Below are 56,453 nucleotides of genomic sequence, written 5' to 3' on the forward strand. Positions count from 1 at the left end.
CGGTCCTGCCCGAAGAAGCGCTGGTCGTCTCCGGTGATGTAGAAGGGCGCGCCGAACACGCCCCGCGCCACCGCTTCCTCGAGGTTCGCCGCGTAGGTCTCGGCCCCGACCAGCAGCCCGCTCTCGGTCAGCGCGGGGTCGAACCCGGCCTGTTCGAGGCAGGCCTTGACCACCGCATCGTCGGCGATGTCCTTCTCCTCGGCCCAGCAGGCGCGCATCAGGCTGTGCGTCAGCACGCCCACGTCGCCGCCCCCTGCCTTCTGTGCGGCGATGATCGCATAGGACGAGGGCGCCGGGTTGGTGGGCCAGTGCGCCGGTTTCAGGTTGAACGCCATCTTCAGCTTCTTCGCCTGCCGCACCAGTTCCTGTGCGCGGTAGTCGATCCGCGCCTGCGAGCGCTGCCCCAGCGGAGTGCCCCCGGTCCGGGCAAAGACTGCCCCCAGGTCGACCGGTTTGTAGGTGATCGTCGCGCCCTGGCGGGCCGCCACCTGCTCAAGCCGGGTTCCGGCGAGATAGGCGAACGGCGACAAGGTCGTGAAATAGTAGTCAATCTGCGCCACGGGTCTTTTCTCCCCCTCGATACCTTTGCGCGACCCTAGGCCCGTGCTAAGCGGTGTCAACATCACGAATCTGTCACACCCATCGCTGCCCGGGACGCTTATTCATGGCCCATATCACCGAACCCAAGCTTATCGCTGGGAACGCCAACCTGCCATTGGCCAACTCCATCGCCAAACGCATGACCATGCACAGGGGGATCCAGACCGATCTGGTCGATGCCCGGGTCGAGCGCTTCAACGACGGTGAGATCTTCGTCGAGGTCTTCGAGAACGTCCGTGGCGAGGACATGTTCATCATCCAGCCGACGTCGAACCCGGCGAACGACAACCTGATGGAACTGCTGATCATTGCCGACGCGCTGCGCCGGTCCTCGGCGGCGCGCATCACCGCGGTGATCCCCTACTTCGGCTATGCCCGGCAGGACCGCCGGACCAAGGCCCGCACGCCGATCTCGGCCAAGCTGGTCGCCAACATGCTGGTCGGCGCCGGGGTCGAGCGGATCCTGACGATGGACCTGCACGCCGCGCAGATCCAGGGCTTCTTCGACATCCCCGTCGACAACCTCTACGCCTCGCCGATCTTCGCGCTGGACGTACGCACCCACTTCAAGGGCAAGCTGGACCAGATCATGGTCGTCTCGCCCGACGTCGGCGGCGTGGCCCGTGCCCGCGAACTCGCCAAGCGCATCAACGCGCCCCTCTCGATCGTGGACAAGCGCCGCGAGAAGCCGGGTGAAGTGGCCGAGATGACCGTGATCGGCGACGTCACCGACAAGATCTGCCTGATCGTCGATGACATGGTCGACACCGCCGGCACCCTCTGCAAGGCGGCCGAAGTGCTGATGCAGAACGGCGCGCGGGAAGTGCACTCCTACATCTCGCACGGCGTGATGAGCGGCCCGGCGGTGGAACGGGTGACCAAGTCGGTGATGAAGTCGCTGGTCCTGACCGACACCATCGAGCCCAGCGAGGCCGTCAAGAAGGCCCCGAACATCCGCATCGTGCCGACCGCACCGGTGTTCGCGCAGGCGATCCTGAACATCTGGAACGGCACTTCGGTGTCCTCGCTGTTCGAGGATGCGACGCTGTCGCCGATCTACGAGTCGCTTTACACGATGGACTGAGGCCGCGCGGGCTCTCGCCTTGAGCCCCCCGCCAAGACCTTTTGAGACCGGCCGGCCTACGAGAGATCAAGGGCTTGGCCGGTTTTTGTTTCGCGCGCGAAACATTCCATTTTTCCGACGTTTTACAGAGTGTTAGCAGGGCGTCCGCCAAGTCGCGCATCCGCGCAACGGGGGCTCAGACGATCTCCCAGTCGTCCTCGTGCGGTAGCTCTCCGATCGCTGTCCAGCTGACCCGGACCCGCGCGAAGCGGCTGTCGAGCCAGGTGCGGAAGACGATCTCGAAGCCTTCCGGGCCGATCCTGTCCGCCACCACCTCGGCCCGCATCGCAGAGGCCGTATCGACGTCCCAGAGCGAGACCGAGACCTGCACAGCGGGCGCGTCGCGGAAGGCCTTCGAGAAGGTCACGGCCCGCCGCCGTTCGCGCGCCCCCTGCCCTGTCCACATCTCGCCGCCGTCCTCGAAGTCGGCGAACACGACCACGTCGCCCTGGTCGACCCCGATGAGGTGATTTCTGAACCGTTTCATGTAGATGCTTCGTCCTCGCTCGCCCGCGAGTTAAGCGGATAACCGCCCGTGGTGACAAGCAAAAGCGGCGGCGACAAGCCAAAACAAAACCGGCCCCGCGAGGGGGCCGGTTTCTATTCCTGACATCCTTGCCCGGTCAGAGCGCGATGTGATCGCCCAGGGCCACCATGTCGGCGAGCAGCTTGGCCGCGTCATCGACGGGGCCCGGCTCGTTCTTGAAGGTTTCCTTGGCCGACTCGTGCTTGGCGCGGGCATCCGCGATCAGCTCGTCCAGGTGGGCGCGCGTCATCTCGTTCAGCGGGATCGCCTTCTCGGCCAGGACCGACAGGCCCGTGGCGTTGATCTCGGCGAAGCCGCCCGAAACGACGTACTCCTTCGCCCCGTCAGGCCCTTCGGCCTTCAGGACGCCCGGGCGCAGCGTGGTGATCACGGGGGTATGGCCGGGCATTGCCGTCATATCCCCGTCCGCGCCGGGAATCTGGACCGCGTTCACCTGGAACGAAGCGAGGCTCCGTTCCGGGCTGACGAGGTCGAATTGCATCGTATCTGCCATGAGGCGCTCCTTTAGGCCGCGTCGGCAGCCATGCGTTCGGCTTTGGCCTTAACTTCGTCGATGCCGCCGACCATGAGGAAGGCCGCTTCGGGCAGGTGGTCGTATTCACCGGCCACAACCGCCTTGAAGGACGAGATGGTTTCTTCCAGCGGAACCTGGACGCCCGGCGAACCGGTGAAGACCTGGGCCACGTCGAAGGGCTGGCTGAGGAAACGCTCGATCTTACGGGCGCGGGCCACGGTCAGCTTGTCCTCTTCGCTCAGTTCGTCCATCCCGAGGATGGCGATGATGTCCTGCAGCGACTTGTAGCGCTGGAGGATCTGCTGAACGTCGGTTGCCACCTTGTAGTGCTCTTCGCCGACGATGGCCGGGTCAAGCAGACGCGAGGTCGAGTCGAGCGGGTCAACGGCCGGGTAGATACCCTTTTCCGAGATCGCGCGGTTGAGAACCGTGGTTGCGTCGAGGTGGGCGAACGAGGTTGCCGGCGCGGGGTCGGTAAGGTCGTCCGCAGGAACGTAGATGGCCTGCACCGAGGTGATCGAGCCAGCCTTGGTCGAGGTGATGCGCTCCTGCAGCTGGCCCATGTCGGTTGCCAGGGTCGGCTGGTAGCCCACGGCCGAAGGGATACGGCCGAGCAGAGCGGACACTTCCGAACCTGCCTGGGTGAAGCGGAAGATGTTGTCCACGAAGAACAGAACGTCGGTCCCGGACTGGTCGCGGAACTGCTCGGCCAGGGTCAGGCCGGTCAGAGCGACGCGGGCACGTGCCCCCGGAGGCTCGTTCATCTGACCGTAAACCAGGGCCACCTGCGATTCCGACAGGTTGTCCGGCTTGATCACGTTGGATTCGATCATCTCGTGGTAGAGGTCGTTGCCTTCACGGGTCCGTTCACCCACACCGGCGAACACGGAGAAGCCCGAGTGCACCTTTGCGATGTTGTTGATCAGTTCCATGATGAGAACGGTCTTGCCCACGCCGGCGCCGCCGAACAGGCCGATCTTGCCGCCCTTGGCGTAGGGTGCCAGCAGGTCGACGACCTTGATGCCGGTCACGAGGATTTCGGACTCGGTCGACTGCGCCGCGAAGTCCGGTGCCTCGGAGTGGATCGGGCGGGTCTCGTCAGCGACGATCGGGCCCTTTTCGTCGATCGGCTCGCCGACCACGTTCATGATCCGGCCCAGGGTGGCGTTGCCCACCGGAACCGAGATCGGTGCGCCGGTGTCGGTCACGACGGCGCCGCGGACGAGGCCCTCGGTCGCGTCCATGGCGATGGTACGCACGGTGTTCTCGCCGAGGTGCTGGGCAACTTCCAGAACCAGGCGCTTGCCGTTGTTTTCGGTTTCCAGGGCGTTCAGAATCTCGGGCAGCGCATCATCGAACTGCACGTCGACGACGGCGCCGATGATCTGCGTCACTTTGCCTTTTGCATTGGCCATGTGTTTCGTCTCCGGTTTGTCTCTTACAGCGCTTCCGCGCCGGAAATGATTTCGATCAGCTCGTTGGTGATGACGGCCTGACGCGAACGGTTGTACTGAATGGTGAGCTTGTCGATCATCTCACCGGCGTTCCGCGTGGCGTTGTCCATCGCGCTCATCCGGGCCCCCTGTTCAGAGGCGCCGTTCTCGAGCAGGGCGCTGAAGACCTGCGTCGCGACACCGCGCGGGAGCAGATCGGCGAGGATTTCCTCTTCGCCCGGTTCGTAGTCATAGAGCGTCGACGCACCGGCTTCTTCCCCATCCGCGGCTTCGAAAGCGGCCGGGATGACCTGCTGCGCGGTGGGAATCTGGGTCACGACGTTGACGAACTTCGAGTAGAAGATCGTCGCCACGTCGAATTCACCGGCATCGAACCGATCGAGGATCTTGCGGGCGATGCCCTGCGCGTCAGCATAGCCGAGGCGCTTGACTTCGCTGAGGTCCACATGACCGACGAACAGGCTGGCGTGGTCGCGTTTCAGCGCGTCACGGCCTTTCTTGCCGACGGTCAGGATCTTGACCGTCTTGCCCTTGGTCTTCAGCTCTTCGATCTTCTGGCGCGCAAGGCGGGCGATGTTCGAGTTGAACCCGCCACAGAGACCCCGCTCGGCGGTCATGACCACCAGCAGGTGCACATCGTCCTTGCCCGTCCCAGACAGAAGCTTCGGCGCGCTGTCGCTGCCGCCGACCGAAGCGGCCAGCCCCGCCATCACGGCATTGAACCGTTCGGCATAGGGGCGAGCCTCCTCGGCTGCTTCCTGGGCGCGGCGGAGTTTGGCCGCCGCGACCATCTGCATGGCCTTGGTGATCTTGCGGGTCGACTTGACCGACTCGATCCGGAGTTTGAGGTCCTTGAGACTTGGCATTGCCTTATCTCTCCTTAAGCGAAGTCAGCGGCGAATTCGTCAAGCGCTGCTTTGAGCTTGTCTTCGGCCTCACCCTTGATCTTCGGATCCTCGTTGGTCAGCCAGTCGAGCACGTCTTTCTTCTGACCGCGGAGGAAGGCCAGCAGGCCCTTCTCGAAGCGGCCGACATCGCTGACGGGCAGCTTGTCGAGGTAGCCGTGGGTACCGGCGTAGATGACGCAGACGATTTCGGCGTTGGTCATCGGCGAGTACTGGGGCTGCTTCATCAGCTCGGTCAGGCGCGCACCACGGTTCAGCAGGCGCTGGGTCGCGGCGTCGAGGTCCGAACCGAACTGGGCGAAGGCCGCCATCTCGCGGTACTGGGCGAGTTCGAGCTTAACCGGGCCGGCAACCGACTTCATCGCGTTGGTCTGGGCCGAGGAGCCCACACGCGAAACCGAGAGACCGGTGTTCACGGCGGGGCGGATGCCCTGGTAGAACAGTTCGGTTTCAAGGAAGATCTGGCCGTCGGTGATCGAGATCACGTTGGTCGGAATAAAGGCCGACACGTCGCCACCCTGGGTTTCGATGACCGGCAGAGCGGTCAGCGAGCCGGCACCGAAGTCTTCGTTCAGCTTGGCCGAACGCTCGAGCAGGCGGGAGTGGAGGTAGAAAACGTCGCCCGGGTAGGCTTCACGGCCGGGCGGGCGGCGGAGCAGCAGGGACATCTGGCGGTAGGCCACGGCCTGCTTGGAAAGGTCATCGTACACGATCAGCGCGTGACGGCCGTTGTCGCGGAAGTATTCCGCCATCGCGGTCGCGGCGTAGGGCGCCAGGAACTGCATCGGGGCCGGCTCGGAAGCGGTCGCGGCAACCACGATCGAATATTCGATCGCGCCGGACTCTTCGAGGCGCTTCACCAGCTGCGCAACGGTCGAGCGCTTCTGGCCGATGGCGACGTAGATGCAGTAGAGCTTCTTGCTCTCGTCTGCGCCAGCCGCGTCGTTGTAGGACTTCTGGTTCAGGATGGTGTCGAGCGCCACGGCGGTCTTGCCGGTCTGACGGTCGCCAATGATCAGTTCGCGCTGGCCGCGGCCGATCGGGATCATGGCGTCGACCGACTTGAGGCCGGTTGCCATCGGCTCGTGCACCGATTTACGCGGGATGATGCCCGGGGCCTTGACGTCTGCAACACCGGTCTTGGAGGTGTTGATCGGGCCCTTGCCGTCAACGGGGTTGCCGAGGCCGTCGACAACGCGACCCAGCAGCTCGTCACCGACCGGAACGCTCACGATCGAGTTGGTGCGCTTGACGGTGTCGCCTTCCTTGATGTCACGGTCAGAACCGAAGATCACGACACCGACGTTGTCGCTCTCGAGGTTCAGGGCCATGCCCATGATGCCGCCCGGGAACTCGACCATTTCGCCGGCCTGGACGTTGTCGAGGCCGTAAACACGAGCGATCCCGTCGCCGACGGAGAGCACACGGCCCACTTCCGCCACTTCGGCTTCCTGACCAAAATTCTTGATCTGGTCCTTTAGGATCGCAGAAATCTCTGCTGCTTGGATACCCATTTATCCGACCTCTTTCATTGCATTCTGGAGGGAGTTGAGCTTCGAGCGGATCGACGTGTCGATCATCTTCGAGCCCACTTTGACGATAAGACCGCCGATGAGGCTTTCATCCACGGTCGCATTGATTGTCACGGTCTTGCCGACGCTGGCAGCCAGCGTCTTGGAGAGTTTCTCGGACTGCTCCTTGGTCAGCGCCTTGGCGCTCACCACGTCAGCCGTCACCTCGTTGCGGTGCTCGGCCAGGCGCTCGCGCAGGGCGGCCAGAAGCTGCGGCAGGACGAACAGGCGACGCTTCTGCGCCATCAGGCCCAGCGTCTGCTGCAGGACCGGAGCGAGGTTCATCTTCTTGGCAACGGCGCCGATGGCGGCTTCCTGGTCTTCGCGCGAAATCAGCGGCGACTGGATCACGCTGCGCAGATCGGCACTGGCGTCCAGGGCGGCGCCCAGGTCTTTCACGCTGGCCTCGAGGCCATCGAGGTCTTTGTTCTCGTCTGCGATCTCAAAGACCGCTGTGGCATAGCGCGAGGCTATGCCGCCGGAAATCGAAGCTGGTTCGGACACGTCCACCCTTCCGATATTTGGCCCCGGTTAGCCGCATCCCTGACGGACCCCGGGGGCGTGACAAAGCCCCGCGTGTACGCGGAGCGTCGAAATCAGCGTGCATGTACCAGAGCCATCCCAAGCTCGCAATACAGTTCCGTGATCACGGACCGATACGAAAATCGCAGAAGATCAAACGGTTAACGGAGATGCGGCTATTTGCACCGGTCCCACTGTTACAAAACCGCGAAGTTTTTCAAGGTCTGGGGGGATTCTTGGTCGGAATTTCGCCGCCGAACCGCCCGAATCCGCTCTGGCCCGGGTCGCGGCCGGGCCCGCGAGAGGGGTTCAGACCGGGGAGGTCTCGGGCTTGGGTGCGAGGCCGGGGATCTGGCTGCGGATGGTCTCGCGTTCCTTGACGACGGTGCCGCTTGGCGGCTGCACCCGCTTGCTCGCCTCCACGAGGAAGACGCCGCCGGCCATCACGCCCGGCATCCGCTCCCCTACCCGTTCGAAAATGGTCGACGCCTTGCGCCAGAACCGCCGCGACGAGGGCATCTGGTAGAGCGCGGCGCGGTGCCGTTCGGGCAGGAAGTTGTGCTGCTTGAGCTGCGCGTCGAGCTGGCCCAGCGTATAGGGCCGCCCGTAGCCGAAAGGCGTCCGGTCCGACCGCGACCAGAGCCCGGCGCGGTTGGGCACGACGAAGACCGCCTTGCCGCCGGGGCCCAGCACGCGCCAGCATTCCTCCAGAAGGCGCGCGGGCCGCTCGGAGGCCTCCAGCCCGTGCATCACAACCAGCTTGTCGACCCGGCCCGTCTCGAGCGGCCAGAGCGTTTCCTCGGCCAGCACCGAGACGTTGGGCATGCCCGAAGGCCAGGGCATGACCCCCTGCGGCGCGGGCATCAGCGCTATGACGCGGCGAGCGTCGGACAGATAGGGGCGCAGCAGCGGAACCGCAAAACCGAAACCGGCGACGGTCTGGCCCTGCGCCTCGGGCCAGAGGTCGAGCAACCGCGACCGGATGGCCGACTGGGCGGCGCGCCCCAGTGTGCTCCGGTAGTAGAAGTTGCGAAGGTCCTGCACGTCGAGATGCATTGCGGGCGCCCGATTGATCGGCCAAGCTGACCGGGAATTTGCCGCACTTTAACAACGAAAGGCTGAAAGGCCATGCCTCTTGAAATCCTGACCGTCCCCTGCCGGACCGACAACTACGCCTTTATCGGGCACGACGCGGAGACCGGCGAGACCTTCCTGGTGGATATCCCCGAGGCCGGACCCATCCTGAGCGTGTTGAAGGACAGGGGCTGGACGCTCGATTACGTGCTGATCACCCACCATCACCCCGACCACGTCGAAGGGCTGCCGGGCATCCTCGCCGAGCACAAGCCGGTGGTGATCGGGGCCGCCGCCGATGCCTATCGCCTGCCGCCGCTGGACCGCGAGGTCCTCGAGGGGGACGTGATCGAGATCGCGGGCGAAGCGGCCCATGTGATCGACGTCTCGGGCCATACCGTCGGCCACGTCGCCTTTCACTTCCCCGCCAGCAAGGCCGTTTTCACGGCCGACAGCCTGATGGCGCTTGGCTGCGGACGGGTCTTCGAGGGGACCATGGAGCAGATGTGGGCCTCGCTCTCCAAGCTGGCCGCCCTGCCCCCGGAAACCACCGTTTACTCGGGCCACGAGTACACCATGGCGAACGCGCGGTTCGCCCTGACTATTGACCCGGAGAACTCTGATCTTATCTCTCGTGTAGAAGCCACCGAGCGCGCCCGCGCCTCAAACCGGCCGACCGTTCCCTCCGCGCTTTCGCTCGAACTCGCGACCAACCCGTTCCTTCGGGCCAGCGATCCGGACGTCCAGCGCAATCTGGGGATGCAAGGCGCCGAACCCTCTCAGGTTTTCGCTGAAATCCGGACCCGCAAGGACAGCTTCTGATGCCGAAAATGCGCGCGGCGCTGCAACGCTGAAAGTAAATGTGACAGGAAAGTGCAAGAAAACCCTTGAAGCAGCGGCGCGATCAACCAAACTCTAATACTATCAAGACATGGTTGGACCGGGGGAACCGGCGATCACGTTCCCGCCCCAGCCCAAATAAGAGGAGCACGCATCGTGCCTTCATTCTCGAGCACTCTTGAAAACGCGATTCATGCCGCCCTGGCGCTTGCCAACGAGCGCCGGCACGAGTTCGCGACGCTGGAACACTTGTTGCTCGCCCTCCTGGACGAGCCCGATGCGACCAAGGTCATGAAGGCCTGCAGCGTCGATATGGGCGAACTGCGCGGTACGCTGGTCGAGTTCATCGACGAGGACCTCTCCAACCTCGTGACGGACATCGACGGGTCCGAGGCGGTGCCGACCGCCGCCTTCCAGCGCGTGATCCAGCGCGCGGCCATCCACGTTCAGTCCTCCGGCCGCACCGAGGTGACCGGCGCCAACGTGCTGGTCGCGATCTTCGCCGAACGCGAAAGCAATGCCGCCTTCTTCCTGCAGGAGCAGGACATGACCCGCTACGACGCGGTGAACTTCATCGCTCACGGCGTGGCCAAGGATCCGGCCTATGGCGAAAGCCGCCCGGTCTCCGGCTCGACCGAGGCGCCGGACGACTCCGCGACCCAGGGCGTCACCGACGGCGACCAAAAGGAAAGCGCACTGGCGAAGTACTGCGTTGACCTGAACGCCAAGTCGCGCGATGGCGACATCGACCCGCTGATCGGCCGCGAGGCCGAGGTGGAGCGCTGCATCCAGGTTCTGTGCCGCCGCCGCAAGAACAACCCGCTGCTGGTGGGTGATCCGGGCGTGGGCAAGACCGCCATCGCCGAGGGCCTGGCCCGCAAGATCGTCGCCGGGGAAACCCCCGAGGTCCTGTCCAAGACCACCATCTACTCGCTCGACATGGGCGCGCTGCTGGCCGGTACCCGTTATCGCGGCGACTTCGAGGAGCGGCTGAAGGCCGTGGTGAACGAACTCGAACACCACCGCGACGCGATCCTGTTCATCGACGAGATCCACACCGTGATCGGTGCGGGCGCCACCTCGGGCGGTGCCATGGATGCTTCCAACCTGCTGAAACCTGCGCTGCAGGGCGGCAAGCTGCGCACCATGGGCTCCACCACCTACAAGGAGTTCCGCCAGCACTTTGAAAAGGACCGCGCGCTGAGCCGCCGGTTCCAGAAGATCGACGTGAACGAGCCCTCGGTCGAGGACGCGATCAAGATCCTGCGCGGTCTGAAGCCCTACTTCGAAGAGCACCACAGCGTGAAGTACACCGCCGACGCGGTGAAGACCGCAGTGGAACTGGCCTCGCGCTACATCAACGACCGCAAGCTGCCCGACAGCGCCATCGACGTGATCGACGAGGCCGGTGCAGCCCAGCGGCTGGTGGTGGAAAGCAAGCGCCGCAAGACCATCGGCACCAAGGAGATCGAGGCCGTGGTGGCCAAGATCGCCCGCATCCCGCCCAAGAACGTCTCGAAGGACGATGCAGAGGTGCTGAAGGATCTCGAAGCGTCGCTCAAACGTGTGGTCTTTGGTCAGGATGCCGCCATCGAGGCGCTGTCCTCGGCGATCAAGCTGGCCCGTGCCGGTCTGCGCGAACCCGAGAAGCCCATCGGCAACTACCTCTTCGCCGGTCCGACCGGTGTGGGTAAAACCGAGGTCGCCAAGCAGCTTGCCGATACCCTCGGCGTGGAACTGCTGCGCTTCGACATGTCCGAGTACATGGAGAAACACGCGGTCTCGCGCCTGATCGGTGCGCCTCCGGGCTATGTCGGCTTTGACCAGGGCGGCATGCTGACCGATGGCGTCGATCAGCACCCGCACTGCGTGCTCCTGCTCGACGAGATCGAGAAGGCGCACCCGGACGTGTTCAACATCCTCCTGCAGGTGATGGACCACGGCAAGCTGACCGACCACAACGGCCGCGCGGTCGACTTCCGCAACGTCGTCCTGATCATGACCTCGAACGCCGGTGCGGCGGAGCAGGCCAAGGCGGCCATCGGCTTTGGCCGTGACCGCCGCGAGGGCGAGGACACGGCAGCGATCGAGCGGACCTTCACGCCGGAGTTCCGCAACCGTCTGGACGCGGTGATTTCCTTCGGCCCGCTGCCCAAGGATGTCATTCTGCAGGTGGTCGAGAAGTTCGTGCTGCAGCTCGAGGCCCAGCTGATGGATCGCAACGTGACCATCGAGCTGACCCGTCCGGCCGCCGAGTGGCTGGCCGACAAGGGCTACGACGACAAGATGGGCGCGCGTCCGCTGGGCCGCGTGATCCAGGAAAACATCAAGAAGCCGCTGGCGGAGGAGCTGCTGTTCGGCAAGCTCACCAAGGGTGGCGTGGTCAAGGTGGGTGTGAAGGACGGCGAGATCGACCTTCGCATCGAGGGGCCGGACAAGCCGCGCCTCGCCTCGGGCAACAAGCCCCCGCTGCTGACCGCAGACTGATGCGCTGGACGGCGCCCGCCGTCCTCATCTCGCTCGCCGCGCCCGTCGCGGCGAGCGATTTCGTTCTGGGGCTGCCCATCGACTGCACCCTGGGCGAGACCTGCTACATCCAGCAGTACATGGACCGCGACCCGGGCCCGGACGCCCGCGACTACATCTGCGGCGGCCTCGTCTACGACGGCCACAAGGGCACCGACTTCGCCCTCCCCACCCACGAGGCGATGGAGGACGGGGTGAACGTGATCGCCTCGGCGCCCGGCACCGTCACCGGCCTGCGGGACGGCGTCACCGACCGGGTCTACTCCGAGGTCAACGCCAATGCCGTCGCGGGGCGCGAATGCGGCAACGGCGTCGTGCTGCGCCACGAAAACGGCTATGAAACCCAGTACTGCCACATGAAGTCCGGCAGCGTGACCGTCACGCAGGGCCAGGTTGTCGAGCGCGGACAGGTCCTGGGCCAGGTCGGGATGAGCGGCAAGGCCGAGTTTCCCCACGTTCATCTCTCGGTGCGGCGCAACAGCCGGGAGATCGACCCCTTCGACCCCGACATGACCGAAGCCTGCGGCAACGGCGGACGGACCCTGTGGCAGGCCCCCCCGCCCTATCAGGCGGGCGGGTTGATCTACATCGGCTTCGCCGCCGGGGTGCCGCCCTACGAGGCGGTGCAGCGTGGCAACGCGGCGCACGAGCGGATCGCGCCCAATGCGCGCGGGCTGGTGCTGTTCGGCTTTGCCTATGGCGGCGTGACTGGCGACGTGATGGAGCTGCGGATCACCGGGCCCGGCGGGGAGGTGATCGATCACCGCGAGACGCTGGATCGGGCGCAGGCCCAATTCTACCGCGCGGCGGGCAAGCGGCTGACGGCTGAGCGCTGGCCTGCGGGGGCGTATTCGGGCACCATCACGCTGATACGGCGGGGCAAGCAGGTCGACAGCCGCAGTATCGAGATGACGATTCCGAAATAGCCGCGCTCGGGGACTGGCCTATTTCTCGGTCAGCTTCAGTTCGATCCGGCGGTTCTGGGCGCGCGCCTCGGGCGTGTCGGCGGGGTTGATCGGCTGGAACTCTCCGAACCCGTTGGCCGAGAGCCGCTCTGGCGGGATGCCGAGCGCGTTGACCATGTAGCGCACCACCGAGAGCGCCCGCGCCTGGCTCAGTTCCCAGTTGTCGGCATAGCGCGCGCCACCGATCAGGGGCGTGTCGTCGGTGTGCCCGTCGACCCGGATGATCCAGTCGAGCTCGGGCGGGATGGTCTGCGACACCCGCTTGAGGATACTGGCCACCTTGGCGATCTCGCCCTGCCCGTCGAACGAGAGGTCGGCGGAGCCCGGCGGGAACAGCACCTCGGAAGAGAAGACGAAGCGGTCGCCCTCGATCCGGATCCCCGGCTGGTTGCCCAGCAGTTCGCGCAGGCGCCCGAAGAACTCGGAGCGGTAGAGTTCGAGGTCCTTCGCCTCGGACTTGAGCGTTTCGGCCTCCTGCGCCAGCTTCTCGCGCTCGATCTCCAGCCGCTTGCGCTCGGCCTCTTCCAGCATCCGCCGCTTGCGTTCCTCGGCGGCGGCGCGGGCCAGCGCGGCGTTCAGGTCCTGCCCCAGCGACTGGATGCGCACGTTCTGGGCGGCGTCCCGTTCCACGGAATCGTCCAGCAGCGCCTGCAGTTCGCCCAGCTGGCTGCGCAGGGCGCCGACCTGCTGGTTCAGCAGTGCCGCCTCTCTCTGGGCCTCGGCGGATTTCTCGGTCTCGTCGGCCAGTGTCTCGCGCGCCTTGGCCAACAACACGGCGCGCTGTTCGGCGAGGCTCAGCTGGTTCTCGGCCCGGCCCTCGGCGGCCTCCTGAGCGGCGAGCGCCGCCATCAGGCGCTTGCGCAACTCGTCCTTGTCAGTGGCTTCGGCCGAAGCCTCGTCCAGCCGCGACAGGGCCGCCTGCAGGCGCTCCTGCGTCTGGGCCTGGCTCTCGGCGTTCGCCTCGGCCTCGGCGCGGGCGGCCTCGAGGTCCTGCCTGGCGCTGTCGGCCTGCGACAGCGCCGCCAGAAGCTGGGCGTCGAGATCCTTCTTGGCCGATTGCGCGGCGGCCAGCAGGGTCAGCGTGTCTTCGGCCTCCTGCCGCTGCCTTTCCAGCGACATGGTCATCGCGGTCAGTTCGGCCTGCGAGTCTTCGAGCCGCTTGCGCAGGGCCTCGGCGGCGGCGGCCTCGGCAAGGCGCGCCTGTTCTTCCTCGCTCAGCTGCGCCTGCAGGTCCGAGACCTGACCGGTCAGCGACTGGGCCTCGGCTTCGGTCGCGGCCTTGTCCTTGCGCAGGTCCGCGACCAGCGCTTCGAGCGCCTCGCGCCGGGCGGCCGCGAGGCGGGCCGCCTCGGTCTGCGCGTCCATCTCGCTGCGGCTCTGGGCCAGCGCGGCGTTCAGCCGGTCCTGTTCGCTCAGCAGGTCGGTCCGCTCTCCCTCCAGACGCGCGACGTTGTCGAGCGCGTCCTTGCGAGATGCCAGCAACGTGGCGACCTGCGCCTCGAAATCGGTGATCTGGGTCCGGGCCTGCGACAGCGCCGCATCCTGACGGTCGCGTTCGGCGGTCAGCGAGGCGATCAGGCTGGTTTTCTGCTGCAGCTCGCTCTGTGCCGCCTCAAGGTCGTCGCGGGTCTGGCCCAGCGTGGCGTTCAACGCGCCCATGCGGGCCTCGAGCTGGCTCGACTTCTTCTCTTCCAGCCCCAGCGCCGAGGCCAGCGCCGCGATCTCGTCAGAGAGGTTGTGGAGTTCGGTCTCCTGCCCCGAGATGGTTTCGCGCAGCACGAACTGGACCACCATGAAGATGGTCAGCAGGAACATCATGACCAGCAGGAGCCCGGTCATCGCGTCCACGAACCCCGGCCAGATGTTCGCCTGAAACCTGTTCCCGGTGCGGCGCGACAGGGCCATGACTTACTCCTCGTTCGCCCGGCGGCGGATCGGCGCGCGCGCGGGGCCGAGCGCCTTGACCAGCATCTCGATATCCTTGCGCAGCTCAGTCATGCTCTCCTGCCGGCCTGCGGAGATCTCCTCGAGGATACGCAGCATCTGGACGTCGATGGAGCGCAGGCGCATCCGGCTCTCGGCGTCGATACCCTCGCCGCTGCCCTGCTCGCGCATGGCTTCGAGCATCCGCTCCTGCCCCAGCGCGACCCGTTCGAGCGCGGCGGTGATGCCCTCGTTCTGGTCCATGCGGTCGACCATCTGGCCGATCGCCTCGGCGAGGTCGCCCAGCTTGGCCTCGACCACCTGACGCCCGGCGTCGGAGGCCACGAACATTTCCTGCAGGGCGTCCATCTCCTCGGCCATGCTGTTGAGCATACCCGACATGATATCGGATTCCGAGGCGCCCTCCTCGCCCGAGGCAAAGCCGACGCGGGTGATGGTCGAGAGCCATTCCTCGAGTTCGCGGTAGAAGCGGTTCTGCCCGTGCCCGGCGAAGAGCTCGAGAAGGCCCACGAGGAGCGACCCGGCGAGACCGAGCAGCGAGGAGGAAAAGGCCACGCCCATGCCGCCGAGCTGGGCCTCGAGGCCCGACATCAGGCGGCTGAACACGGCAAGGCCGCTCTCGCCATCCTGCGGCGCGAGCGAGCGGATGGTGTCGACGACCGCCGGAACTGTGGTCGCGAGGCCGTAGAAGGTGCCGAGCAGGCCGAGGAAGATCAGCAGGCTGCCGACGTAACGGGTGATCTCGCGCGCCTCGTCGATCCGGGTCGCGACAGAGTCGAGGATCGACTGGGTCGAGGCGGACGAGAGCTGCATCCGCGCCCCGCGCGAGCGCAACAGCGCCGCCAGCGGCGCCAGCAGGCGCGGCGGGTGGTTCAAACTGTCGGATTCGCCCGCGGCGAAGCCCTCAATCCAGCGCACCGAGACCATCAGCTGGAACACCTGCCAGAAGCAGGAGAGCACGCCGATCAGGAAGACGATGCCGATGAAGCCGTTGAGGTAGAGGTTGGCAAGGAACACCGGCAGGACGCTGGGCAAGGCGATGAACGCCCCGAAGGAGGCAAGCGCAATCGCTACCACCATCGAGATGATCTGCTGAATGGGTTGCGAAAACTGCGGCCGTTGTTTGCCGTCCGGCTGCGCCATTAGCTCAGCTCCTGCCCAGGTGTCTGCTCAAGTCGTAGGTTAACGAGAGAACACTCATAACGCCAAGGGTTTATCCAAGAATGGCCCGAACGCGCGCCGCCAGCCAGTCAAGATCGCTGTCGGGCAGCCGGAGTTCCGCCAGATGGTCCGTGGTGTTGAAAAGATACTCGCTGTTGGGGCCGTTCTGGCCATGTGCCGCCGCGATGATCTGGGCCTGTTCCTCGAGTGCCATGCCACCGCAGTACTGCCGGTGCGACGGGTCGATCACGTAGGTTACCGCCTCGACCCGGCGGTCGTCGTCGAGGTGCAGGGCGACCTGCTTTTCGACGTAGGCAGAGGAGATCAGCTCGCGTTCGCGCAGGTAGGCCAGGGTGTCATCCTCTGCCCCGTCGGCCACGCGCAGGGCGACCCCGCGGCAGAGCGCGCCGGGCACCGCGTCGAGCGCCAGGACCAGCCCCGGGGCCTCTTCGGTGCCGCGATAGTGGATCGAGAGCATGCAGAAGGATCGCGCGTAGCCCTCGAGGCTCGCCAGCGCCCGTTCGGCCACCGGGAAGCCCGGGTTCCACAACAGCGACCCGTAGCCGAAGACCCACATCGTCATCGCCCTGCCTGCCCCTGTGCGCTCACGTCCGGCCCCATCGTTTCAGCGGCAGTAGGTGCTGCTGCGGTCCTGCGCCACGTCCAGATGGAAGTGGTCGCCGTGGTAGGGGTCCGATCCGGGCCCGAGAACCGTCTTGAAGATTCCGCAGGCCTTCTTGCGGCTGTCGGCCAGCGGGCCGCCCCCGGTCCAGTCGCTCAGGACGCTGACCACCTTCCCGCTCTGCAGGATGAAGGCGGAAATGTCGATAGCGTTGCCCCTGCCGTGCTCGGATATCCTGGCGCCGCTCTGGTTGTTGCGCGGGCGGCAGGTGTAATGGGCGGCGACCTGCAGCTTGACCACCGGGCCCTCGCTGGCGAAGGCGGGCTGGACGCCCTTGTCGACCCATTTCTTCAGCGCCTTGGCAGCGTTGCAGGACAGCAGGGCCGACTGGCTGAGCGAGACGCCCGAGACCGAGGTGATGCGCACCGCGTCCTTGATGCCGCAGCCACGGGTGCGGGACCGTACCCTGCCCTCGCGCTCGCCCTGGATCGAGATATCGCCGCAGACCGCGCCGTTGCGCCGCAGCTTGCGCTGCGCCATCGCCAGTTCGACCATGCTCTCGGGCCGGAGCCAGGGGCGCAGGGAGCTGTCCATACCCGCAAAGGCCGCGCCGCTGGGAAGTTCGCGGGCGATCAGGTCCTGTGGCGAGGGCGGACGGATCAGGGGTCGCAGCTGGGAGATGGCCGCGACGACCTGCTCCTGCACCGCGCCAGCGGGTTCCTGGACGGCGGAGACGGCACCGGAGCCGCGCGCGACGGGGCGTTTCGACTGCTCCGGCGCCCCGGCCATGCCCGGCATCGCAGCAAGTGCGAAGGCGGCAAGGGCGGAGAGGAGCAGCCGGGCCATCATGAACCGCTCTTGTGAGAGCGCCCGAAGTCCGGGGCGGCGGTGTCCTGCCCGGCCTCGATGATCCCGCGCCGGATGGCCCGGGTCCGGGTGAAATAGTCGAACAGCTGTTCGCCGTCGCCGGTGCGGATCGCCCGCTGGAGTGCGAAGAGTTCCTCGGTGAAGCGGCCGAGGATTTCGAGCGTCGCGTCCTTGTTGGTGAGGAACACGTCGCGCCACATGGTCGGATCGCTCGCGGCGATGCGGGTGAAGTCGCGGAAACCGGCAGCCGAGTACTTGATGACCTCGCTGTCGGTCACGCGGCGCAGGTCGTCGGCCACGCCGACCATCGTGTAGGCGATCAGGTGCGGCGTATGGCTGGTGACGGCCAGAACGAGGTCGTGGTGGTCGGCGTCCATCTCGTCGACGTTGGCGCCCAGCGCTTCCCAGAAGGCGCGCAGGTTGGTCACGGCGGCGGGGTCGGTGTTCTCGACCGGGACGATCAGGCACCAGCGGTTGTCGAAGAGCTCGGCAAAACCGCTCTCGGGGCCGGAATGCTCGGTCCCGGCCAGCGGGTGGGCGGGGATGAAGTGCACGCCCTCGGGCAGATACGGACCGACGGACTGGATCACGTCGCGCTTGACCGAGCCCACGTCGGACACGGTGCAGCCGGGCTTGAGGAAGGGCGCGATTTCGGCCGCCACCGACCCCATCGCGCCCACCGGCACGCAGAGCACCACGAGGTCGGCGCCTTCGACCGCCTCGGCGGCGCTGTCGCAGACCCGGTCGCACAGGCCGATGCGGCGCGCGGTGTCACGGGTGGCCTCGGACCGGGCATAGCCCGTCACCTCGCCCACGATGCCCGCGTTGCGCTTGATCGCCCAGAACATGGAAGAGGCGATGAGGCCCAGCCCGATCAGGGCGACGCGGTCGTAGATCCTCTCGCTCACGCGGCACCGCCTTTGAATGCCCGGACAGCCGCCACGAGGCGGCGGCAGGAAATCTCGTCGCCCACGGTGATGCGCAGGGCCTCGGGCAGGTTGTAGCCCGCCACGCGCCGCACGATCAGACCTTCGGACTGGAGATGGGCATCGCAGGCCTCGGCCTCGGCCTTGCTGGCAAAGCGGGCGAGGATGAAGTTCGCGCAGGAGGTATCGGAGGCCACGCCCAGTTCGGCCAGCGCCTCGGCCAGCCATGCGCGCAGGCGCGCGTTGTCGGCACGGCACTTCTCGACATAGGCGGTGTCGCGGATCGCCGCCTCGGCCGCGGCCAGCGCCACGGTCGAGAGGTTGAACGGACCCCGGATGCGGTTCAGCACGTCGATGATCTCGCGCGGGCCATAGCCCCAGCCGACGCGGATGCCGCCCAGCCCGTAGAGCTTGGAGAAGGTGCGGGTCATGAACACGTTCGAACGCGCATCGATCACCGCCTTGCCGGCATCAAAGCCTTCGACATACTCGGCATAGGCGCCATCGAGCACGAGGATCGCCTGCGGCGGGATGTTGTCCGCCAGCCGCGCCACCTCGGCCTCGCTGATCATGGTGCCGGTCGGGTTGTTCGGATTGGCGATGAAGACCAGCCTGGTGCGCTCGGTGCAGCCCGCCAGCAGGGCGTCCACATCGGTCACCCGCTCGCGTTCCTTCACCTCGACCGGGGTCGCCCCGGCGGCCATGGCGCTGATCTTGTACATGCTGAACCCGTGTTCGGTGTGCAGCACCTCGTCACCCGGACCGGCATAGGCCTGGCACAGGAAGTGGATGATCTCGTCACTGCCGACGCCGCAGATGATGCGGTCAGGATCCATGTCGTGCGCCTCGCCGATGGCGGCGCGCAGGCTGGCGTGGTCGGTGTTGGGGTAGCGGTGCATCTGGGCGGCCGCGTTGCGGACGGCCTCCACCGCCTTCGGGCTGGGCCCGTAGGGGTTCTCGTTCGAAGACAGCTTGATCACGTTGTCGACGCCCGGCACATGCGCGGCACCGCTCTGGTAGAGAGCGATGTTCATGATGCCAGGCTGCGGTTCGATCTTACCCATATCATCCCCCGATGTTCCGCGCGGTAATAGTTCTGCGGGAATGCCAAGGCCAGATCTATTTCATCGCCCTCCGGGAATAGCCGCCATGACCTGCGGAGCCTGTGCAACGGAATTCGGGAAGATGTCAGGACTATGCCATCTTCCTGCCCGAAAACCCTGCCACCCCAAGAGGCGCGGTCAGGGACCGCAGGGATCAACGGGGCGCGCCGGGACATGCAGGACATCCTGTCGACATTTCAGATGGCCATCGGTGGCACGGCAAGCCGGCTGTGGCCGCTCTATATCGTGACCATGTTGCTGATCGCCTTCGTGGTCTACCGCCACCAGAAGTCCGAAGGCGGCTTCTTGCGCTGGCTGTTCCCTGCCGAGATCTACCTGCACCGCTCGCACATGGTGGATATCCAGCTGTTCCTTGTTGGTCGGCTGCTGCGCATCTTCGGGATGTTTCAGGTCATCGGGGTCGGTGCCGTCATTTCCAGCACCATCGTCGATCACCTTGGCGGCCGGATCATCGACGGGAGCCTGTCTCCGGTCCTGATCGCCCTCATCATGCTGCTTGGCAGCGATTTCTCGGTCTACTGGGTGCATCGCCTGCACCACGAGTTCCCGACGCTCTGGCCGTTTCACGCGGTGCATCACAGCGCCGAGGTCATGACCCCCGTTACCGTCTACCGCAAGCATCCGATCTACGACGTGATCTCGTCGTTCGCCACAGGCTTGATCCTCGGCACGGTTCAGGGGCTGCTGCTGTCCTTTTTCACCGGCACGATCAGCGTGACCCAGCTGATGGGGATCAACGCCTTCTATTTCGCGTTCAACATGCTTGGCGCGAACCTGCGGCATACCCACGTCTGGCTGAGCTTCGGGCGGGTGCTGGAACATGTCTTCATCTCGCCCGCCCAGCACCAGGTGCACCATTCGGTCGAGCTGCGGCATTACAACAAGAATTATGGCGAGGTTCTTGCGATCTGGGACTGGATGTTCGGCACGCTCTACATCCCCGAGGGCCGCGAGACCCTGCGGTTCGGGCTGGGCGATGCCGAGGGTAACGAGATCGAACAATTGCACCCGACCCTTGCGGCCGCGCTGATGACGCCGATCCGGCAGTCGCTGGCCACGCTGCGCCGCCCCAAGCCCGCGCCCGGCGACCGGGTGACGCCGGCGGAATGACCCGGGGCTTTTCACTCTACCTCGACGCCCTGCGCTTTGGCGCGGCGCTGGTCGTGGTGCTGTCGCACCTTGGCTACGAACGCTTCACCGGTGGCCACCTCGGCTGGATCCGGGACCTGAACCTTGGCTCGGACGCGGTGGTGGTGTTCTTCGTGCTTTCCGGGCTGGTCATCGCCTTCTCGGCGGAACGGAAGGACCCGACCCTTGGCCGTTTCGCCTTCAACCGGCTGACGCGCGTGATGTCGGTGGCCCTGCCGACGCTGCTGGTCGGCTTTGTGCTGGACCGCGCCGGGGCGGCACTGGCGCCCGGGTTCTACTATGCCCCCTTCTACGCGCCGCTCCCCCTGCCCGAGATGCTGCTGCGCGGTCTGACCTTCAGCAACGAATGGGCGGGCCTCGATCGCCGTCTCGGCACCAACGGGCCCTACTGGTCGCTGAGCTACGAGGTGGCCTACTACGCGCTTTTCGCCATCGGATTCTACCTGCGAGGCACGCGGCGCGCGGTGCTGCTGGCGGCGGGCGCGCTGCTGGCGGGGGTGAACATCCTGCTGTTGATGCCCTCGTGGCTGCTGGGCGTCTGGGTCTGGCGCAGGCTGTCGGACGGGCGCCTGCCATCGCGCTCCGTCGCCCTGGGGCTGGCCGTCTCGGCACCGCTGGCCTATGCCGCCGCGCTCTGGTTCGGAGTGCCGGGCCTGCTGCGCGAGCTGACCGAGACGATCCTCTCGGTGCCGCCGGGCCGGGTGCTGCGCTTTTCGGACGAGTTCCTTTGGAACGGGCTGATCGGCATTGCCTTCGCGCTGCACCTGCTGGGCATGGCGCGGCTGCTGGGCCCGACAGAGCGGGACGGCAAGGCGATCCGCTGGCTCGCGGGTGGCAGCTTCTCGCTCTACCTGCTGCACTACCCGCTGTTGCAGTTCTTCGGGGGCACCCTGCCGAAAACGGGGGCTTTCCCTGTCGATGCGGCTCTCCTGCTCTGTGCGACACTGGCGGGGTGCTATGCCTTCGCTCAGGTGTTCGAGCGGACGCTTCCCGCACAGCGCCGGATGATCGCGCGGCTGCGGATGGATGGCGATGTGGAACAGGCGCGGCCGCGCCGCGCCTGAACCCCGCCTAAGGTCAGCTGGCCAGCACGTTGCGGAACTGCCAGGGGTCGCTCTCGTCGATATCCTCGGGGAACAACTCCCACCGGTCCTGCAGCGGTGTCCAGTCGGTGTAATGGGCCTCTACCGGGCCGAGGTAGGGCCGCTGCACTTCGAGACAACGGGCGTGGTCCATCTCGTCGGTTTCGACGATGCCTGCCTCGGGGTTTTCGAGTGCCCAGACCATGCCCGCAAGGACGGCCGAAGTGACCTGAAGGCCGGTCGCGTTCTGGTAGGGCGCCAGCTCGATCGCCTCGGCATTGGACAGGCGCGAGCCGTACCAGAGCGCGTTCTTTTCGTGCCCGAAGAGCAGCACGCCCAGTTCGTCGATGCCCTCGACGATCTCGTCGGGCGTCAGGATGTGGTGCTTGGTCTGCTGCTTGCCGGAGCCGAACATCTCGTGGAGGCTGAGCACAGCGTCGTCGGAGGGGTGGTAGGCATAGTGGCAGGTCGGGCGGAACTCCGGGCTGCCGGGGTCGCCGACGGTGTAGTAATCCGAGATCGACACCGCCTCGTTGTGGGTCACGAGAAAGCCGAACTGCGGCCCCGGTGTGGGGCACCAAGTGTGGACGCGGGTGATGGCGCCGGGGCGTTCGAGCCAGATGGCCGACTGGCAGCCGGTCTCGTAGCTGTGGCCGTTCTCGGGGAACCATGTCTCGTGGGTGCCCCAACCCAGTTCGGCGGGCTGGAAGCCTTCCGCGATGAAGCCCTCGACCGACCAGGTGTTGACGAAAACGCCGCGTGGGCGCGGGGTGCGGCGGGCCTGGGTGTCGCGCTCGGCGATATGCACGCCCTTGACGCCAAGCGACTGCATCAGAGCGGCCCAGCCGTCGCGGTCGGTCGGCGGCGTCGCGTCGCGGCCGGTGTCGCGGGCCAGCGTCAGCAGCGCCTCCTTGACGAACCAGCTCACCATACCCGGGTTGGCGCCGCAGCAGCTGACCGCCGTGGGTCCGCCGGGGTGCGCCGCCTTCTCGTCGCGCACCCTCTGGCGCAGCGCGTAATTGGTGCGGTCGGCGTTCTCGGTGGTCTCGAAGTAGAACCCCTCCCAGGGTTCGACCACCGTGTCGATGTAGAGCACGCCGAGTTCGCGGCAGAACCGCATGATGTCGAGCGAGGAGGTATCCACGCTGAGGTTGACGCAGAAGCCGCGGCCCTCGGCGAAGATCTCGCCCAGTATTTCGCGGTAGTTCGCCTTGGTGATGGCGGTCTGCAGGTGGCGGATCTTCCGCTGGTGCAGGAAGTTGTGCACGTCGTCGTTCGGTTCGATCACGACGAGCTTGTCCGCGTCGTAGTCGAAGTGCCGCTCGATCAGCGGGAGCGTGCCCCGACCGATGGAGCCGAAGCCGATGATGACGATGGGGCCCTCGATGCGGCCATAGACAGGATGGGTCACGTACACTCTCTCCCTGGGCTGACAGTACCGGTCAAGGTAGCGGCGGGTCTGATGTCGTCCATGCAGCGGCGCAGGGTACGACTCAAGTTGATTTAGCATGAAGACCGCGTGACGCTATGCGGGCGATCGTATATCCTCCACTTATCGAGCAAATGGAGCGCCGGTTCGGGCGCCGACAGACAAGACGACCCCGTCACCAGATGTTGCAACGGGGCCACGAGGCAGCGGGCGTCCCGCCCGGAACATGACCGAAATCAAACACCTCGCATGTCGCGGCATGCTATGGCGTAGCGAGTGGGTCAAAGGGAAGCGAATGGCAGACGTCCTGCGCCGACATATCTTGCAGACCGGGCTGATGGCCGCCGTGGCCTCTGGCGCGGCAGGTGCGCTGGTGGTCCGCAAGAACATGGGCACGCTGCAGGAATACGGCGAGTGGATGGCGTCGATCCGGCGTCTGCCCGACACCGCCACGGACCTGAGCCAGCTTGTCGCGCTCGCCACGCTGGCGCCGAACAGTCACAACACCCAGCCGTGGACCTTTCGCGCGGCGGCGGGCAACCGGCTGCTGCTGCAACCCGACCTGAACCGGCGGACCCCCGTGGTGGACCCCGACGACCACCACCTCTTCGTCAGCCTCGGCTGCGCCGCCGAGACGCTGGCGGTCGCCGCAATGGGGCTGGGCTGGTCCTGCGACATGGAGACAGACGCCAGCGGCGAGGTCACCGCATCGCTGGGGCCGGGCAAGGCACGGCCCGACGCGCTGTTCCCCGCCATCGTCGACCGGCAGTCGACCCGCAGCACCTATGACGCGCGCCCGGTGCCCATCGACGACATGATCGCCCTTGTCGATGCGGGCACCGCGCCCGGCATCAACCTCGCCCTGATGACGGAGCCGCGCGAGCGGAGCCAGATGCGCGACCTGATCGTCGCTGCCAATACGGCGCAGACCGCCGACCCCGAGTTCCGCGCCGAGCTGAAGTCGTGGATGCGCTACAACCCGACCTCGGCCATGAACAACGGCGACGGGCTGCTGACGGCGGCGACGGGGAACCCCTCGCTGCCCGACTGGATCGGGCCGCGCGCCTTCGACCTGTTCTATGACCCGGACGCGGAGACCGACAAGATCGCCCAGCAGGTCACCTCGTCCTCCGGGCTCGCGGTCTTCGTGGCCGAGGAGAGCGGGCCGCAGGCATGGGTGCAGGTGGGCCGCGTCGCCCAGCGCTTTCTGCTGACCGCGACCGCGCGGGGCATCAAGAGCGCCTTCGTCAACCAGCCGGTCGAGGTGGCATGGATGCGCCCGGCGCTGGCGGCGATGGTCGGGCTGCCGGGCCAGCGCCCGAACCTCGTGGTGCGCTTTGGCTACGGGCCCACCCTGCCCTATTCACCACGCCGCCCGGTCGAGACCGTGATGGCCTGAGGAGAGGCGCAGCGCTGCTGATGGCCTAGGGATGTCTGCAGACTGGGTCGGGCGGAAGAGCGGACGGAGCCGTCGCTGGGGATGGCCATCGGCCGCTTTTGTTAGCTTGCTTCCAAGAACGGTGGGTTCTGGAACGGCTATTGGTTTGCCCAATTGAGACAGGAGCGACAGAAATCCTCCCGGTTTCATGTTGAAAAGGCAAATACACTGTCTTGTGAATGGCAGATAAAGCAGTCTTCCTACCGAGCGGACCACAATAATTGGCGGTATGAGTTTCTTCATACGCGACTTTGTCAGACAGGATAGCATGTTAAAACCATTTGACTGGAGCGGCACCGCGACCCGCGCGAATTACTGGGTCCTGCTTGTCATTTTTGCTATTGCCATAAATTGCTTCTACGTCGTGCCATCTTACTCACCTATCTTTGATGTGGTCTTGCTGGCAGAAGCCGTTCTTCTGGTGCTAGTGGTCTCTGTTACCGTGCGCCGTCTTCATGACTTTGGCCGCAGCGGACTTTGGGTTCTCCTGACGCTGGTGCCCATAGTGGGATTGGCCGGAACCTTCTGGATTGGCTTGGCAAAGGGAAGACCTGACCAGGCCACTGCTTGGCCACCAGAGCGGCGCTACAGGGTCGGTCAAGGACTTACCGTTCTGTTTGGCGCACTCATCGTGTCCCGCATTTTCTGGGAACCGTACTGGATCCCATCAAACAGCATGAAACCGACTTTCCTCGTCGGGGATTATCTGGTGGCAAAACCAGTAGATGCTGCAGAACCACTCAAGAAAGGGAACCTATATGTATTCGGTCACCCAGGGACAGGCAGCATTCTAATAGCTCGCTTGATCGCGGTTGAAGGCGATCGTGTGCAGATCAAGGATGGGTCTATCACCTTGAACGGGCAGCTCGTCCAACGTGAGAAACGTGCAGATTTTGTTGAGTCTTATGAACCGCAAGGGGCAATGGGATACCTGCCGCGATGCGTCAATCGACCAAAGAATTTCGGCGAGCCTTGCATAAAACAGCAGTTCACCGAGACCCTTCCGACCGGGACCACCTACGACACACTCGGCATCATGCAGTCGGCGCTTGATAGTACCGGCGAATACACTGTGCCTGAGCGGCGATTGTTCTTCATGTGGGATGACCGCGACAACTCGAACGACAGCCGGACTGGCCTAGCGAAAGGTGGGATGGGCTTTGTACCTACCGATAGCCTTGTTGCGAAACCTGTCGTTGTTATCTTTTCGTCCGCAGGACGGTCTCTTGGAGCATTCTGGACATGGCGCGCAGATCGTTTCCTAAAGTGGCTGAACTAGGGCCGCATCATTCCGAAAGAGGATAATAAGAGAGATTTGGAAGGTGGCCTCCTTCCCGACCCTCACCACGCTTTGCCCAGACAGTCCGGCGCACAGGACAAGATAGACCAACACAACCTGCGGTGACCTCCAAGAAAAAAGGCCGCACCCGGGGGCGCGGCCTTTCTGTCTCGGCTTCGGCGCAGATCAGTTCTGCGCGTAGAATTCGATGACGAGGTGCGGTTCCATCATCACCGGGTACGGCACGTCGCCGAGGCCCGGGGTGCGCACGAAGGTGGCGACCATCTTGGAGTGGTCGACTTCGACGTAGTCGGGAACGTCACGCTCGGGCAGCTGGGTGGCCTCGAGCAGGACAGCCATCTGCTTGGACTTGTCGCGAACTTCGATAACGTCGCCTTCCTTCACGCGGTAGGAGGGGATGTTCACCGGCTTGCCGTTCACCAGAACGTGGCCGTGGTTCACGAACTGACGGGCCGCGAAGATGGTCGGCACGAACTTGGCGCGGTAGACGACGGCGTCCAGGCGGCGCTCCAGCAGGCCGATGAGGATTTCACCGGTGTCGCCCTTGCGGCGCTCTGCCTCGGCGTAGATGCGGCGGAATTGCTTCTCGGTCAGGTCGCCGTAGTAGCCCTTGAGCTTCTGCTTGGCGCGCAGCTGGGTGCCGAAGTCGGACAGTTTGCCCTTGCGGCGCTGGCCGTGCTGGCCCGGGCCGTACTCGCGGCGGTTGACCGGGGACTTCGGACGGCCCCAGATGTTTTCGCCCATGCGGCGGTCGATCTTGTACTTGGCAGACGTGCGTTTGGTCACGGCTGATCTCCTTCGTTGCGGACGCCGACAGGATTGTCGGCTATGAAGGGCGTTGTCCTCTGGCGTTCGGCCGATCCGGCCTCACCCCGACAGGCATCCCCTCGCGGGGGCCACCAACACCAATGAAGCCGCGCTTATATCGCGGGTTTCGGGGGAGTCAACAGGTCTTCGCCGGATTGGCGCTGCAGCCCTGCTTACGCTGCCTCGTGCGCGAGGATCGCCGCCTCGGAGCGCGTGAGGTTGCGGCGCGCGAAGGCGCCATAGAGGTAGGGATCGCGGTCGAGCCCCGGCTTCGTCTCGAGCAGGCGGCGGCGGTCGCCCTCCCCCAGTTCGTCGAGGTCCGCGTGGGCCGGGTGGAAGCTCTCGGTTTCGACCCCGTTGGCCCAGATGATCTGGTGGCTGGGCAGCAGCAGGTGGATGTAGGTCACCTCGCGCAGACGGGTGTCCACGCGGATGGTCCGGTCGTTCACCAGCGCGCTGGCCGAGACGAGGACCTCGTCGGTGTTGAACAGGGCGCGCGCCGCGCGGCCCTTCACCAGCATCCGGTGCTCGGGCGAGACCAGCAGCGCCGCGTCGGGGCGTTCGATCCCCAGCGCACCGGGGCCGAAGCGGATGGGCCGCAGCCAGGGCATCACGTGGAGGCGCGCGCCGCTGAGGCGGCGTTGGCCTGTCCAGCAGATTTCCTGCGGGCCGTTGTCCCGGGTCAGCACGAGGTCGCCCTCGCGCAGGTCATCGACGGGACGGGTGCCGCCCGGCACCGCGATCCGCGTTCCCGGGGTGAAGCAGATGACGCCGGGGGCGTCCGGGTCGCGCCGCTCGCTCACCGCGTCGAGCGTGTGGCGCACCACCCAGAGCTCGGCGTTACGGGGCGGCAGGCTGTCGAGGAACATCAGCAGCGGCACCCGGCCGGGCCCGGTTTCAATGAGGGTCACGGTAAAGCTCTGGGCCCCGTTGGTGACGACAAAGCTGCAATCGCGCAGCGGTGCATCGTCGTCGTCGGCATCGGTGGCGGGATCGTCGGACATGGCGGCACCGACCAGCCGCCGCACCTTGCGTGCCGCGTGCCTGCGGAGGTTTGCAACCTCCTCCGCGCCTTCCAGCCGCAGAACGTCGTTGGGGCCATCCACCTGCACGGCCTCGCCGCGCCAGGACCAGGCCGCCCCGACCTGCAGCGCATCGAGGGGCGCGGCCTCAAGCCCGTCTATGTCCGTCTGCGACCAGGAAATGACGAACGTGCCCCGAAAGCCCGTTTTCATCTGCCCGTATGCCTGCCGTTTTCCTTGTTATTGCCCCGGTCTTAACCCGGCAGGTGCCGCAGGGAAAGCCCTTCGTTTCCCGGGACTTGAAGCGTGTCCTTAAAACCGCAGCTTCAGCCGCAGCGAGCCGACCACCTGCCCCTCGCTCTGGGTCGAGAATTCCTCGGACATGTAGGTGACGCCGTAGAACACCGAGGAGGCATCGCCCTGCCAGTGCAGGCCCGCGCGGATGCGGTGGCGGTCGTGCAGCATCTCGTAGCCGCGGTCCTCGGGCAGGTAGACGCTCTCGGAGACATAGCCGATGTCGCCGCCGAGGATGAAGGTCAGGCCGGGATCGGCGTTGTAGATGGTGCGGTAGCGCTGGCCGGTGACCTTGTCGCGCACCAGCAGTTCGCCCTGCCCGATCCGCCCGATGCTCATGTCCGCGCCGACGCGCACGAGGGTTTCATCCCCGGCCCGTGCTTCGAGAAAGGGGCGCAGGAAGACCTTGTCGGAGAGTTCGAAGGTATGGCCGAATTCGGCCACGAGGGTCGGCCGGATGGTGTTGCCGATCTGGGTCGACGAGGCGGTGTCGGTATCGTGCGACCCGATCGTCGAGTGCAGATCCTCGTGAAAGTGGGAGAGCCCGTTCTGCGGCCCGATCACCACCAGGTCCGCGCCCACCGCGGTTTCGATACCCGCGAATTCCGCGTGGCTGTGCAGGCCGACGCTAAGGGCCGCCGCATAGGGCCGGTCGTTTGCCTTCGGATGTTCGAGGTTGGCAGGCGCCATGATCTCGCCGTGCAGCCGCAGTTCGAGCAGCTCGCCAAGCTGGCTGGGCAGCTGGCCCTGCCACGAATAGCCCCAGACCCGCGAGGAGCTGAACGAGCCGGTGTGCCAGCGGTCCTGCGTGTCGCCCCAGAGGTCGTTGTTCAGCAGCCGGCCATAGCCGATCCGGGTCCGGTGCATCGTGTCGGTGAGCGCCGGTTCGGGCGTGCTGACCTGCGCCGCCGCGCCATCGGCGAGGGGCAGAGCGAGGATGAACACGAGACAACGGGCAACCGCGAACGGCCTGAACAGGCAATGCAACATAGGGGGATCCAGAGGAGATGGTTCGTTCCTCGGGCAACCTAGGTCGCAGGCGCCGGGCTTGCCAGACGAGGAGGCAGAAATCCGACAGGTGTTGCCGAATTCCATACTTTGGCGCCGAATTGGTGCGCTCAGTCGCCGGGCGCGGGCCACCTGTCTTCGAACACGAGGTCCTCCAGTGCGCGGCGCCGGGCCCATCCCTTGGCCTGAAGTTCGGGCTCGTCGTAGAGCTCGGAGACCTTGCCGAGACAGAGATAGGCCACCGGGACCACGTGCTCTGGCAGGCCGAGGATCTGGCGCAGGTCGCTGTCACGGAAGATGCTGACCCAGCCGACCCCGATGCCCTCGGCCCGGGCGGCGAGCCAGAGGTTCTGGACCGCGCAGACGGTCGAGTAGAGGTCGGTGTCGCGGTTGTGGGTCCGGCCCAGAACGACCGGGCCACCCCGCGAGCGGTCGCAGGTAATGCAGAGGTTGATCGGAGCCTGTTCGATCCCCTGCAGCTTGAGCGAGGAATAGAGCGCGCGCCGCTCCTCGGGGAACATCGCCGCCGCCTCGTCGTTGGCGCGGGTGAAGGCGGCGCGCACCTCGGCCTTTACCGCCGCGTTGCGGATCAGGATGAAATTCCACGGCTGCATCAGCCCCACGGAGGGCGCGTGGTGTGCCGCCAGCAGCAGCCGGTCGAGCACGCCGGACTCGATCGGGTCCGGCAGGAACTGGCTGCGCACGTCGCGCCGGCTGTGGATGGCGCGGTAGACGGCCTCGCGCTCGGGTGTCGAGAAGGGCCCCGCGGGGGCGAGAACGGGTGACTGCGTCATGACATGATCCCCTGTCAGGCAGAAAACGGCGACCGTTCCGCCGTCCGCGCGGAAAGGTCCATCCTGCCTGGCCGGTCTTCTGACTTGGTTTCACTCGGGGCGGCGCCTTCCCGGCCCTGCGGCCAGTGGCATGTGCCGTCCCGTCCACCTTACAGCGTTGGGCACGTCGCGGATTTGCACCGCGTTCCCGATTCTCCACGCCCTCGCGGGTCGTGGCACCAGACAGGACAATGGCTAACGCGCGGGATCGTCCCGCGCAAGCGGATCAGGGGCTGACGAGGCCGAGGCTGGCGAGGGCAAAGCCCGCGATGGCCACCGAGAGGCCCATCGGAAGGTGGCCCCGGGCGCGGGATGCGGCCCAGCCGTTGTCGCTCGGCACCGGGCGCGGATGCAGAACGAGGGTGATCAGGCAACCGGCCACCAGTGCGATCGAGAAGCACTGGAGAAAGAACAGCAGGCTGGCGCTGGGGACGATCAGCATGATGGCGCTGAGGGTACGGACATCGCCACCGCCCATGACGCGGATCACCTGCAGGAAGAAGCAGAGGACGAAGACCGCCAGCGCCACCGCGATGCGCGCGACCGTCTCGTCCCAGCCGATCATCGGCGCGGTCAGGAGGAAGATCAGCGCCAGCACCACCGGCAGCCAGCCGGGGATGCGCATGAATCGCATGTCGTTGTAGGCCACGGCCACCAGCACCGGCAGGGCCAGCAGTGCGGGAAGGTAGTCGAGTTCCGCCATCATGCCCGCGCCCCCGCCCGACCGTCGAGGCGCGACAAGGTGCCGACCAGTTCGCGCAGGTCGCTGGTGCCGGTTTTGGCGTAGATATTGCGCAGGTGGGTGCGCAGCGTCGAGTCGCTGATCCCGAGGTCGGCCTGTACGCTCTTAACCGGGCGTCCGGTGCTGAGCAGCAGGCAGATGCGGTACTCGGCCCGGCTGAGCCCGGCGGGATTGTCCATGCCGAGGATCGGCACTTCGCGCGCGACTTCGGTCAGCGCCTCGTGCACTGAAAGACCGTCGAGGAAGCGATGCGCGGCATCCGGCGTCCAGCTGCGGGCGAGCGCCTGCGCCAGCAGCTTGAGCAGCGCCAGACGGTAGGGACGGACCGCGCTGCGGAACCCGATCTCCAGCGCGTCCTGTGCGCCCGGCGCGCTGTGCAGCGGGATCACCACCAGTTCGGCCAGGCCGCGCCGGTCGAGGAAGGACTGAAGCTGGGTGTCGCAGGGGCTGTCGACCGAAGACCGGACCCAGCTGACGCCCGGGCGGGCCTTGCCGAACCACGCGCCCATGACGCTGCGCGCCCCCGAGATCAGCGCCGCCGGGTCGCGTTCGACGTCATGCGCCCTGATCCGCGAGCCGCCGCCGGAGACCGGCGTCCGCGTCAGCGCGACGGTCTGCGCGTCGAGGCAGTCTGCCAGCGCGCGCAACGCGGCGTCCGGGTCCGAGAGTTTCGGGAGCGCGTCGCACCATGCGGCGATGGTGCCCAGCACGCCCGATTCCATGTCTGCCGTACGCCGCGTGGCGCGACCGTCTGCACTACCAAATAGACCCACGCGTCAAACCCCTTACCAAAACACTCGATACTGTGACCAAACACGTCACTGCCCAGATAATGCCACGTTTCGGTCAAAAGTAACGTGCCGAGGTCTCAGATCGCGTTAACCTTGCAAAAATCGCGATTTATCCACATGAAACCGGAAATATCCCTGCGATAATCGGCATTTCGTTTCCGATCAGGAAACGACGGCGACACCCCGAACCCCGAATCTACCCCCTTTGCGCGCCCCGGCGGCCGGGTCCGACCGGGCCCCGCCCCTGCCCTCGTGAGCCGCCTCCCGCGGGCCCGCGCGTTTTTCAGCGCGATGTCATAAAACCGATTCCTCCAGCCGTTACCCCTCCTGCAACGCTGTCAAAATATTGGGGTGAGAGATGCTCCACCGCACAATATTTATCTCCGATACCCATCTCGGCACCCCGGGATGCCAGGCGAAGATGCTGCTGGACTTCCTGTCCAGGAACCAGGCGGAGTCGATCTACCTGGTCGGCGACATCGTCGACGCCTGGCGCCTGCGACGCGGATGGTTCTGGCCGCAGCTGCACAACGACGTGGTGCAGGAACTGCTGGCCCGCGCCCATGACGGGGCCCGCATCTATTACATCCCCGGCAACCACGACGAGATGATGCGTACCTACCTCGGCACCCATTTCGGCGGGGTTGAGGTGATGCAGCGCGCCGAGCATGTCACCGCCGACGGGCGCCGCCTGCTGGTCACCCACGGCGACCAGTTCGACGCCATCGTGGTCAACGCCAAGTGGCTGGCACATGTGGGCGACCGCGCCTACGAGTTCGCGCTCTGGCTGAACACCTGGCTGAACCGGGCGCGCCGCCTTTGGGGCGGACAGTACTGGTCGCTGTCGAACTGGGCCAAGGGCCAGGTCAAGCAGGCGGTGAACTTCATCAGCGAGTACGAGAACGTGCTGGCCGAAGAGGCCCGGCGTGGCGGTTACGACGGGATCGTCTGTGGCCACATCCACAACGCCTCGATGCGCCGCATCGGCGACCTCGACTACATCAACACCGGCGACTGGGTCGAAAGCTGCACCGCCGTCGTCGAACGCATGGACGGCACGCTCGAACTGATCGACTGGGCCGCCGAAACCCGCAACCGCGAGCAGGAAGCGCGCGCGCGTCGCCGCCGCATGGCCCGCCGCCGCGCCGAGGCGGGCGAAACTCCCGCCGCCGCTCCAGAGAAAGAACAGGAAGCCGCCTGATGCCCCCCTCCCCGTCCGCCGCGACCGCCACCGCGCCCTCGGTCACCGCCCAGCTTGGCGCCGCGGTGCACCAGAACGGCGCGCAGACCACCACCGGCCTGCTCGAGCGACTGTTCTCCCAGCTGTTCCACGGCCTCGTCTACGCCCAGATCTGGGAGGACCCGGTGGTCGACATGACCGCGCTGGAACTTGCGCCCGGCGAGGATATCATCTGCATCGCCTCGGGCGGCTGCAACGCCATGTCCTACCTCACCGCGCGCCCCGGCTCGCTGACCGCGGTCGACCTCTCGCCCGCCCATGTCGCCCTGCTACGCCTCAAGCTGGCCGCCGCCCGGGTGCTGAGCCAGGAAGAGTTCGAGAGCTTCTTCGCCGGGGCCGACAGCGCCGCCAACCTCGCGCTCTACGACAGCTGCATCGCCCCCCTGCTCGACCGCACCAGCCGCCGCTACTGGGAGGGCCGCGCCGGCCTGCGCCGCCGCATCTCGATCTTCGCCCGGGGCGCCTACCGCTTCGGCCTGCTCGGGCGCTTCATCGGGGCCAGCCACCTTGTCGCCCGGCTGGGCGGTGTCGACTTCGCCCCGCTGCTCCGGGCCCGCACCCTCGGCGCCCAGCGCGACTACTTCGACCGCGAGCTTGCGCCGCTCTTCGAGAAGCCTGCGGTGCAGTGGCTGGCGCGCCGCCGCGCCGCGCTCTTCGGTCTCGGCATCCCGCCGGCACAGTATGACAAGCTGGCCCGCGACGGCGGCGGCGACGTGCTGCCGGTGCTGCGGGAACGGCTGCGCAAGCTGGTCTGCGATTTCCCCATCGACCAGAACTACTTTGCCTGGCAGGCCTTTGCCCGCCACTACAAGCAGGAGGGCCCGCGCGCCCTGCCGCCCTACCTCGACCCGGCGGCCTTTGCCACCGTCTCGCGGATGGCGACGCGTGTCGCCGCGCTCAACCGTTCGATGACCGATGTGCTCGCCGCCCGCGCCGCCGCCTCGCTCGACGCCTATGTCCTGCTCGACGCGCAGGACTGGATGACCGACGACCAGCTCGGCGCGCTCTGGCAGGAGATCACCCGCACCGCGCGTCCCGGCGCCCGGGTCATCTTCCGCACCGGCGGCGCCGACGACATCCTGCCGGGCCGCGTGGCGCCCGCCCTGCTCGACCGCTGGCGCTACGACGCTCCTGCCTCCCGCGCCGGGTTCGCCGCCGACCGCTCGGCCATCTACGGCGGCTTCCACCTCTACCGCTTCGAGGGCTGACCCGATGAGCCTCACCGCCTCTCCCGATGACGGGCTCGGCCACGCCGAGCTGATGGACCGCACCTACCGCTACCAGCGGCTGATCTACGACCTGACGCGCCGCTACTACCTGCTGGGGCGCGACCGCCTGATCCGCGACCTCTCACCCGGCCCGCGTGACCGGGTGCTGGAGGTCGCCTGCGGCACCGGGCGCAACCTCGCCCTTATCGGGCGCGCCTATCCGGGGCGCGAGCTCTTCGGCCTCGACATCTCGCGCGAGATGCTGCGCTCGGCCGAAGCGACGCTGGGCCGGTCCGCCTGCCTGGCCCAGGCCGATGCCTGCACCTTCGACGGCGAGAGCCTGTTCAACCGCAGGGGCTTCGACCGGATCGTGATCTCCTTCGGACTCTCGATGATCCCCGACTGGGAGGCCGCGGTGACCGCGTCGCTGGCCCAGCTGCGTCCCGGCGGCTCGCTCCACCTCGTAGACTTCGGCGATCAGGCCCGACTGCCCCGCCTGTTCCGGCGCCTGCTGCTGGCCTGGCTCGCCCGTTTCCACGTCACCCCGCGCGAAGACTTCGAGGCGCGCCTCGGCGCCATCGCCCGGGCGCAGGGCTGTCGCCTCGACTTCACCCCGCTCTACCGCGGCTATTCCCACTACGCGGTGCTGCACCGGGTCTGAGGCCTTGCCCGCCGGCATGGGGGCGGCTAGGACCGCCCCATGCTGGTTCTGGACAACATCATCAGCGACCGCGGCTCGAAATACGCGGTCTCCTCCGGCCCCTGCGCCTCCGAGGCGGAGGCCAGGGCCTTCCTGACCGAGCTGAAGCGCCGCAAGAAATTCGCCAAGGCCACGCACAACACATGGGCCCTGCTGACCGAGGCGGGCCCGCTCAAGAACGACGACGGAGAATCCGGCGCGGGCAACATCATCCTGCGCATGCTCGAACGCGAGCAGGTGATGAACCGGATCATCGTGGTCACCCGATGGTACGGCGGCAAGCACCTCGGCGGCGACCGCTTCCGCCACGTGCAGGAGGCCGTCCGCCTCTGTCTCGAGCAGCTGGACCGCTGACTTTCCCCCGCTTCTTTGGGTCCGAAATATCCCGGGGGTGAATTGGCCCCGAGGGGCCAAGAGGGGGCAGCGCCCCCGTCTTTCCGCCGCCACGGGCGCGCCGGTCCGGAACTTGACCCGCGCAAAGACTCGGCTTGTGATCGGCACGCGGATAAGCGTAATTGTCAGGCAGTCAATTCAGTGAAAGCGAGGAGCTTATCATGAAGCATCAGAAGATCTTTACCGGCGTCGCGCTTGCGCTTGGCCTGGCAGCTTCGGCCGCGGGCGCGCAGGACATGTCGTTCTTCCGCATCGGGACCGGCGGCACCGCCGGCACCTACTACCCGATCGGCGGGCTCCTGGCGAATGCGATCTCCAACCCGCCGGGCTCGCGCCCCTGTGACCAGGGCGGGTCCTGCGGCGTGCCCGGGCTGATCGCCTCGGCGCTCTCGGCCAACGGCTCGGTCGCCAACATCAACGCCATCGCCGGCGGCACCCTCGAATCGGGCTTCTCGCAGTCCGACGTCGCCACCTGGGCCTATACCGGCACCGGCATCTGGGAAGGCAAGCCCGCGGTCGAGAAGCTGCGCACCATTGCCAACCTCTACCCCGAGAGCATCCACCTGGTGGCCAGCGCCGAGTCCGGCATCACCAGCGTGGCCGACCTCAAGGGCAAGCGCGTCTCGATGGACGAGCCGGGCTCCGGCACCCTCGTCGACGCCAAGATCATCCTCGGCGGCTACGGCATCACCGAGGACGACATCCAGCCCGAGTACCTGAAGCCCGACCAGGCCGCCGACCGCATGCGTGACGGCGCGATGGACGCGTTCTTCTTCGTGGGCGGCTACCCGGCCGGCGCGATCTCGGAACTGGCCAGCCAGCACGAGGTCAAGCTGATCCCGATCAGCTGCGAGGAAGCTCCCGCGATCTGCGAAGAGTTCAAGTTCTTCTCGGCCGACACCGTTCCCGGCGGCACCTATGAAGGCAATGCCGACGACGTGCAGACCCTGTCGGTCGGCGCCCAGTGGCTGACCAGCGCGGATCAGCCCGAAGAGCTGATCTACGAGATCACCAAGGCGCTCTGGAACGACAACACCCGCAAGCAGCTCGATGCGGGCCACGCCAAGGGCAAGATGATCACCAAGGAGACCGCGCTGAACGGCGTCGGCGTCCCGCTGCACCCGGGCGCCGAGAAGTTCTACAAGGAAGCAGGTCTTCTCAAGTAAATCAGAGCGGCGCGGGACAGCCCCCGCGCCGCAAACCTTTCGGGGGGTTGCGAGGCATGTCGCGGCCCCCCTTTCCACAATCTGACAGGAGCGCAGCTGATGACCCGGGACCGCAGCGATGAGGGGGACGACGTCCGCCAGCTGTCCGCAGACGAACTGCAGGCAATCGAAGAGGAATTTGATCCGGAGCTGAGGTTCCGCGTGCTGGCGTGGCCGCTGGCCGTGGCCACGGCGATCATCCTGTTCCTGCTCTCGTGCTATCACTATTACACCGCCGGCTTCGGCATCCCGCAGGCGACCGTGCACCGCGGCCTGCACCTTGGCGTCACGCTGACGGTGGTCTTCCTCAGCTTCTCGGCCTTCGGCAAGAAGGAGATGGCCAGCAACTGGCGCGCGCCCTTCGGGCTGCCGCTGCTGGACTGGATCCTCGCCATCGCCGGGATCGTCAGCGCGCTCTACGTGCCCTGGATCTACAGCGAACTGGCCTTCCGCGTCGGGAACCCGCTGCCCATCGACATCGTCATGGGCACCATCCTGATCGTGGTGCTGCTGGAGGCGGTGCGCCGGTCGATGGGCTGGCCCCTGCCGGTCATCGCCATCCTGTTCATCGCCTACGCCTATTTCGGCAAGTCGATGCCCGGCATCTTCGTCCATCCGGGCGCCAGCTGGGCCAATATCGTCAACCACCTCTACCTGACGTCGCAGGGCATCTACGGCACCGCCCTCGGGGTGATCGCGACCTACGTATTCCATTTCGTGCTGTTCGGCGTGATGGCGACGCGCATCGGCCTCGGCCAACTGTTCATCGACATCGCCTCGGCGCTGGCCGGGCGCTATGCCGGAGGTCCCGCCAAGGTTTCGGTGCTGTCCTCCGCCCTGCTCGGCTCGATCTCGGGCTCGTCCATCGCCAACACCGTCACCACCGGCGCGCTGACCATCCCCGCGATGATCCGCATCGGCTATCCGCGCCACTTCGCGGCGGCGGTCGAGGCCGCGGCCTCCACCGGCGGGCAGATCACGCCGCCGGTCATGGGCGCCGTCGCCTTCCTGATGATCGAGTACCTCGGCGTGCCGCTGACCACCATCCTGACCGCGGCGCTGGTGCCGGCCTTCATGCACTTCTTCGGCGTCCTCGTGCAGGTTCACCTCGAAGCGCGTCGGCTGGGTCTGCGCGGGCTCTCCGCCTCGGAACTGCCGAATGCGTGGAAGGTGCTGAAGGCGGGCTGGCTTTCGGTCGTGCCGCTGGTGATCCTCGTGGCCGTCCTGCTCTCGGGCCGCACGCCCTTTGCCGCCGCCTTCTACTCGATCACCGCCTGTATCGCCGTTCTCGCGATCCAGCAGGTCAGTGGTTCGGGCCTCGTGCAGGGGATCAAGAACACCGCGCACGGCGTGTTCGAGGGGTTCATCCTGGGCGCCAAGCAATCGCTTTCGGTGACTGCCGCCGCCGCGCTGGTGGGTGTGGTGATCGGTGTCGTCACCCTGACCGGGGTCGGCTTCAAGATCGCCTACATGGTCACCGGGATCGCCCAGGGCTGGGCCACCTCGCTGCATGACCTGTTCTCGGTCCTCCCCTTCGAGCTGATGACGGTGCCCTCGCTGACGCTGTTGTTCACCCTGATCCTGACGGCGGTGGTCTGCATCCTCATGGGCTGCGGCATCCCGACCACGGCGAACTACATCATCATGGTTGCCGTTGCGGCCCCGATCCTCGGGATGCTGGGCGTGCAGCAGATGGTGGCGCATTACTTCGTGTTCTACTACGGGGTACTGGCCGACGTGACGCCACCGGTGGCGATGGCGGCCTATGCGGGGGCCGGGATCGCGAACGCGAACGCGTTCAAGGCGGGCAACACCGCCTTCCGGCTGAGCATGGGCAAGGCGCTGGTGCCCTTCGTCTTCGCCTTCCAGCCCGCCCTGCTGATCGTGACCGACGGCTTCACCTGGGAAGCCTTTGCGCTGGCCTTTACCGGCGCGGTGCTCGGCATCTGGATCCTTGCCTCTGCCGTCTCGAGCTGGCTCTTTGCCCCGCTCTACTGGTTCGAGCGCATCATCCTGGTGATTGCCGCGATCCTGCTGGTTGCGCCGAACCTGACGGCGACGGCCATCGGCCTGCTGATCGTCGCCCCGATCGCGCTGCGGCAACTGCTGCCCAAGTGGCGCGGTGGCGCGACCGCCTGACGGCGAAACCCTCTATGGCCGGGCGCTTCGGGCGCCCGGCCGCTGCAAATGTCGCATCAGGCCCGGCTTTTCACACGAGCGGGAAACCGCTAAGCCCGTGGCCATGATAGCGCACCTCCTCCGCTGCATCCTGCTGACCGGCGTCCTGATGGGCGTCACGCTGCCGAAGATGACGGCGGTGCTGGCAGGTGTCGGTCTGAGCGCCGGGAACACCGTGCTGATCTGTACCGGCGACGGGCTGGAGCAGATCACCCTCGATGCCGAGGGCAATCCGGTGGAGTCAAAGCCGGTCAGGGACGTTCCCTGTCTGCTCACCCATGCGCTCGATCATGCCTTTGCCGCCGAGGCCGCACCGCGCCCCGCCGGCTTTGCCACCATCGCGGTCTCGCTGGTGCGTCCGGCGCTTGCCGCACCGGACCGGTTTATCCACGACGCCCCCTCGCGCGCGCCGCCGCGCGCCTGATGTCCCCGCACCACACCTGACATCATGACCCGCCGGGCGCCGTTGCGACCCGGCCCGAGGGAGCAAACCAATGCCACTCATTCCCCTTCCGGCGCCCTGTCGCGCCGCCCCGCGCGCATGTGCGACCTTCACCCCGACGCGGGAGGTCCGGCCATGACCGAGGACACCCGCCGCGCCGCCCTCTACCGCTCGGTCTGGCGCTGGCATTTCTATGCCGGGCTCTACGTCATCCCGTTTTTCCTCGTCCTCGCGATGAGCGGCATGGCGATGCTCTGGATCGCCTTCCTCGACGGGCGCGACGGGGAACGCACCGCCGTTCTGCCACAGGCACAGGCGCTGCCGCTGTCGGAACAGGCCGCCGCCGCGGAGGCCGCTTGGCCGGGTGGCGAGCTGACGCAGTACATCGCCCCGCGTGATGCCGCGCTGGCCGCGATCTTTCGCGTGGATACCGCCGACGGCCCGATGATGGCCGTCGTCGACCCCTACACCGCCGAGGTGCTGGAGCAGTTCCCGCGCCGCAGCGGCTGGTATGACCTGATGGACAATGTCCACGGGTCGCTGCTGCTGGGCCTTACCGGCGACCGGATGATCGAGATCGCCGCCTCGCTGGGGATCGTGCTGCTGGTGACCGGGCTCTACCTGTGGTGGCCGCGCGACGGGCGCGGGCTGCGGGCCCTGCTCCCGGCGCTCGGGTCGCGCGGGCGCAGCCTGTGGAAGTCGCTGCACGGCACGGTCGGCATCTGGATCTCGGTCATCCTGCTGTTCTTCCTGATCTCGGGCCTTTCCTGGGCCGGTGTCTGGGGCGAGAAACTGGTGCAGGCGTGGTCGAGCTTTCCGGCGGGCAAGTACGGCGGTATCCCCGTGAGCGACGTCAGCCACGCCGAGGCGCTGAACGGCGGCACCAAGGAAGTGCCCTGGGTGCTGGAACAGACCCCGATTCCCGCCTCCGATCCGCACGCCCACCACCACGGCGCGGACGCGGCGGCGGCCCCTGCCGAGGGCATGGCCGGTGCCGGGGCGATGCCGGATCTCGACCGGGTGGATGCCTTTGCCCGCGAGATCGGCTTTGCCGGGCGGTATCAGCTGAACCTGCCCAAGGGCGACACCGGGGTCTGGACGCTGAGCCGGGATTCGATGAGCACCGACAGCGTGAACCCGACCAGCGACCGGATCGTCCATGTGGACCGTTACTCGGGCGCGGTGCTGGCCGATGTGGCCTATGCGGATTACGGCCTGATGGGCAAGTCCATGGCCGTGGGCATCGCGCTCCACATGGGGACGCTGGGCCTGTGGAGCGTGCTGGCCAACACGCTCGTCTGCCTCTCGGTGATCTTCCTTGCCGTCTCGGGCGTGGTGATGTGGTGGAAGCGCCGTCCCGCCGGGGCCACCGGGCTCTCCGCGCCGCCGATGCCGCGCGACATGCCGCACTGGCCTGCCGCGACCGCCATCGCGCTGGCGCTGGGGCTGGCCTTTCCGATGGCCGGGATCACGCTGGTGGTCGTTCTGGCCTTCGACGCGCTGGTCCGGCCGCTGCTGGCCCGGGGTTCGGGCCGCTTTGCCTGATCGGGGGCGGGCCGGACGGCAAGTCCGGCCCCTCCCCTTCGCTGCCGGGGTCAGACCCCGTGCAGCATCTTGATCTCGAGGAAATCCTCGAGCCCGGGCAGCCCGCCCTCGCGGCCGCTGCCCGACCGCTTGTAGCCGCCGAAGGGGCTGCCATAGGCCACGCCCGCGCCGTTCAGGTGGACATTGCCCGCCTTGAGCTGGCGCATCACCCGACGGGCGCGCGCCGCATCTCCGGTCTGGAGATAGGCGGCAAGGCCATAGTCGGTGTCATTGGCCAGGGCGATTGCCTCTTCCTCGGTGTCGAAGGGCATCATCGACAGGACGGGGCCGAAGATTTCCTCGCGCCAGACGCGCATGTCCACGGTGCAGTCGGCAAAGATCGTGGGGCGGGCCCAGTGGCCTGCATTCATGCCCTCGGGCTTGCCCGGCCCCCCGGCGACCACACGGGCGCCTTCGCGGACCCCGGCCTCGATCAGCGCCTGCACCCGGTCCCACTGCAGGCCGGAGACCAGCGGGCCGATGTGGCTGCCTTCCTGCGTCGGGTCGCCGACCTCGGTCGCCAGCGCGGTTTCCGCCGCGATCTCGACCGCGCGGTCATAGACCGGCCGTTCGACCAGCATCCGGGTCGGTGCGTCGCAGCTCTGGCCCGTGTTGTTCATGACCTCCAGAACGCTGCCCCGGACCCGCTCTTCCAGATCGCAGTCGGCAAAGACGATGTTGGGGCTCTTGCCGCCCAGTTCCAGCGTGACCCGCTTGACCGTGGGGGCCGCGTCGACGGTGACGGCGGTGCCGGCCCGGGTCGACCCGGTGAAGGACATCATGGCGATATCGGGGTGGCCGGACAGCGCCGCGCCGACCTCGGGGCCGGTGCCGTTCACGAGGTTGAAGACCCCCGGCGGAAAGCCTGCCTCGTGCATCATGTCGGCCCAGAGCAGCGCGTTCAGCGGAGTGACTTCCGAGGGTTTCAGCACGCAGGTACAGCCCGCCAGCACGGCGGGGATCACCTTGAGCGAGATCTGGTTCATCGGCCAGTTCCACGGCGTGATCAGCCCGACGACGCCGATGGGTTCGCGGGTCAGCGTGTCGCCATTGGTCAGCTTTTCCTCCCAGAAGACATCGTCCAGCGCTTCGAGGAAGCCGCGGGTGTGGCCCGATCCGGTATCGGCCTGCTGTTCGCGGCTCATGGTGATCGGCGCGCCGAGTTCGGAGGTGATGGTCTGGGCCATCTCCTCGAACCGCTTTTCGTAGATCGCGAGGAAGGCTTCGACCAGTGCGCGCCGTTCCGCCAGCGGAGTGGCGGACCATTTCGGAAAGGCGGCCACGGCCGCCGCGACGGCCTTGTCGACGTCCGCTGCGCTGCCAAGGCTGATGGTGGCGATTTCCTCGCCGGTGGCAGGGTTCTCGACCGGGGCTGTTTCCGGGACAACGGGCGGCACCCATGCGCCGTCGATGTAGAAATACGGGTGGTGGGACATCGGCTTTCCTTGCTCTGTGGGCGGGCGCGGAGCCCCCGCCGCGCCATAAGAGCGGAAGCGAGGCCCGCGCACAACGCAGAGCTTGGGAAAATCACGCTGGCAACCAGCCGGTCGCCCGCGCCCCGGGCAGTGCCCGGCGGCGCGTCACTCGGTCGGTTTCATGTCCTCGAGCGAGTCGGACAGCGGTTCGGCCACGACCTCTTCCTTCTCCAGCACCGCCCAGCAGGTGTCATCCCCGGTTTCGGGCAGGTCATAGTCCTCGCGGTGGCGATGGATATGCGCCTTGGCGATGAACAGCGCGGTGATGGGCGCGGTCAGGAACAGGAACAGGGTGATCATCAGCTCGTGCACCGAGAGGTAGCCCTCGATGGCGTAGGAGTGGAGCAGCGAGGTGATCAGCACGCCCCCGACCCCCAGCGTCGTCGCCTTGGTCGGCGCGTGGAGGCGCGACATGGAATCCCCGAGCTTGATCAGCCCGAAGGAGCCAACCACCCCGAAGAAGCCCCCGATGACGAGGAAGACGGCTGTCAGGTAATCCGCGATCTGTGCCATCACGCCCTCACTCGATGATGTTGCCGCGCAGCATGAAGCGCGCGTAGGCGACGGTGGAGACGAACCCCAGCATGGCGATGATCATGGTGGCCTCGAAGAAGATCTCGGTGCCTTCCGAAATTCCCATCAGCACGAGAATGGCGATGGAGTTGATCACCATCGTATCGAGCGCCAGAACGCGGTCGCCCACCCCCTCGGCGGTGATGATCTTCCACAGGTTCATGAGCATCGCGAGGCCGAAGCAGCCGAAGGCGAAGGTGAGCGCGGTCTCGATCATTCGAAAATCTCCATCAGGCGGCTTTCGTAGCGGTCGATGATGCCCTGCCGGACCTTCTCGGGCTCGGGCGCGTGCAGGCAGTGTACCAGAAGGTAATGGCCTCCGCTCGACAGGTCGCAGGACACGGTGCCGGGCGTCAGGGTGATGGTGCCCGCCAGCGTGGTGATCGCCTCGGGGGTGCGCAGGCGCAGCGGCACGCTGATCCACGCCTGTTTCATGTCGGCGTTCGACTTGAACAGGATCAGCCGCGCCACGGTGACGTTGGCGACCATGATGTCGTAGATCACCACGAGGATGTACTCGACGATCTTGATCGTGTGGCGCACCCGGCTCATGCCCGGCCAGTAGGGGCTGATCACGAAGGGGATCAGCACGCCGAGGAAGAAGCCGAAGATCACCGAGTTCCACGAGAAGCGGTTGACCAGCATCAGCCAGACCAGCGTGAGCAGCAGGGTCAGCAGCGGGTGGGGAAAGAGGCGGCGCAGGAGTTTCATGACCCGGTCCCCTTCAGAACGGTGTCGATATAGGTCTGCGGATTGTAGAGCTGTTCCGCGGTCTTGCCGGTGTAGGTCATCACCGGCCCGGCAAAGACGGTCAGCAGCACCAGCACCCCGAGCAGCGCGAAGGCCGGGACGAAGGGCAGCCGCGGCGGCGCGACCGGCAGCTTGACCGCGCGCGGATCGGGCGGCACCTCGGCGTCGGCGATCTCTTCGCTGTCGGGCTCGTTGTCGTCATGGGATTTCCAGAACACGAGGCTGCCCGCGCGGGCAAAGCCGAGGATGGCGCAGAAGGAGGTGATCAGGATCACGCTCCAGACCAGCACCGCCTGCGCGCTGTCGCGCGCGGCATCCAGCACCAGCAGTTTCCCGACGAAGCCCGAGAGCGGCGGCATGCCCGCAACCGCGATGGCGGCGGCGAAGAACAGCACCGAGATGGTGCCGCCGTGCGGCATCGGCTGGTAGGGCCGGATCGAGTCGCCCTGGCGTTCGACCACGAGGTCGGCCACGAGGAACATCAGCCCGGCGGCAAAGGTCGAGTGGATCATGTAGTAGATCGCCGCCGCTGCCGTATCCTGCGTAAAGAGCGACACCGCGACCATCAGGGTCCCGGTCGAGCCGATGGTGCCGAAGGCCGCCATCCGCATCATCCGCCGCGAGCCGAGAACGCCGATGGTGCCTGCTGCCACGGTCAGCAGCGCGGCGTAGATCAGCCAGTTGGAGGCGAGACCCTGCGTCGCCTCGACCTGCGGGCCGAAGACGAGCGTATACATGCGCAGCACCGAGTAGACCCCGACCTTGGTCATGATCGCGAAGAGCGCGGCCACCGGCCCCGGTGCGTTGCCGTAGGAGCCGGGCAGCCAGAAGTGCAGCGGCAGCACCGCGGCCTTGACCGAGAAGACCAGCAGCAGCAGCACGGCGGCCACCCGGATCAGCGCGGTATCCTCGGCGGGCATCTCGGCGACCTTGACCGCGAGGTCGGCCATGTTGAGCGTGCCGGTCACCGCGTAGATGGTGCCAAGCGCGAAGAGGAACAGGGTGGAGCCGATCAGGTTGTAGGCCACGTATTGCACGCCCGCGTGCAGGCGATGCGCCCCGCCGCTGTGGATCATCAACCCGTAGGAAGCGATCAGCAGCACTTCGAAGAAGACGAAGAGGTTGAAGGCGTCCCCGGTCAGGAAGGCCCCGAGCACCCCCATCAGCTGGAACTGGAACAGGGCGTGGAAATGGCGCCCCCGGTCGTCCCAGCCGGTCCAGATGGCGTAGAGCAGCACCGCCAGCGCCAGCACCGCGGTCAGGAAGACCATGAGCCCCGACAGCCGGTCCAGCACCAGCACGATGCCGAAGGGCGCGGGCCAGTCGCCCAGTTCGTAGACGGTGATGTCGCCCGTCGCGGCATGGGCCAGCAGGCCCGTCGCGATGCCCAGCAGCGCCACCGTGCCCGCCACCGAGAAGATGCGCTGCAGGTCGAGGTGATGCCGGATCACCATCAGGATGAACGGCGCCAGCAGGGCCGGCAGCACGATGGGAAGAATGATCCAGTGGCTCATGCGTCGTTGTCCTGCAGGTCCGACACGTCGTCCATGTCGATCCGGTCGTCATTGTCCGAGAGATAGGCCGAGAGCGCGATCATCACGATCAACGCCGTCATGCCGAAGGAGATCACGATGGCGGTAAGCGCCAGTGCCTGCGGCAGCGGGTCGGTATAGGCGACCGCCTCGTCCCGCAGGATCGGTGGCAGGCCGACCACCAGCCGGCCGGAGGCGAAGAGGAAGATGTTAACCGCGTAGGAGATCAGCGAGATGCCGAGGATCACGGGAAAGGTCCGCTGGCGCAGGATCAGGTAGATACCGGCGGAGGTCAGCAGGCCGACGGCGGTGGCGACGAGAATTTCCACGGCTCAGTCCTCCCTGCCGCCGCGCGGATCGTCCCGCGCCGGGTTGATGTCCATCGGGTATGGGCTGTCGGTGTTGGGCCGCCACGCGTAGCGCGACAGGCTTTCCAGCGCCAGCAGCACCGCCCCGACCACGGCGAGGAACACGCCCACGTCGAACAGGGCAGCGGTGGCCCATTCGAACTTCTCGAGACCCGGGATGTGGATGTAGCCGTAGTCGCTGGTCAGGAAGGGCTTGTCGTTCAGCCAGGCCCCCATGCCGGTGACGGCGGCGACAAGGACACCCGAGCCGATGATGCCGTGGTAGGGAAAGTGCTGGCGTGCCGCGGCCCAGCTGAAGCCCGAAGCCATGTACTGCATGACGATGGCGATGGCCGCGATCAGGCCGGCGATGAAGCCCCCGCCCGGTTCGTTGTGGCCGCGGAAGAAGATGTAGGCCGCGACCATCAGCGCCACCGGCATCATCAGGCGGGTCACCACCACCATCATCAGCGGGTGGGAATCCCCTGCCACCGGCCAGTCTGGCTTGCGGTTCAGCAGCTTGGCCCGGACGCTGGTGCGCAGGATGGCCTCGGTCAGGGCAAAGATCACCACCGCCGCGATGCCGAGCACGATGATCTCGCCGAAGGTATCAAAGCCACGGAAGTCCACGAGGATCACGTTCACCACGTTGTGGCCGCCACCGCCCTTGTAGGAGTTGGCGAGGTGGTACTCCGAGATCGACGGGAAGGCGAAGTCGCGCGTCAGGATCGCGTAGAGCAGGAGCCCTACCCCGACCCCGGCGCCGATCGACAGAACGGCGTCGCGCAGGCGGCGGCCCGGGCTGCTCTCGATCGGGGTCCGCTTGGGCATGAAGTTCAGTGCCAGCAGGAGCAGGATGATGGTGACCACCTCGACCGAGAGCTGGGTAAGCGCGAGGTCGGGGGCGGAGAAGTAGTTGAAGCCCAGGGTCACCACGAGGCCGATGATCGCCATGATCACCAGCGCGATGACCCGGTAGCGGTGGAAGGCCACCACGCAGGCGGTAGCGCCGATCAGGCAGAACCAGACGATCAGCGGCAGCACCTCGATGCGGTTCATCGGGCGCGTCGCCTCTCCGATCTCGCCGGTCGAGAAGGCGTAGACGCCGAGACCGACGGTGAACAGCGTGAAGATCGCGGCATAGCGGCTGAGCGCGCCGTCATGCAGCGTGTCGGTCACTGCCCGCGCCGCGCGGATCAGCGCGCCGATGCAGGCGTCGAAGATCACCTTGGCCTCGGGCCGGGGCGCGGCGAGCCATGCCACGTCGAGCGGGCGGTGCAACGCCAGCAGGATCAGGCCGCCGACCGTCGCGATGCCGGACATGATCAGCGCGGTGTTCACACCGTGCCAGATCTTCAGCTCGTGATAGTGCCCGTGCCCGCCGATCACCGCGTCGGTGACGGTGCGCACGATCTCTCCGGCCAGCGCCTCGGGGAACAGGCCGATGGCCACCACCAGCAGCACGAGGATCGCGGGCGACAGCCACATGCCGATGCCCGGGTCGTGCGGCTTGTGCGGGTAGTCGTCGCGCACCGGGCCGAGGAAGGTATGGACCACGTAGCGGAAGGAATAGGCCGCCGAGAACAGCGCGCCGACGGTGGCCAGCACCGGGAACAGCCACTCCGACCCGTTCCAGATGGTATGGGCCGCGGCGTCGAGCATCAGTTCCTTGGACAGGAAGCCGTTGAGCGGCGGGATACCGGCCATCGACAGCGAGGCGACGGTGGCGAGGACGAAGGTCACCGGCATCAGGACCCGGAGGCCGCCCAGCCGCTTGATGTCGCGGGTATGGGCCTCGTGGTCGACGATCCCGGCGGTCATGAAGAGGGCCGCCTTGAATGTGGCGTGGTTCATGATGTGGAACACGGCGGCCATCGCCGCTTCTTCGGTGCCAAGGCCCAGCAGCAGGGTGATGAGACCAAGGTGACTGACCGTGGAGAAAGCCAACAGCGCCTTGAGGTCGTCCTTGAACAGGGCGATCACGGCGCCGAGAACCATCGTGATCATGCCGATGCTGGCGACGATGTAGAACCAGATGTCGGTGCCCGAGAGCACCGGCCAGAGACGCGCCATCAGGAACAGCCCCGCCTTCACCATCGTGGCGGAGTGCAGGTAGGCGGAGACCGGCGTCGGGGCAGCCATCGCGTGGGGCAGCCAGAAGTGGAAGGGGAACTGCGCCGACTTGGTGAAACAGCCCAGCAGGATCAGGATCAGAGCGGGCACGTAGAGCGGCGAGGCCTGGATCTGATCCTTGCGCTCGAGGATGGTTGTCAGGTCGTAGCTGCCCGCGGCATGGCCTAGCAGCAGCATGCCCCCGATCAGGGCGAGGCCCCCGCCCCCGGTGACGGCCAGCGCCATGCGCGCGCCCTGCCGGCCCGCCGGCAGGTGCCGCCAGTAGCCGATCAGCAGGAAGGAGGAGAGCGAGGTCAGCTCCCAGAACACCACCAGCAGCAGAATGTTGTCCGAGAGCACGATGCCCACCATCGCGCCCTGAAACAGCAGCAAATAGGTGTAGAAATTGCCCATCGGGTCTTCGCGCGAGAGGTAGTGGCGCGCGTAGATGATGATCAGCAGGCCGATCCCGAGGATCATGGTGGCAAAGAAGAAGCCGAGCCCGTCCATGAAGAAGTTCGCGTTCATGCCCAGTTGCGGCAACCAGGGCGCGCGGGCGGTCACGGTCTCGCCGCGAAAGACTTCGGGGGCATGAAGGAGGACACCGACGAGAGCCAGCAGCGTCACCGCTCCTGCTGCCGAGGAACAGGCATTGCGTCCTGCGCGGATCAGAAGGGCGGGAAAGACCGCCCCAAGGAAAGGCAGGGCCGCAATCAGGAACAGGGACAACGCGAAGCTCCTTCGGTTCAATTTTCTCGTTCCCTTGTGCGTAAGGAAAATAATGGGTCTGTCAAACCCTTGAAGATCGGGAAAACCGTCCCTTGTGCCCATTTCACGCAGTCCCGGGGCCGGAAAATCGCCCCAGGGCCGTCTCTGACGGAAACTTGATTGCCCGTTAGCGGGGCGGCGGAGGGCACCCGCTTGTCCGGTGACACGCGGTCGCGCAGACTGGTCCCAGCCCTCATCCGTCACGAAGGTCGTCCATGCCGGAGACACCCGCCCCCAAGGTCCGCCTGCCCCGGTCCCGACGCCGCGCGATCCTTGTCGCGGTGATCGGGCTCGGGCTGCTGGGGCTCTACTGGGAGACAAGGCCGACCGCCTTCGACGGGCAGGCCCTGAGCGTAAGCGAGGCCCATGCGCAGGCGGCCGACGGGCGTGTCCTGCTGGTCGATATCCGGCGTCCCGACGAATGGGCGAGGACCGGCATCGGGGAAGACGCGACGCCGCTGGACATGCGGCGCGACGATTTCGAGGTGGCGCTGGCAGAGCTGACCGGCGGTGACCGGACAAGGCCCGTCGCGCTGATCTGCGCCGGGGGCGTGCGTTCGGCCCGGATGGCGCAGAGGCTGGCCGAGGCGGGTTACGAAAACGTGATCGACGTGCCCGAGGGCATGGAGGGGTCGGCCGCCGGACCCGGCTGGATCGACGCCGGGCTCCCCGTACGGACGCCCGGCGCGGCAGAGGGAGCGACCGAGTGACGCGGCTCGCTGTCCTGATCGCCGCACTGATGCTGGGCGGCCCGGCGCTGGCCGACTGCGGCCCCGCCCCGGACGCCTGCGAGATCGAGGGCGGCAGCTATCACATCGCCCTGCCGGCGCAGCCCGAGGGCGCGCCGGTCGTTGTCTTCCTGCATGGCGCGGGCGGGACCGGCGGGTATTCGATCAGCAACGCGGATGTCGTCGCGCCCATGCTGGCGCGCGGTTACGCGGTCCTCGCCCCCGATGGCAGCCGGTCCTTCGGCAATGGCGGGGGGCGCGTCTGGAACTTCCTGCCCGGGCGCGAGGGGCGCGACGAGGCGGACTTCCTGCAGGACGTGCTGCGCGACGCGGCCGGGCGGTTTGCGCTCGACACCGGCGCGCCCGTCCTCGCCGGGTTCTCGGCGGGGGGCTTCATGGTCAGCTACCTCGCCTGCGCGCGCCCCGGCGACTTTGCCGCCTACGCGCCGGTTTCGGGCGGGTTCTGGCGCCCGCAGCCCGAGCACTGTGCCGGCCCGGTGCGGCTGTTCCAGACCCACGGCTGGCGCGACACCACGGTTCCGCTGGAGGGGCGCGCCCTGCGCGGGGGCGCCTTCGTTCAGGGAGATATCTTTGCCGGGATGGCGCTGTGGCGGCAGGCCAACGCCTGCGCGGGGGACGATCCGAGCGGCTATTCGGAGACCGGGCCGTTCCAGCGGCGGCGCTGGGACTGTGTCCCGGGCAGCGCGCTGGAGTTCGCGCTCTTCCCCGGCGGTCATCAGGTGCCTGCGGGCTGGGCCGACATGATGCTGGACTGGTTCGAGGCGCTGCCCGGAGAATGAGCGGCGGATGGCAAAAGGGCAGGACGATGTCCTGCCCTTCCGTTCGGGGTTACTCGGCGGCGCGGGCCTGCGGCACGGCGCCATCGAGCATCGACTTCAGCTCGGCCCGGTAGTGGCGGGCGGCCTGCGTGATCGGCGGCGCGCGGAAATCCTCACGCGTCCCCATCCAGCGCCCGGCCTGCCAGAGGTGCATGCCGCTCAGCATCGAGAGCGGCACGGCCAGCACGAGGCTTACCGCGATCGGCAGCAGCCAGGGCGACACGACGCCGAAGAACATGCCGGTGACGAGGGCCGCGCCGCTGATGGTTTCCAGCAGGTGGCACTGCAGCACGGTGGTAAAGCCATAGGTCCCACCCGCGCGCGCCTGCGGCGACCAGCCCTTCTGCATCCCGAAGGCGGTGCGCAGCACGGCGATCATCTGCTGCACCATCAGGATCGGTGCGTAGAGGATCGACAGCAACACCTCGGAGAGGAAGGACAGCACAAAGCGCCCTGCCCCGCCAAACTCCGTAAAGCGGGCACCGGTCAGCGGCAGCGCCGCCACCCCGACCAGCTTGGGTGCGAGCAGCATGGCATACATCAGCACGATGATCAGGACGTGGCGCCCCTCGGTCATCTCGGGCCACATCGGCATGGTCGGGTTCGACTCGCTGAAATACTTCAGCACCGAGGCCTCCTCGCTGGGACCGATCAGGGCCCACATCACCAGAAGCGAGAACCAGATCGGCGACATCAGGTAGCCGATGGCCCCGTGGAACATGTGGAATCGCGAGATCGGCATGAAGCCCTTGGAGCGCAGCAGTCCGAGGTGCTGCAGGTTACCCTGGCACCAGCGGCGGTCGCGCTGGACGTGGTCGATCAGCGTCTGCGGGGTTTCCTCGTACGAGCCCTTGATGCGCGGCAGGAAGCGGACGGCCCAGCCAGCGCGGCGCAGCAGACCCGCCTCGACGAAGTCGTGGCTCATGATCAGCTTGTCGGAGCCGTTCATGCCGCGCAGGTGCGGCAGGCCGGCCGAGGCCGCGAAGGCGGCGGTGCGGATGATCGCGTTGTGGCCCCAGTAGTTGCCTTCCTGACCACACCAGCGCGCCATGCCCTCGGCGAAGGCGGCGCCGTAGACGCCGTTGGCGAACTGCTGCATCCGGGCAAAGACCGACTGCGCCCCGATCAGCTGCGGGAAGCTCTGGATCAGGCCGGCGGCCGGGTCGCGCGACAGCGCATCAGTCAGGCGCAGGATGGCGCGGCCGGTCATCAGGCTGTCGGCGTCCAGCACCAGCATCGCGTCATAGGCGCCGCCCCAGCGGCTGACCCATTCGGCGATGTTGCCCACCTTGCGGTCGGTGTTCTGCTCGCGACGACGGTAGTAGAGTTCGAGGCCGGGGCTCAGCTGGCTCTGCACCGCGCGCACGGCCGCCTGCTCCTGACGGGCGATTTCCTCGTCGCGGGTGTCGGAGAGGATGAACATCGCATAGCGGTGCGACCCGCCGCGCGCGCGCAGCTCTTCCAGCATGGAACGGGCGCTGCCGAGCACATACCACGGCACCTCGTTGTAGACCGGCATGCACAACGCCACCTTGAGCGGCCGTGCCGGGCCATGCGTCGGGCGGGGCGAATGGCGGGTCAGCGAAACCATCCCGAGGATCACGGTGGAGACCGTGAAGGTGATCCAGAAGAAGTTGAAGCAGATCAGGGTGATCAGCAGTGCTTCGAGCAGGCTGATCCCGTCCTTGCCGAACCAGCCGGTCATAGCCCAGAGCATGCCGAGCGTCGCAACCATGGCAGGGCTGAACGCCAGCACGCGCCACAGCGCCACGCCTTCCTCCTGGACGGACGCAGGTGCGTTGTCGTCCCGATACTCCGTCGAAAAATCCTGAACCGGCATTGTCCGGGGGCTCTCCGCCGGCATCGCCCGAAAATCGTTCATCACTTCGTCCATCTGTATAGCCAGACTTCGCTGGCGGGCGCGCCGTCCCGACGCAATTGTGCACGCAGTTCCACCAGCTCGTTGTCTCCGGGGTCGAAGGCAAAGGCGAGGCGGACCCCACCGGTATCCGGGTTGCGCTGGACCACACCTTCCGTGGTGACCGCAGAGGAGGAACTCACGCGGATCTCGATCTGTTCCAGCGGTCCTTCGAAAAGCGGGTGCTCTTCGAAGTCGATGGTGACAATCCGCCCATCCTTGTGCTCGGACCAGGCATGGCTGGCGCCCATCCGCGTATTGAGGACGCGGGCGAGCCCCGAGCGCACCGGCGCTTCGGCGCACCAGGTCAGGCGGTAGGAGAGATCCAGCCGTCCGCCTTCGGGCACCGGATCGCGCGGACGCCAGTAGGCGACGATGTTGTCGTAGATTTCCTTGTCCGACGGGATCTCGACCAGCGTCACCGCCCCCGGGCCCCAGTCGCCGCGCGGTTCAACCCAGACGCCCGGACGCTTGTGGTAGAGCGCCTCGAGGTCGGAGAAATCCGAGAAGCGGCGCGAGCGCTGCATCAGGCCGAAGCCCTTTGGCATCTGGTCGACGAAGGACGAAATCTGCAGCTTGGTCGGGTTCGACAGCGGCCGCCACAGGACCTCGCCCGCGCCGTTCCAGACCAGCAGGCCATCGCTGTCGTGCACCGCCGGGCGGAAGTCGTCGAAGCGCACCGAGTTGGTGGCATCGAACAGGAACATGCTGGTCAGCGGGCCGATGCCCACGTGGTCGAGCTCGGTCCGGGCGAAGAGCGCTGCCTGCACCTCCATGGTGCAGTCCGGGCCGGGCATGATGTCGAAGCGGAAGGCGCCGGTCACGCTGGGGCTGTCGAGCAGCGCGTGGACCACGATGTTCTTCTGGCCTTCCTTCGGACGCTCCAGCCAGAAGCGCACGAAATCGGGGAACTCCTCGCCCTCCGGGTCGCCGGTCTTGAGCGCGAGGCCGCGGGCCGACAGGCCATAGGTCATGCCGTAGCCAATGGCGCGGAAGTAGCTCGCGCCCTGAAACACGCAGAATTCGTTCTTCTTGCCCGCCTCGGTCAGTTCGGTGCGCAGGCGCAGGCCGGAGTAGCCGGTGCTCTCGTCCACGGGGAGGTCGGGCACCTTGTCGGTCTTGTCGAAGTGCGCCAGCTCGAAGGGCACGGGCATGTCGACGCCGTTCTCGACCGAATCGACGTGGATCGCCTGGCGGTAGTAGAGGCCGGGCGCGAAGAAATCGACTTCGTAGGGGCTGCCGGTACCGGACCACAGCGCCTCGGTCGGGCGGAACCAGAGGGATTTGTACTGTTCGTAGGAGAGGTTCAGCCATGCATCCGGAACGGTCGGCCGCGCCTCGTAATCCTGCCGCGCAAGGTCGCGGGCCATCTGCACCACGGTTTCACGGCTGAAGGGAGTGTCATCTGCCGATGCCCCGGTCGCGCGGAGGACCGCGAGTGCCGAGGTGGAGGCGAGAAAGGCACGTCTCGAGAAATTCATTGGCGTTTTGCTTTCCAGGGATTCGACTTGAACCAGGCGGCGGCGTAGGCGACCAGTGTGATCAGGAGGAAGCCGCACAGATTGATCACCATAAAAGTGAAGGCAGATCGACCGGTTAGGTCGAGAACGAACCCAAGTAGGCGGGCCGCCGCCATCGAGAAGACAAAGACGGCGAGGGATTGCTGACCCACCTTGGTGATGGCCGCGCTGACTGCCTGCCAAACAGGCCCTGCGACTCCGTCACGCAGCGCGACGAGGTGCCGTCCACTGTCACCCGCCGCCGCCCAGGCGAGGTAAGCCAGCGACAGGAAGTGCACGTAGCGCAGAATCGCGAAATCGGTCTTGTCACGCGGGTCGAAGCCGGTGTTGTTGCGCATCTGGTCGAGCCCTTCCCAGACGGCGTGCAGCTTCATCCCCAGTTGCGGGGCGATCGCGTCGATCCAGCTGACCACCTTCCACGAGGCGAAGGGCAGCGACAGGACGAGCACCGCGACGGCGATCCAGACCAGCGTCTTGGTCACCGGGGGCTTGGGGATCCATCCGCGCATCAAACCAAAGCCCGTGAAGAACAGCAGCTGCCACGCGAAGGGGTTGAAGAACCACTCCCGGTCTGAGAGCGGTTCGGCCGGAAGGTGCAGATTGCCGAAGCCGGCTGCGAGCCAGAGCGCGACGCTGAACGCGGCGGCGAGCCAGAAGTTCACCCGCACCAGCGCCATCATCACCGGCATCAGGGCGAGCACCACGAGGTACATCGGCAGGATGTCGAAGAAGTTCGGCACGTAGGTGAGCGTGAAGATCCCCACGATGTGCTGTTCGGTGTTCTCGAAGAAGGGCACGAGGTTCAGCTCGCCCACGTAGGAGCCCTCGTAGCTGCCGTAGAGGTCGAGCGCGGCCATCATCGCGGCGACGGTGAAGAACAGGGCGATGTGCGCCCAGTAGACCTGCCAGCAGCGAAAGATCACCCGCGCGGTGCCCATCAGCCAGCCGCGGCGCGCGAAGGTGCCGCCGAAGGCGATGGCCGAGGCCATGCCCGAGCAGAAGACGAAGATCTCGGTCGCGTCGGAAAACCCGAATCGCGCCGGGATCCAGTTGGCCCAGGCGTTGGTCGGGATATGCGCGACGAGGATGATGAACATCGCGATACCGCGATAGAAGTCGAGCCGCGGATCGCGCTGTCGCGCCGCGGTTGGGGTCGGGGCCGTTCTGAATGCCGCAAAGTCCATGGGGGGCGAAATGGTCGCCATATACCGTCCTGTTAACAAACCTCTGGTCACTGAGCGGAAACGCGGTTCGAGCAGTCAGGTTCCCGCGCAGCGCTAATAAGATTTCTGCGAGTCGCACAATAGGCATCTTCTCGCCCATCGCGTCGGATAAGGCGCTCTTTTAAAAGGAGTTCTGCCGCATCGACCCGTCCGGCCCTCAATCCGGCGTCGATGGTGATGCGTTCGAACACGTCGCGCTGTGCGTGGCTGCCGCCGGCATGCTGCATTTGCGGCATAACTCGACACAAAAGCACAAATGCGGCCTCGAAACGGCCCTCGGTGAAGGCCGCGAGCCCCTCGGCAGCATCGCACCCCGGCACCCCCATACGCACCCCTACCTCATCAGCGGAATTCCGCGCATCGTGATGAATTCGCCGGATCAAGCGGCGACTTTCAGCTTGGCGGTCGGTTCGGGCCAGCGCGAGGAGGTAGTGCAGGTCGGCGAAGATCAGGCAGCCGTCCTCGGTTCGGCGGGCGCTGAGTTCGGCCATTTCCTCCCAGCGGTCCCCCACGTCGACGCCCTCCAGCTCCAGCCGCATCAGCAGGGAGACCCCGTTCGAGATGTCGCGGTAGTCATCTGTCCGTTCGGCGCGGATCTCGCGGTCGTAGAGGTCCAGCACCTCGTCGATCTCGCCCTGGTCGAGGTGCATCAGCGCCTTGTGCCACCACACGTGGAAGCGGAAGTTGTTGCAGTGCGCCCAGGCCTCCTCGCGGCCCGTCAGCCATTGCAGCCCCTGCCGCGCCCGCCCGGTCATGTCGTGCACATGGGCCACCGCATGCAGGCCCCAGGCGTCATCGGGCGCGAGCCACAGGGCCTGTCGCCCGGCGATCTCGGCCTGTTCGTAAGCGCCGGTCTCTTCCAGCGCGAAGGCGTGGCAGCCGAGGAGGTAGCCGCGCGCGGGGTGATCGGGCTCGTAGGCCGGGAGCAGCCGCTCGGCCGAGGCGCGCATGCCGCCGGCGTCGCCAAGGACGAAGCGGATCGCCTGGCTGAGTTTCATGGCCAGCGGATCGGTGGGGTCGCTCTCAAGCACGCGCTCCATCCCGGCCACCGCGCGGGAGGGCGCCCCGGCGAGCCATGCCTCCAGCGCCGCGAGGTAGTGGCGTTCGCGCTCGGTCGCGCCGGAGCGAAGGGCGGCGGACTGCGCCGTCGCCAGCGCGGTTCGGGCCGGTTCAACCAGTTCGCGGCGGCCCAGCAGGAGGTAGAACAGCCCCTGCACCGCATGGGCGAGGGCAAAGTCCGGCTCGGCCTCGAGCACGCGCGCCAGATGCGTGGGGGTCGCCGCGCCATGCGCAAGGAACGCGCGCTGCGTGGCGCTCCAGTCCGCGACGGTTGCATCCCGGGTCAGGCTGACCGTCTGGCCGAATACGTCCTGTTTCATCAAGCTGTCGTCCCCTCTGGAAAATCCCTTGTCTCCAGAAGGTACAGAGCCGCACCGCGCGCGCGGGTTCACAGCTTGCGGCGCTCTCGATTTGGTGATGCCCCGTGTGGCGTTCCGTGTTCTTTGTGTCGAAAACCCGTGGCTTTGCGCGTCTCGCCGCGCAAACGGCGCGCCCCGGGCGTGGCTATGTTACGAAACCGGCGGGCTCAGATGCGCCCGTCATAGGCGGCGCGGTCGATCTCGGCGGCGATCACGGTGAATGTTTCAGCCGTCAGAGCCGCCTCGAGCGCGGCGCGCAGTTCGGCGCGGCTGCGCACGCTTACGCCTGCCCCGCCAAAGGCCCGCCCGATGGCTGCGAAGTCGTGCCGCTCAAAATCGACGCCCCGGTTCACCATCTGCCGCTCGCGCTGTTTCTTCTCGATCAGCGCGAGGCTGGCATCCACGAAGGTCAGAAAGATGACCGGCGTGCGCAGTTCCGCCGCGGTGGCGAGTTCGCCCGCCACCATGAGCATCCCGGCGTCGCCCGCAAAGCTGATCACCGGCCTCTCGGGCGCGGCCAGCTTCAGCCCGATGGCCAGCGGCAGGGCGCAGCCCATGGTGCAGAGCCCCGAGGACTGGACCAGCGCGCGGGGTTCGGAACAGGTCCACATCTGCGAGAGCAGGATGCGATGCGCGCCGCTGTCGGCAGTCGCCAGCGTTTCGGGCGGCATCACCGCCCGCGCCTCGGCGATCACCGCCGCCGGGCCCCAGTGCTCATCGGTCGGAAAGGCGGCGGCCAACGCGGCCTGCACCTCTTCGGGCCGACCGTCGGTCCAGGTCGCGCGGCCGCGGCCGCCCTCGGCCATCGCTTCGAGCGTCGCCGCCGGATCGGCGACGAAGGCGAGGCTCGACTGGTGCATGTAGTGATCGTTGGCGACCGGCGCGATGTCGATCACGCGCTGCGTCTCGGGGTCCCAGACCTCGCGCCAGCCCGGGCGCATCTCGATCGGGTCGTAGCCGATGCAGAGCACGAGGTCGGCTGACTTGACCAGCCCGCGCAGGGGCCCATCCGCCAGCGGCGAGAGCCCTGCCCCGCCGAGGCAGAGGGGATGATCCTCGGGCAGCACGCCCTTGGCCTTGTAGGTGGTGATGAAGGGGATCGAGAAGAGTTCGAGAAAGG

The 56,453-nt window shown here is 66.6% G+C and carries 51 protein-coding genes and 1 riboswitch (2 of these 52 only partly in view); of the genes, 18 read left to right on the forward strand and 33 right to left on the reverse strand.

Annotated elements, in window-relative coordinates:
* On the reverse strand, positions 1 to 560 hold the 5' portion of the coding sequence (locus DDT93_RS22610) for a 2-hydroxychromene-2-carboxylate isomerase (RefSeq protein WP_109468177.1). 43 nt of this gene lie to the left of the window's left edge; the window shows 560 of its 603 coding nt (coding positions 1-560); its start codon is at positions 558 to 560; its stop codon lies beyond the left edge, outside the window.
* Between the two features lie 104 nt (positions 561 to 664).
* Here DDT93_RS22610 and DDT93_RS22615 point away from each other — a divergent pair, with 104 nt between their 5' ends.
* Positions 665 to 1,684, forward strand: coding sequence for a ribose-phosphate pyrophosphokinase (locus DDT93_RS22615; protein ID WP_109468178.1), 1,020 nt, complete (start codon positions 665 to 667; stop codon positions 1,682 to 1,684).
* Positions 1,685 to 1,859: 175 nt separating this feature from the next.
* Here the strand turns inward: DDT93_RS22615 and DDT93_RS22620 are convergent, their stop codons facing one another.
* The 7 genes from DDT93_RS22620 to DDT93_RS22650 form a co-directional block, all read right to left on the reverse strand.
* The gene (locus DDT93_RS22620) at positions 1,860 to 2,210 is read right to left on the reverse strand and encodes an H-type lectin domain-containing protein (RefSeq protein WP_109468179.1); all 351 of its coding nucleotides are present in this window, start codon (positions 2,208 to 2,210) and stop codon (positions 1,860 to 1,862) included.
* Between the two features lie 136 nt (positions 2,211 to 2,346).
* A complete protein-coding gene (locus DDT93_RS22625; RefSeq protein WP_109468180.1) occupies positions 2,347 to 2,763 on the reverse strand; it encodes a F0F1 ATP synthase subunit epsilon in 417 nt (138 codons plus the stop codon).
* Between the two features lie 11 nt (positions 2,764 to 2,774).
* Entirely contained in the window at positions 2,775 to 4,199 is a 1,425-nt protein-coding gene (gene atpD / locus DDT93_RS22630) for a F0F1 ATP synthase subunit beta (protein ID WP_109468181.1), read from the reverse strand.
* Between the two features lie 23 nt (positions 4,200 to 4,222).
* Positions 4,223 to 5,104, reverse strand: coding sequence for a F0F1 ATP synthase subunit gamma (locus DDT93_RS22635; RefSeq protein WP_109468182.1), 882 nt, complete (start codon positions 5,102 to 5,104; stop codon positions 4,223 to 4,225).
* A 14-nt stretch (positions 5,105 to 5,118) separates the two neighbouring features.
* Complete coding sequence (gene atpA / locus DDT93_RS22640) at positions 5,119 to 6,657, reverse strand: F0F1 ATP synthase subunit alpha (RefSeq protein WP_109468183.1); 1,539 nt, start codon at positions 6,655 to 6,657, stop codon at positions 5,119 to 5,121.
* Positions 6,658 to 7,218, reverse strand: a complete 561-nt coding sequence (locus DDT93_RS22645; RefSeq protein ID WP_109468278.1) for a F0F1 ATP synthase subunit delta — start codon at positions 7,216 to 7,218, stop codon at positions 6,658 to 6,660. It lies immediately after the preceding gene.
* A gap of 327 nt (positions 7,219 to 7,545) precedes the next feature.
* Positions 7,546 to 8,292, reverse strand: a complete 747-nt coding sequence (locus tag DDT93_RS22650; RefSeq protein ID WP_109468184.1) for a class I SAM-dependent methyltransferase — start codon at positions 8,290 to 8,292, stop codon at positions 7,546 to 7,548.
* A 72-nt stretch (positions 8,293 to 8,364) separates the two neighbouring features.
* On the opposite strand from DDT93_RS22650, the gene gloB reads away from it, so the two are divergent.
* The 3 genes from gloB (at position 8,365) to DDT93_RS22665 (ending at position 12,602) form a co-directional block, all read left to right on the forward strand.
* The gene (gene gloB, locus DDT93_RS22655; protein WP_109468185.1) at positions 8,365 to 9,132 is read left to right on the forward strand and encodes a hydroxyacylglutathione hydrolase; all 768 of its coding nucleotides are present in this window, start codon (positions 8,365 to 8,367) and stop codon (positions 9,130 to 9,132) included.
* A gap of 174 nt (positions 9,133 to 9,306) precedes the next feature.
* Complete coding sequence (gene clpA, locus DDT93_RS22660; protein WP_109468186.1) at positions 9,307 to 11,637, forward strand: ATP-dependent Clp protease ATP-binding subunit ClpA; 2,331 nt, start codon at positions 9,307 to 9,309, stop codon at positions 11,635 to 11,637.
* Positions 11,637 to 12,602, forward strand: a complete 966-nt coding sequence (locus DDT93_RS22665) for a M23 family metallopeptidase (RefSeq protein ID WP_109468187.1) — start codon at positions 11,637 to 11,639, stop codon at positions 12,600 to 12,602. The genes clpA and DDT93_RS22665 overlap by 1 nt, the downstream gene beginning before the upstream one ends.
* An 18-nt stretch (positions 12,603 to 12,620) precedes the next feature.
* On the opposite strand, the gene DDT93_RS22670 is transcribed toward DDT93_RS22665, so the two are convergent.
* The 6 genes from DDT93_RS22670 to hisC all read right to left on the reverse strand — a co-directional run bounded on the left by DDT93_RS22670 (position 12,621) and on the right by hisC (position 19,225).
* Complete coding sequence (locus tag DDT93_RS22670; protein ID WP_109468188.1) at positions 12,621 to 14,546, reverse strand: peptidoglycan -binding protein; 1,926 nt, start codon at positions 14,544 to 14,546, stop codon at positions 12,621 to 12,623.
* Between the two features lie 3 nt (positions 14,547 to 14,549).
* On the reverse strand, positions 14,550 to 15,728 hold the full coding sequence (locus DDT93_RS22675; RefSeq protein ID WP_109468189.1) for a biopolymer transporter ExbB: 1,179 nt from the start codon (positions 15,726 to 15,728) through the stop codon (positions 14,550 to 14,552).
* Positions 15,729 to 15,798: 70 nt separating this feature from the next.
* Entirely contained in the window at positions 15,799 to 16,329 is a 531-nt protein-coding gene (locus DDT93_RS22680; RefSeq protein WP_109468190.1) for a gamma-glutamylcyclotransferase, read from the reverse strand.
* 42 nt (positions 16,330 to 16,371) lie between these two features.
* Positions 16,372 to 17,214: an extensin-like domain-containing protein gene (locus DDT93_RS22685; RefSeq protein ID WP_109468279.1), complete on the reverse strand. Its 843-nt coding sequence runs from the start codon at positions 17,212 to 17,214 to the stop codon at positions 16,372 to 16,374.
* Positions 17,214 to 18,143, reverse strand: coding sequence for a prephenate/arogenate dehydrogenase family protein (locus tag DDT93_RS22690; RefSeq protein WP_109468191.1), 930 nt, complete (start codon positions 18,141 to 18,143; stop codon positions 17,214 to 17,216). The genes DDT93_RS22685 and DDT93_RS22690 overlap by 1 nt, the downstream gene beginning before the upstream one ends.
* On the reverse strand, positions 18,140 to 19,225 hold the full coding sequence (gene hisC / locus DDT93_RS22695; RefSeq protein ID WP_109468192.1) for a histidinol-phosphate transaminase: 1,086 nt from the start codon (positions 19,223 to 19,225) through the stop codon (positions 18,140 to 18,142). The genes DDT93_RS22690 and hisC overlap by 4 nt, the downstream gene beginning before the upstream one ends.
* Before the next feature lie 213 nt (positions 19,226 to 19,438).
* Here hisC and DDT93_RS22700 point away from each other — a divergent pair, with 213 nt between their 5' ends.
* Together DDT93_RS22700 and DDT93_RS22705 are read left to right on the forward strand one after the other, a co-directional pair.
* Positions 19,439 to 20,395: a sterol desaturase family protein gene (locus DDT93_RS22700; protein ID WP_157960262.1), complete on the forward strand. Its 957-nt coding sequence runs from the start codon at positions 19,439 to 19,441 to the stop codon at positions 20,393 to 20,395.
* Complete coding sequence (locus DDT93_RS22705) at positions 20,392 to 21,498, forward strand: acyltransferase family protein (protein ID WP_109468194.1); 1,107 nt, start codon at positions 20,392 to 20,394, stop codon at positions 21,496 to 21,498. The genes DDT93_RS22700 and DDT93_RS22705 overlap by 4 nt, the downstream gene beginning before the upstream one ends.
* Before the next feature lie 13 nt (positions 21,499 to 21,511).
* On the opposite strand, the gene DDT93_RS22710 is transcribed toward DDT93_RS22705, so the two are convergent.
* Positions 21,512 to 22,927: a homospermidine synthase gene (locus DDT93_RS22710; RefSeq protein ID WP_408607962.1), complete on the reverse strand. Its 1,416-nt coding sequence runs from the start codon at positions 22,925 to 22,927 to the stop codon at positions 21,512 to 21,514.
* A 313-nt stretch (positions 22,928 to 23,240) separates the two neighbouring features.
* On the opposite strand from DDT93_RS22710, the gene DDT93_RS22715 reads away from it, so the two are divergent.
* Together DDT93_RS22715 and lepB are read left to right on the forward strand one after the other, a co-directional pair.
* Complete coding sequence (locus DDT93_RS22715) at positions 23,241 to 24,344, forward strand: Acg family FMN-binding oxidoreductase (protein WP_109468196.1); 1,104 nt, start codon at positions 23,241 to 23,243, stop codon at positions 24,342 to 24,344.
* A gap of 268 nt (positions 24,345 to 24,612) precedes the next feature.
* The gene (lepB, locus tag DDT93_RS22720; protein WP_109468197.1) at positions 24,613 to 25,662 is read left to right on the forward strand and encodes a signal peptidase I; all 1,050 of its coding nucleotides are present in this window, start codon (positions 24,613 to 24,615) and stop codon (positions 25,660 to 25,662) included.
* A 186-nt stretch (positions 25,663 to 25,848) separates the two neighbouring features.
* Here lepB and rpsD read toward each other — a convergent pair whose 3' ends face one another.
* The 6 genes from rpsD to DDT93_RS22750 all read right to left on the reverse strand — a co-directional run bounded on the left by rpsD (position 25,849) and on the right by DDT93_RS22750 (position 31,111).
* Positions 25,849 to 26,469, reverse strand: coding sequence for a 30S ribosomal protein S4 (gene rpsD / locus DDT93_RS22725; protein ID WP_109468198.1), 621 nt, complete (start codon positions 26,467 to 26,469; stop codon positions 25,849 to 25,851).
* Between the two features lie 194 nt (positions 26,470 to 26,663).
* Positions 26,664 to 27,725 carry a Hint domain-containing protein gene (locus DDT93_RS22730; RefSeq protein ID WP_109468199.1) on the reverse strand — a complete coding sequence of 354 codons (1,062 nt, stop codon included), beginning with the start codon at positions 27,723 to 27,725 and terminating at the stop codon, positions 26,664 to 26,666.
* Positions 27,726 to 27,824: 99 nt separating this feature from the next.
* On the reverse strand, positions 27,825 to 28,796 hold the full coding sequence (locus tag DDT93_RS22735) for a lipid A-modifier LpxR family protein (protein ID WP_232825545.1): 972 nt from the start codon (positions 28,794 to 28,796) through the stop codon (positions 27,825 to 27,827).
* Positions 28,797 to 28,924: 128 nt separating this feature from the next.
* Positions 28,925 to 29,608, reverse strand: coding sequence for a 5,6-dimethylbenzimidazole synthase (gene bluB, locus DDT93_RS22740; protein ID WP_109468200.1), 684 nt, complete (start codon positions 29,606 to 29,608; stop codon positions 28,925 to 28,927).
* A gap of 52 nt (positions 29,609 to 29,660) precedes the next feature.
* A riboswitch (cobalamin riboswitch) is annotated at positions 29,661 to 29,846 on the reverse strand.
* 27 nt (positions 29,847 to 29,873) lie between these two features.
* Positions 29,874 to 30,353: a prepilin peptidase gene (locus DDT93_RS22745; RefSeq protein WP_109468201.1), complete on the reverse strand. Its 480-nt coding sequence runs from the start codon at positions 30,351 to 30,353 to the stop codon at positions 29,874 to 29,876.
* Positions 30,350 to 31,111, reverse strand: a complete 762-nt coding sequence (locus tag DDT93_RS22750; RefSeq protein ID WP_109468202.1) for a helix-turn-helix transcriptional regulator — start codon at positions 31,109 to 31,111, stop codon at positions 30,350 to 30,352. Before DDT93_RS22750 ends, DDT93_RS22745 begins: the two co-directional genes overlap by 4 nt.
* Positions 31,112 to 31,538: 427 nt before the next feature.
* Here DDT93_RS22750 and DDT93_RS22755 point away from each other — a divergent pair, with 427 nt between their 5' ends.
* The 8 genes from DDT93_RS22755 to DDT93_RS22790 all read left to right on the forward strand — a co-directional run bounded on the left by DDT93_RS22755 (position 31,539) and on the right by DDT93_RS22790 (position 40,091).
* Positions 31,539 to 32,381, forward strand: coding sequence for a UDP-2,3-diacylglucosamine diphosphatase (locus DDT93_RS22755; protein WP_109468203.1), 843 nt, complete (start codon positions 31,539 to 31,541; stop codon positions 32,379 to 32,381).
* A complete protein-coding gene (locus DDT93_RS22760) occupies positions 32,381 to 33,628 on the forward strand; it encodes a DUF3419 family protein (RefSeq protein ID WP_109468204.1) in 1,248 nt (415 codons plus the stop codon). The genes DDT93_RS22755 and DDT93_RS22760 overlap by 1 nt, the downstream gene beginning before the upstream one ends.
* A gap of 4 nt (positions 33,629 to 33,632) precedes the next feature.
* Positions 33,633 to 34,289: a class I SAM-dependent methyltransferase gene (locus tag DDT93_RS22765; RefSeq protein ID WP_109468205.1), complete on the forward strand. Its 657-nt coding sequence runs from the start codon at positions 33,633 to 33,635 to the stop codon at positions 34,287 to 34,289.
* Between the two features lie 39 nt (positions 34,290 to 34,328).
* Positions 34,329 to 34,682 carry a YigZ family protein gene (locus tag DDT93_RS22770; RefSeq protein WP_109468206.1) on the forward strand — a complete coding sequence of 118 codons (354 nt, stop codon included), beginning with the start codon at positions 34,329 to 34,331 and terminating at the stop codon, positions 34,680 to 34,682.
* Between the two features lie 200 nt (positions 34,683 to 34,882).
* On the forward strand, positions 34,883 to 35,887 hold the full coding sequence (locus tag DDT93_RS22775; RefSeq protein ID WP_109468207.1) for a TAXI family TRAP transporter solute-binding subunit: 1,005 nt from the start codon (positions 34,883 to 34,885) through the stop codon (positions 35,885 to 35,887).
* A gap of 99 nt (positions 35,888 to 35,986) precedes the next feature.
* Entirely contained in the window at positions 35,987 to 38,065 is a 2,079-nt protein-coding gene (locus DDT93_RS22780) for a TRAP transporter permease (RefSeq protein ID WP_109468208.1), read from the forward strand.
* A 103-nt stretch (positions 38,066 to 38,168) separates the two neighbouring features.
* Positions 38,169 to 38,528 carry a DUF2946 family protein gene (locus DDT93_RS22785; protein ID WP_109468209.1) on the forward strand — a complete coding sequence of 120 codons (360 nt, stop codon included), beginning with the start codon at positions 38,169 to 38,171 and terminating at the stop codon, positions 38,526 to 38,528.
* A 153-nt stretch (positions 38,529 to 38,681) separates the two neighbouring features.
* Positions 38,682 to 40,091: a PepSY-associated TM helix domain-containing protein gene (locus DDT93_RS22790; RefSeq protein ID WP_109468210.1), complete on the forward strand. Its 1,410-nt coding sequence runs from the start codon at positions 38,682 to 38,684 to the stop codon at positions 40,089 to 40,091.
* Between the two features lie 50 nt (positions 40,092 to 40,141).
* Here the strand turns inward: DDT93_RS22790 and DDT93_RS22795 are convergent, their stop codons facing one another.
* The 7 genes from DDT93_RS22795 to DDT93_RS22825 all read right to left on the reverse strand — a co-directional run bounded on the left by DDT93_RS22795 (position 40,142) and on the right by DDT93_RS22825 (position 47,648).
* Positions 40,142 to 41,566, reverse strand: a complete 1,425-nt coding sequence (locus DDT93_RS22795; RefSeq protein ID WP_109468211.1) for an aldehyde dehydrogenase family protein — start codon at positions 41,564 to 41,566, stop codon at positions 40,142 to 40,144.
* 144 nt (positions 41,567 to 41,710) lie between these two features.
* Positions 41,711 to 42,118: a Na+/H+ antiporter subunit G gene (locus DDT93_RS22800; protein WP_109468212.1), complete on the reverse strand. Its 408-nt coding sequence runs from the start codon at positions 42,116 to 42,118 to the stop codon at positions 41,711 to 41,713.
* Between the two features lie 7 nt (positions 42,119 to 42,125).
* Positions 42,126 to 42,395: a K+/H+ antiporter subunit F gene (locus tag DDT93_RS22805; RefSeq protein ID WP_109468213.1), complete on the reverse strand. Its 270-nt coding sequence runs from the start codon at positions 42,393 to 42,395 to the stop codon at positions 42,126 to 42,128.
* Positions 42,392 to 42,889 (reverse strand): Na+/H+ antiporter subunit E, encoded by a 498-nt coding sequence (locus DDT93_RS22810; protein WP_109468214.1) that lies wholly within the window; start codon positions 42,887 to 42,889, stop codon positions 42,392 to 42,394. The genes DDT93_RS22805 and DDT93_RS22810 overlap by 4 nt, the downstream gene beginning before the upstream one ends.
* Positions 42,886 to 44,442, reverse strand: coding sequence for a monovalent cation/H+ antiporter subunit D (locus DDT93_RS22815; RefSeq protein ID WP_109468215.1), 1,557 nt, complete (start codon positions 44,440 to 44,442; stop codon positions 42,886 to 42,888). The genes DDT93_RS22810 and DDT93_RS22815 overlap by 4 nt, the downstream gene beginning before the upstream one ends.
* Positions 44,439 to 44,789, reverse strand: coding sequence for a Na+/H+ antiporter subunit C (locus DDT93_RS22820; protein ID WP_109468216.1), 351 nt, complete (start codon positions 44,787 to 44,789; stop codon positions 44,439 to 44,441). The genes DDT93_RS22815 and DDT93_RS22820 overlap by 4 nt, the downstream gene beginning before the upstream one ends.
* A gap of 3 nt (positions 44,790 to 44,792) precedes the next feature.
* On the reverse strand, positions 44,793 to 47,648 hold the full coding sequence (locus tag DDT93_RS22825) for a monovalent cation/H+ antiporter subunit A (protein ID WP_109468217.1): 2,856 nt from the start codon (positions 47,646 to 47,648) through the stop codon (positions 44,793 to 44,795).
* A gap of 254 nt (positions 47,649 to 47,902) precedes the next feature.
* Here DDT93_RS22825 and DDT93_RS22830 point away from each other — a divergent pair, with 254 nt between their 5' ends.
* Positions 47,903 to 48,397 carry a rhodanese-like domain-containing protein gene (locus DDT93_RS22830; protein WP_109468218.1) on the forward strand — a complete coding sequence of 165 codons (495 nt, stop codon included), beginning with the start codon at positions 47,903 to 47,905 and terminating at the stop codon, positions 48,395 to 48,397.
* The gene (locus DDT93_RS22835; protein WP_232825546.1) at positions 48,394 to 49,215 is read left to right on the forward strand and encodes an alpha/beta hydrolase family esterase; all 822 of its coding nucleotides are present in this window, start codon (positions 48,394 to 48,396) and stop codon (positions 49,213 to 49,215) included. Before DDT93_RS22830 ends, DDT93_RS22835 begins: the two co-directional genes overlap by 4 nt.
* Positions 49,216 to 49,264: 49 nt before the next feature.
* On the opposite strand, the gene mdoH is transcribed toward DDT93_RS22835, so the two are convergent.
* The 5 genes from mdoH to DDT93_RS22860 all read right to left on the reverse strand — a co-directional run.
* On the reverse strand, positions 49,265 to 51,148 hold the full coding sequence (gene mdoH / locus DDT93_RS22840) for a glucans biosynthesis glucosyltransferase MdoH (RefSeq protein ID WP_109468219.1): 1,884 nt from the start codon (positions 51,146 to 51,148) through the stop codon (positions 49,265 to 49,267).
* Complete coding sequence (locus DDT93_RS22845) at positions 51,136 to 52,653, reverse strand: glucan biosynthesis protein (protein WP_109468220.1); 1,518 nt, start codon at positions 52,651 to 52,653, stop codon at positions 51,136 to 51,138. The genes mdoH and DDT93_RS22845 overlap by 13 nt, the downstream gene beginning before the upstream one ends.
* Positions 52,650 to 53,897 (reverse strand): OpgC family protein, encoded by a 1,248-nt coding sequence (locus DDT93_RS22850; protein ID WP_109468221.1) that lies wholly within the window; start codon positions 53,895 to 53,897, stop codon positions 52,650 to 52,652. The genes DDT93_RS22845 and DDT93_RS22850 overlap by 4 nt, the downstream gene beginning before the upstream one ends.
* A 26-nt stretch (positions 53,898 to 53,923) precedes the next feature.
* Entirely contained in the window at positions 53,924 to 55,294 is a 1,371-nt protein-coding gene (locus DDT93_RS22855) for a tetratricopeptide repeat protein (RefSeq protein WP_109468222.1), read from the reverse strand.
* 206 nt (positions 55,295 to 55,500) lie between these two features.
* A protein-coding gene (locus DDT93_RS22860) for a thiamine pyrophosphate-binding protein (RefSeq protein WP_109468223.1) crosses the window boundary here: on the reverse strand, positions 55,501 to 56,453 show its 3' portion. It continues 664 nt past the right edge of the window; 953 of the gene's 1,617 nt are visible here — the last part of the coding sequence; its start codon lies off the right edge, out of view — the gene reads right to left on this strand; its stop codon occupies positions 55,501 to 55,503.

Source organism: Albibacillus kandeliae (assembly GCF_003116585.1).
In the GTDB taxonomy this organism is placed as follows: domain Bacteria; phylum Pseudomonadota; class Alphaproteobacteria; order Rhodobacterales; family Rhodobacteraceae; genus Albibacillus; species Albibacillus kandeliae.

Bases quoted from the DNA above. Each gene is read 5' to 3' on its own strand.
- DDT93_RS22615 (WP_109468178.1), top strand. From the start codon at position 665: ATGGCCCATATCACCGAACCCAAGCTTATCGCTGGGAACGCCAACCTG.
- DDT93_RS22620 (WP_109468179.1), bottom strand. From the start codon at position 2,210: ATGAAACGGTTCAGAAATCACCTCATCGGGGTCGACCAGGGCGACGTG.
- DDT93_RS22625 (WP_109468180.1), bottom strand. From the start codon at position 2,763: ATGGCAGATACGATGCAATTCGACCTCGTCAGCCCGGAACGGAGCCTC.
- atpD (WP_109468181.1), bottom strand. From the start codon at position 4,199: ATGGCCAATGCAAAAGGCAAAGTGACGCAGATCATCGGCGCCGTCGTC.
- DDT93_RS22635 (WP_109468182.1), bottom strand. From the start codon at position 5,104: ATGCCAAGTCTCAAGGACCTCAAACTCCGGATCGAGTCGGTCAAGTCG.
- atpA (WP_109468183.1), bottom strand. From the start codon at position 6,657: ATGGGTATCCAAGCAGCAGAGATTTCTGCGATCCTAAAGGACCAGATC.
- DDT93_RS22650 (WP_109468184.1), bottom strand. From the start codon at position 8,292: ATGCATCTCGACGTGCAGGACCTTCGCAACTTCTACTACCGGAGCACA.
- gloB (WP_109468185.1), top strand. From the start codon at position 8,365: ATGCCTCTTGAAATCCTGACCGTCCCCTGCCGGACCGACAACTACGCC.
- DDT93_RS22665 (WP_109468187.1), top strand. From the start codon at position 11,637: ATGCGCTGGACGGCGCCCGCCGTCCTCATCTCGCTCGCCGCGCCCGTC.
- DDT93_RS22670 (WP_109468188.1), bottom strand. From the start codon at position 14,546: ATGGCCCTGTCGCGCCGCACCGGGAACAGGTTTCAGGCGAACATCTGG.
- DDT93_RS22675 (WP_109468189.1), bottom strand. From the start codon at position 15,728: ATGGCGCAGCCGGACGGCAAACAACGGCCGCAGTTTTCGCAACCCATT.
- DDT93_RS22680 (WP_109468190.1), bottom strand. From the start codon at position 16,329: ATGACGATGTGGGTCTTCGGCTACGGGTCGCTGTTGTGGAACCCGGGC.
- DDT93_RS22685 (WP_109468279.1), bottom strand. From the start codon at position 17,214: ATGGCCCGGCTGCTCCTCTCCGCCCTTGCCGCCTTCGCACTTGCTGCG.
- hisC (WP_109468192.1), bottom strand. From the start codon at position 19,225: ATGGGTAAGATCGAACCGCAGCCTGGCATCATGAACATCGCTCTCTAC.
- DDT93_RS22700 (WP_157960262.1), top strand. From the start codon at position 19,439: ATGCAGGACATCCTGTCGACATTTCAGATGGCCATCGGTGGCACGGCA.
- DDT93_RS22705 (WP_109468194.1), top strand. From the start codon at position 20,392: ATGACCCGGGGCTTTTCACTCTACCTCGACGCCCTGCGCTTTGGCGCG.
- DDT93_RS22715 (WP_109468196.1), top strand. From the start codon at position 23,241: ATGGCAGACGTCCTGCGCCGACATATCTTGCAGACCGGGCTGATGGCC.
- lepB (WP_109468197.1), top strand. From the start codon at position 24,613: ATGAGTTTCTTCATACGCGACTTTGTCAGACAGGATAGCATGTTAAAA.
- DDT93_RS22730 (WP_109468199.1), bottom strand. From the start codon at position 27,725: ATGAAAACGGGCTTTCGGGGCACGTTCGTCATTTCCTGGTCGCAGACG.
- DDT93_RS22735 (WP_232825545.1), bottom strand. From the start codon at position 28,796: ATGTTGCATTGCCTGTTCAGGCCGTTCGCGGTTGCCCGTTGTCTCGTG.
- bluB (WP_109468200.1), bottom strand. From the start codon at position 29,608: ATGACGCAGTCACCCGTTCTCGCCCCCGCGGGGCCCTTCTCGACACCC.
- DDT93_RS22745 (WP_109468201.1), bottom strand. From the start codon at position 30,353: ATGATGGCGGAACTCGACTACCTTCCCGCACTGCTGGCCCTGCCGGTG.
- DDT93_RS22750 (WP_109468202.1), bottom strand. From the start codon at position 31,111: ATGGAATCGGGCGTGCTGGGCACCATCGCCGCATGGTGCGACGCGCTC.
- DDT93_RS22755 (WP_109468203.1), top strand. From the start codon at position 31,539: ATGCTCCACCGCACAATATTTATCTCCGATACCCATCTCGGCACCCCG.
- DDT93_RS22760 (WP_109468204.1), top strand. From the start codon at position 32,381: ATGCCCCCCTCCCCGTCCGCCGCGACCGCCACCGCGCCCTCGGTCACC.
- DDT93_RS22765 (WP_109468205.1), top strand. From the start codon at position 33,633: ATGAGCCTCACCGCCTCTCCCGATGACGGGCTCGGCCACGCCGAGCTG.
- DDT93_RS22770 (WP_109468206.1), top strand. From the start codon at position 34,329: ATGCTGGTTCTGGACAACATCATCAGCGACCGCGGCTCGAAATACGCG.
- DDT93_RS22775 (WP_109468207.1), top strand. From the start codon at position 34,883: ATGAAGCATCAGAAGATCTTTACCGGCGTCGCGCTTGCGCTTGGCCTG.
- DDT93_RS22780 (WP_109468208.1), top strand. From the start codon at position 35,987: ATGACCCGGGACCGCAGCGATGAGGGGGACGACGTCCGCCAGCTGTCC.
- DDT93_RS22785 (WP_109468209.1), top strand. From the start codon at position 38,169: ATGATAGCGCACCTCCTCCGCTGCATCCTGCTGACCGGCGTCCTGATG.
- DDT93_RS22790 (WP_109468210.1), top strand. From the start codon at position 38,682: ATGACCGAGGACACCCGCCGCGCCGCCCTCTACCGCTCGGTCTGGCGC.
- DDT93_RS22795 (WP_109468211.1), bottom strand. From the start codon at position 41,566: ATGTCCCACCACCCGTATTTCTACATCGACGGCGCATGGGTGCCGCCC.
- DDT93_RS22800 (WP_109468212.1), bottom strand. From the start codon at position 42,118: ATGGCACAGATCGCGGATTACCTGACAGCCGTCTTCCTCGTCATCGGG.
- DDT93_RS22805 (WP_109468213.1), bottom strand. From the start codon at position 42,395: ATGATCGAGACCGCGCTCACCTTCGCCTTCGGCTGCTTCGGCCTCGCG.
- DDT93_RS22810 (WP_109468214.1), bottom strand. From the start codon at position 42,889: ATGAAACTCCTGCGCCGCCTCTTTCCCCACCCGCTGCTGACCCTGCTG.
- DDT93_RS22815 (WP_109468215.1), bottom strand. From the start codon at position 44,442: ATGAGCCACTGGATCATTCTTCCCATCGTGCTGCCGGCCCTGCTGGCG.
- DDT93_RS22830 (WP_109468218.1), top strand. From the start codon at position 47,903: ATGCCGGAGACACCCGCCCCCAAGGTCCGCCTGCCCCGGTCCCGACGC.
- mdoH (WP_109468219.1), bottom strand. From the start codon at position 51,148: ATGGACGAAGTGATGAACGATTTTCGGGCGATGCCGGCGGAGAGCCCC.
- DDT93_RS22845 (WP_109468220.1), bottom strand. From the start codon at position 52,653: ATGAATTTCTCGAGACGTGCCTTTCTCGCCTCCACCTCGGCACTCGCG.
- DDT93_RS22850 (WP_109468221.1), bottom strand. From the start codon at position 53,897: ATGGCGACCATTTCGCCCCCCATGGACTTTGCGGCATTCAGAACGGCC.
- DDT93_RS22855 (WP_109468222.1), bottom strand. From the start codon at position 55,294: ATGAAACAGGACGTATTCGGCCAGACGGTCAGCCTGACCCGGGATGCA.